Source organism: Paenibacillus caui, assembly GCF_019904135.1.
GTDB classification, from domain to species: domain Bacteria; phylum Bacillota; class Bacilli; order Paenibacillales; family Paenibacillaceae; genus Fontibacillus; species Fontibacillus caui.
Genome location: NZ_JAIOGQ010000032.1, coordinates 1 through 52,027 on the forward strand (window position 1 = coordinate 1; position 52,027 = coordinate 52,027).

Annotated in this window: 46 protein-coding genes and 2 pseudogenes; 37 read left to right on the forward strand and 11 right to left on the reverse strand. The window is 51.2% G+C overall.

Going from position 1 to position 52,027, the window contains the following annotated elements:
- Window positions 1–112 (forward strand): annotated as a pseudogene (locus tag K7397_RS22065) (group II intron maturase-specific domain-containing protein); the annotation flags it as partial.
- Window positions 113–202: 90 nt separating this feature from the next.
- On the opposite strand, the gene K7397_RS17190 reads toward K7397_RS22065, so the two are convergent.
- The 3 genes from K7397_RS17190 to spoVB all read right to left on the reverse strand — a co-directional run bounded on the left by K7397_RS17190 (window position 203) and on the right by spoVB (window position 3,160).
- Window positions 203–1,027, reverse strand: coding sequence for a phosphatase PAP2 family protein (locus K7397_RS17190; protein WP_223069201.1), 825 nt, complete (start codon window positions 1,025–1,027; stop codon window positions 203–205).
- An 84-nt stretch (window positions 1,028–1,111) separates the two neighbouring features.
- On the reverse strand, window positions 1,112–1,504 hold the full coding sequence (locus K7397_RS17195) for a TIGR04086 family membrane protein (RefSeq protein WP_223069203.1): 393 nt from the start codon (window positions 1,502–1,504) through the stop codon (window positions 1,112–1,114).
- Between the two features lie 81 nt (window positions 1,505–1,585).
- On the reverse strand, window positions 1,586–3,160 hold the full coding sequence (spoVB, locus tag K7397_RS17200) for a stage V sporulation protein B (protein WP_223069204.1): 1,575 nt from the start codon (window positions 3,158–3,160) through the stop codon (window positions 1,586–1,588).
- A 220-nt stretch (window positions 3,161–3,380) separates the two neighbouring features.
- Here spoVB and K7397_RS17205 point away from each other — a divergent pair, with 220 nt between their 5' ends.
- The 6 genes from K7397_RS17205 (at window position 3,381) to K7397_RS17230 (ending at window position 10,015) form a co-directional block, all read left to right on the forward strand.
- Window positions 3,381–3,638, forward strand: a complete 258-nt coding sequence (locus K7397_RS17205; protein ID WP_223069206.1) for a post-transcriptional regulator — start codon at window positions 3,381–3,383, stop codon at window positions 3,636–3,638.
- Window positions 3,639–3,764: 126 nt separating this feature from the next.
- Window positions 3,765–5,039 carry a protein translocase subunit SecD gene (gene secD / locus K7397_RS17210; RefSeq protein ID WP_223069209.1) on the forward strand — a complete coding sequence of 425 codons (1,275 nt, stop codon included), beginning with the start codon at window positions 3,765–3,767 and terminating at the stop codon, window positions 5,037–5,039.
- Entirely contained in the window at window positions 5,029–5,943 is a 915-nt protein-coding gene (secF, locus tag K7397_RS17215) for a protein translocase subunit SecF (RefSeq protein ID WP_223069211.1), read from the forward strand. The genes secD and secF overlap by 11 nt, the downstream gene beginning before the upstream one ends.
- A gap of 108 nt (window positions 5,944–6,051) precedes the next feature.
- On the forward strand, window positions 6,052–7,005 hold the full coding sequence (locus K7397_RS17220) for a cation diffusion facilitator family transporter (RefSeq protein ID WP_223069213.1): 954 nt from the start codon (window positions 6,052–6,054) through the stop codon (window positions 7,003–7,005).
- A 47-nt stretch (window positions 7,006–7,052) separates the two neighbouring features.
- Window positions 7,053–9,452 (forward strand): single-stranded-DNA-specific exonuclease RecJ, encoded by a 2,400-nt coding sequence (recJ, locus tag K7397_RS17225; RefSeq protein ID WP_223069216.1) that lies wholly within the window; start codon window positions 7,053–7,055, stop codon window positions 9,450–9,452.
- A 50-nt stretch (window positions 9,453–9,502) separates the two neighbouring features.
- The gene (locus tag K7397_RS17230; RefSeq protein ID WP_223069218.1) at window positions 9,503–10,015 is read left to right on the forward strand and encodes an adenine phosphoribosyltransferase; all 513 of its coding nucleotides are present in this window, start codon (window positions 9,503–9,505) and stop codon (window positions 10,013–10,015) included.
- 82 nt (window positions 10,016–10,097) lie between these two features.
- Here K7397_RS17230 and uraA read toward each other — a convergent pair whose 3' ends face one another.
- Window positions 10,098–11,390 (reverse strand): uracil permease, encoded by a 1,293-nt coding sequence (uraA, locus tag K7397_RS17235; RefSeq protein ID WP_420488814.1) that lies wholly within the window; start codon window positions 11,388–11,390, stop codon window positions 10,098–10,100.
- Between the two features lie 261 nt (window positions 11,391–11,651).
- Between uraA and K7397_RS17240 the strand changes: the two genes are divergently transcribed.
- The 7 genes from K7397_RS17240 to K7397_RS17270 all read left to right on the forward strand — a co-directional run bounded on the left by K7397_RS17240 (window position 11,652) and on the right by K7397_RS17270 (window position 19,604).
- Complete coding sequence (locus tag K7397_RS17240; RefSeq protein ID WP_223069222.1) at window positions 11,652–13,832, forward strand: RelA/SpoT family protein; 2,181 nt, start codon at window positions 11,652–11,654, stop codon at window positions 13,830–13,832.
- 37 nt (window positions 13,833–13,869) lie between these two features.
- Entirely contained in the window at window positions 13,870–14,316 is a 447-nt protein-coding gene (dtd, locus tag K7397_RS17245) for a D-aminoacyl-tRNA deacylase (RefSeq protein WP_223069224.1), read from the forward strand.
- Window positions 14,317–14,437: 121 nt separating this feature from the next.
- Window positions 14,438–14,605: a hypothetical protein gene (locus K7397_RS17250; RefSeq protein ID WP_223069228.1), complete on the forward strand. Its 168-nt coding sequence runs from the start codon at window positions 14,438–14,440 to the stop codon at window positions 14,603–14,605.
- A 140-nt stretch (window positions 14,606–14,745) separates the two neighbouring features.
- A complete protein-coding gene (locus K7397_RS17255; protein ID WP_223069229.1) occupies window positions 14,746–15,216 on the forward strand; it encodes a hypothetical protein in 471 nt (156 codons plus the stop codon).
- A 538-nt stretch (window positions 15,217–15,754) separates the two neighbouring features.
- Window positions 15,755–17,005 (forward strand): histidine--tRNA ligase, encoded by a 1,251-nt coding sequence (gene hisS, locus K7397_RS17260; protein ID WP_223069232.1) that lies wholly within the window; start codon window positions 15,755–15,757, stop codon window positions 17,003–17,005.
- Window positions 17,006–17,039: 34 nt separating this feature from the next.
- A complete protein-coding gene (aspS, locus tag K7397_RS17265; protein ID WP_223069235.1) occupies window positions 17,040–18,821 on the forward strand; it encodes an aspartate--tRNA ligase in 1,782 nt (593 codons plus the stop codon).
- Window positions 18,822–18,854: 33 nt separating this feature from the next.
- Window positions 18,855–19,604 (forward strand): tRNA threonylcarbamoyladenosine dehydratase, encoded by a 750-nt coding sequence (locus K7397_RS17270; RefSeq protein ID WP_223069238.1) that lies wholly within the window; start codon window positions 18,855–18,857, stop codon window positions 19,602–19,604.
- 144 nt (window positions 19,605–19,748) lie between these two features.
- Here the strand turns inward: K7397_RS17270 and K7397_RS17275 are convergent, their stop codons facing one another.
- Complete coding sequence (locus K7397_RS17275) at window positions 19,749–20,753, reverse strand: acyltransferase family protein (RefSeq protein ID WP_223069240.1); 1,005 nt, start codon at window positions 20,751–20,753, stop codon at window positions 19,749–19,751.
- A 228-nt stretch (window positions 20,754–20,981) separates the two neighbouring features.
- Between K7397_RS17275 and K7397_RS17280 the strand changes: the two genes are divergently transcribed.
- On the forward strand, window positions 20,982–23,135 hold the full coding sequence (locus K7397_RS17280) for a HelD family protein (RefSeq protein ID WP_223069242.1): 2,154 nt from the start codon (window positions 20,982–20,984) through the stop codon (window positions 23,133–23,135).
- A gap of 54 nt (window positions 23,136–23,189) precedes the next feature.
- On the opposite strand, the gene K7397_RS17285 is transcribed toward K7397_RS17280, so the two are convergent.
- The 5 genes from K7397_RS17285 to K7397_RS21640 form a co-directional block, all read right to left on the reverse strand.
- On the reverse strand, window positions 23,190–23,498 hold the full coding sequence (locus K7397_RS17285; RefSeq protein ID WP_337926752.1) for a CD3324 family protein: 309 nt from the start codon (window positions 23,496–23,498) through the stop codon (window positions 23,190–23,192).
- 665 nt (window positions 23,499–24,163) lie between these two features.
- Window positions 24,164–25,060: an RCC1 domain-containing protein gene (locus K7397_RS17290; RefSeq protein WP_223069249.1), complete on the reverse strand. Its 897-nt coding sequence runs from the start codon at window positions 25,058–25,060 to the stop codon at window positions 24,164–24,166.
- A gap of 370 nt (window positions 25,061–25,430) precedes the next feature.
- On the reverse strand, window positions 25,431–26,228 hold the full coding sequence (locus K7397_RS17295; protein ID WP_223069251.1) for an SDR family NAD(P)-dependent oxidoreductase: 798 nt from the start codon (window positions 26,226–26,228) through the stop codon (window positions 25,431–25,433).
- Between the two features lie 14 nt (window positions 26,229–26,242).
- Window positions 26,243–26,707, reverse strand: a complete 465-nt coding sequence (locus K7397_RS17300) for an MFS transporter (protein WP_337926753.1) — start codon at window positions 26,705–26,707, stop codon at window positions 26,243–26,245.
- Between the two features lie 53 nt (window positions 26,708–26,760).
- Window positions 26,761–27,018, reverse strand: coding sequence for a hypothetical protein (locus tag K7397_RS21640; protein ID WP_237691015.1), 258 nt, complete (start codon window positions 27,016–27,018; stop codon window positions 26,761–26,763).
- A 623-nt stretch (window positions 27,019–27,641) separates the two neighbouring features.
- On the opposite strand from K7397_RS21640, the gene K7397_RS17305 reads away from it, so the two are divergent.
- The 6 genes and pseudogenes from K7397_RS17305 to K7397_RS17330 all read left to right on the forward strand — a co-directional run bounded on the left by K7397_RS17305 (window position 27,642) and on the right by K7397_RS17330 (window position 32,680).
- Window positions 27,642–28,571: an AraC family transcriptional regulator gene (locus K7397_RS17305; RefSeq protein WP_223069254.1), complete on the forward strand. Its 930-nt coding sequence runs from the start codon at window positions 27,642–27,644 to the stop codon at window positions 28,569–28,571.
- A 117-nt stretch (window positions 28,572–28,688) separates the two neighbouring features.
- Window positions 28,689–28,889, forward strand: a pseudogene (locus K7397_RS17310) (transposase); the annotation flags it as partial.
- 35 nt (window positions 28,890–28,924) lie between these two features.
- Entirely contained in the window at window positions 28,925–30,079 is a 1,155-nt protein-coding gene (locus K7397_RS17315; protein WP_223069257.1) for a YhgE/Pip domain-containing protein, read from the forward strand.
- A gap of 58 nt (window positions 30,080–30,137) precedes the next feature.
- A complete protein-coding gene (locus tag K7397_RS17320; RefSeq protein WP_223069258.1) occupies window positions 30,138–30,776 on the forward strand; it encodes a TetR/AcrR family transcriptional regulator in 639 nt (212 codons plus the stop codon).
- A gap of 54 nt (window positions 30,777–30,830) precedes the next feature.
- Window positions 30,831–32,147 (forward strand): replication-associated recombination protein A, encoded by a 1,317-nt coding sequence (locus tag K7397_RS17325; protein ID WP_223069260.1) that lies wholly within the window; start codon window positions 30,831–30,833, stop codon window positions 32,145–32,147.
- A gap of 35 nt (window positions 32,148–32,182) precedes the next feature.
- Window positions 32,183–32,680, forward strand: coding sequence for a GNAT family N-acetyltransferase (locus K7397_RS17330; protein WP_223069263.1), 498 nt, complete (start codon window positions 32,183–32,185; stop codon window positions 32,678–32,680).
- A 156-nt stretch (window positions 32,681–32,836) separates the two neighbouring features.
- On the opposite strand, the gene mnmA is transcribed toward K7397_RS17330, so the two are convergent.
- Window positions 32,837–33,970, reverse strand: a complete 1,134-nt coding sequence (mnmA, locus tag K7397_RS17335) for a tRNA 2-thiouridine(34) synthase MnmA (protein ID WP_223069266.1) — start codon at window positions 33,968–33,970, stop codon at window positions 32,837–32,839.
- Between the two features lie 234 nt (window positions 33,971–34,204).
- Here mnmA and cymR point away from each other — a divergent pair, with 234 nt between their 5' ends.
- The 16 genes from cymR (at window position 34,205) to K7397_RS17415 (ending at window position 51,838) form a co-directional block, all read left to right on the forward strand.
- The gene (gene cymR, locus K7397_RS17340; RefSeq protein WP_223069268.1) at window positions 34,205–34,624 is read left to right on the forward strand and encodes a cysteine metabolism transcriptional regulator CymR; all 420 of its coding nucleotides are present in this window, start codon (window positions 34,205–34,207) and stop codon (window positions 34,622–34,624) included.
- 16 nt (window positions 34,625–34,640) lie between these two features.
- Window positions 34,641–35,792 (forward strand): cysteine desulfurase family protein, encoded by a 1,152-nt coding sequence (locus K7397_RS17345; protein ID WP_223069270.1) that lies wholly within the window; start codon window positions 34,641–34,643, stop codon window positions 35,790–35,792.
- Between the two features lie 65 nt (window positions 35,793–35,857).
- Window positions 35,858–36,361 (forward strand): PRC-barrel domain-containing protein, encoded by a 504-nt coding sequence (locus K7397_RS17350; RefSeq protein WP_223069273.1) that lies wholly within the window; start codon window positions 35,858–35,860, stop codon window positions 36,359–36,361.
- A 31-nt stretch (window positions 36,362–36,392) separates the two neighbouring features.
- The gene (locus tag K7397_RS17355; protein ID WP_223069288.1) at window positions 36,393–36,602 is read left to right on the forward strand and encodes a hypothetical protein; all 210 of its coding nucleotides are present in this window, start codon (window positions 36,393–36,395) and stop codon (window positions 36,600–36,602) included.
- Between the two features lie 297 nt (window positions 36,603–36,899).
- A complete protein-coding gene (locus K7397_RS17360; RefSeq protein WP_223069275.1) occupies window positions 36,900–37,967 on the forward strand; it encodes an AI-2E family transporter in 1,068 nt (355 codons plus the stop codon).
- Window positions 37,968–38,371: 404 nt separating this feature from the next.
- On the forward strand, window positions 38,372–40,999 hold the full coding sequence (gene alaS / locus K7397_RS17365) for an alanine--tRNA ligase (protein WP_223069277.1): 2,628 nt from the start codon (window positions 38,372–38,374) through the stop codon (window positions 40,997–40,999).
- A gap of 210 nt (window positions 41,000–41,209) precedes the next feature.
- A complete protein-coding gene (locus K7397_RS17370; protein WP_223069290.1) occupies window positions 41,210–41,470 on the forward strand; it encodes an IreB family regulatory phosphoprotein in 261 nt (86 codons plus the stop codon).
- Between the two features lie 38 nt (window positions 41,471–41,508).
- Window positions 41,509–41,928, forward strand: coding sequence for a Holliday junction resolvase RuvX (gene ruvX / locus K7397_RS17375; protein ID WP_223069278.1), 420 nt, complete (start codon window positions 41,509–41,511; stop codon window positions 41,926–41,928).
- Window positions 41,929–41,940: 12 nt separating this feature from the next.
- Window positions 41,941–42,246: a DUF1292 domain-containing protein gene (locus K7397_RS17380; RefSeq protein ID WP_223069279.1), complete on the forward strand. Its 306-nt coding sequence runs from the start codon at window positions 41,941–41,943 to the stop codon at window positions 42,244–42,246.
- Window positions 42,243–42,545 (forward strand): DUF1292 domain-containing protein, encoded by a 303-nt coding sequence (locus tag K7397_RS17385; RefSeq protein WP_223069280.1) that lies wholly within the window; start codon window positions 42,243–42,245, stop codon window positions 42,543–42,545. The genes K7397_RS17380 and K7397_RS17385 overlap by 4 nt, the downstream gene beginning before the upstream one ends.
- An 85-nt stretch (window positions 42,546–42,630) precedes the next feature.
- Window positions 42,631–43,683 (forward strand): endolytic transglycosylase MltG, encoded by a 1,053-nt coding sequence (gene mltG, locus K7397_RS17390; protein WP_337926754.1) that lies wholly within the window; start codon window positions 42,631–42,633, stop codon window positions 43,681–43,683.
- Between the two features lie 21 nt (window positions 43,684–43,704).
- A complete protein-coding gene (locus K7397_RS17395; protein ID WP_223069281.1) occupies window positions 43,705–44,640 on the forward strand; it encodes a peptidase U32 family protein in 936 nt (311 codons plus the stop codon).
- A gap of 32 nt (window positions 44,641–44,672) precedes the next feature.
- Window positions 44,673–46,007: a peptidase U32 family protein gene (locus tag K7397_RS17400; protein WP_223069282.1), complete on the forward strand. Its 1,335-nt coding sequence runs from the start codon at window positions 44,673–44,675 to the stop codon at window positions 46,005–46,007.
- Between the two features lie 174 nt (window positions 46,008–46,181).
- Window positions 46,182–48,332, forward strand: a complete 2,151-nt coding sequence (locus tag K7397_RS17405) for a methyl-accepting chemotaxis protein (protein WP_223069283.1) — start codon at window positions 46,182–46,184, stop codon at window positions 48,330–48,332.
- Between the two features lie 146 nt (window positions 48,333–48,478).
- A complete protein-coding gene (locus K7397_RS17410; RefSeq protein WP_223069284.1) occupies window positions 48,479–50,263 on the forward strand; it encodes a peptidoglycan D,D-transpeptidase FtsI family protein in 1,785 nt (594 codons plus the stop codon).
- Window positions 50,264–50,401: 138 nt separating this feature from the next.
- Window positions 50,402–51,838: a polysaccharide deacetylase family protein gene (locus K7397_RS17415; RefSeq protein WP_223069286.1), complete on the forward strand. Its 1,437-nt coding sequence runs from the start codon at window positions 50,402–50,404 to the stop codon at window positions 51,836–51,838.
- Window positions 51,839–52,027 lie beyond the last annotated feature (189 nt).

Consider the following 52,027-nt stretch of genomic DNA (forward strand, 5'->3'; position numbering starts at 1 on the left):
CCGGCGTGGTGCATGGGAAATGTCTCGAAACACAAATAATGCCCTTCCGACTTCTTTCTGGGAAGCGAAAGGGCTGAAAAGTTTGCTTTCTCGTTATTTGGAACTTCGTTAACCTTTTGGAACCGCCGTATGCGGACCCGCATGTACGGTGGTGTGAGAGGACGGGGGTTAGCCGCCCCCTCCTACTCGATTAAGTGATATTTCAGCGACCAACAGAAAGGTATGGCTGAACACTGCTGCGGGCAGCGCGCGATGCCCAGCGAACAGCTACGGTTGTGGCGAAGGCGGATAAAGCAAGCCCTCCCAGCATGTCCGCGAGCCAGTGAATCCCCATGTAAAAAATCGTAAAAATAATCGCGACAGCCAAAACGCAAGCAATTGCCGCCCAGCGGCGGTTGCCGGAACGAACGGCCAGAATCGCCATGGAGACCGAAATGGAGGTATGAAGACTTGGAAAGCAGTTATCAAGTCCCGACAGCGGCCGATAAACCTCTTCAAAGTGAGGAAAAGCCTCCAGCATATAAAAGGCGGCGCCGGAAGGAGCGTACGACCATACTTCACCAATCGGAAAGAACAGATAAAACGGAATCGCAATGGCATAGTTCAAGATAACCGTCAAGCAGGTGGCAAACAGGAAAACCCGGTTCCCCTGGCCAGCGTATATTCCTATGGACGCAGCCAGCAGGGACTGCAGAACGATGACATAAAGGAATGCCGAGATTTCAGTAACCCACAGGTGATGAAACAGTTGCTGAAAATTCCGGACAAAATGTCCCTCCAGCTCGAAAAAGTAAGGGGTGAAATCAGCTGTGCCGTGCAGTTTGTGTTCAAGCTTCAATTCATACTTGTTTACCAGCAGGGCCCCGGTCATGGCTATAAACAGGAGCAGAAACTTCCATGAACGGACCAGCTCGGAAATAAAAGCATATGCTGCGGAAAAAGGGTTTCGTCCTGTGCCCGCAAAGATCAGTACAATGGTGATAAGTACTGTGAGCAGTGAAACCAAATACATCGATTGATAAAGCAAAACAGGTACAGCCTCCTCTGAATGTAAACTTCGACTAGTTTATCATATATCCCAGGAAGGAAGCACCCTTATTGTTGGCGTTTGTCAGTTTTTTCTAGCATTTTTCCCGAAAATGCCGCCGGCTGCCCCAATCAGGAAAGCGGGAATAAAGAAGAGGAAATCCCCGAATTCGAATGAGTAATCCAGCGCCAAAAAGCTGATGACAAACAAAAGCACGCCATAAAGGGTCCCGGTGAGGCCCCCCTGATACCAGCCTCTGCGTTCACTCCGTTTACCGGAGACATAACCGCCAAGCAGCACGGAAATGGCATGAACTCCATAAGTGCAGGATGTAAGATCCTGCTCCTCAAGGCTGCTCCACTTCAGCAGAAGAGACAATGCCAAAGCGCCGAGCATCATCCAAAAGTAGGCGTACCAAAGGCCAGACAATGTAGCTCCGGGAATGCGAAAAGGAACAAAACGGCGGATGAACTCCATACATATCCTCCTTAGCGTTTTTATGATTTATTAAAAATTGTATGGCAAGCTTGACAAGCATAGACCTGAAGAAGCCCCGAGTCAGCGGAACAATCGCCTGAGCAGCGGGACTCGCTGGATATCATAACGGTCGATCAGTCCGGTGACCACGCTCAGGACAAGATATAGCAGAAATGCTGCAGCAGCGCTTATCGTAAAATGCATGGCAGCGGAAGCCGAGAGGCGGACTTCATGATACAAATAACTGGCGCATCCTGCCATAATGATCATGCCACAGGTAATTTTGATCACATCCGCAAGGGGAAAACGGTAATGAAGCGCTTTGGATACGGTAAATCCGTGCAATAGTGTTACAATGATGATGTTGACGATGATCGCAATGATCGCGCCATAAATGCCGAGGGCAGGCTTGGAAGCCAGATAAAGGATCAGGCCGATTTTAACGATGGCTCCGATCAAAGTATTGTTGAGCGCCGTACCCGGCTTGTCGAGTGCCTGGAGTGTGGCCTGCAGCGGAGCCTGAACGTACATAAACAGGGCGAAGGGAGCAAGCGTCTTCAGCATCCCTCCGATTTCCCGGTTGTTATAGAGCAGCTGGCAGAGAGGTTCGGCCATGACATACATAATGACGGCAAAAGGAGCCCCTGTGACGAGCGCGAGCTTAAGAGACTGGTGCAGCCGCTTATGGATCATGCGCGTATCGCCGCGGGCCTTGGCTTCGGCAAGGGAAGGAACGAGCGATGTGGCAAGCGATGTAGTCAGCGCTCCCGGCAGCAAAAGCACCGGGATGATCATCCCCTGCAGCGCGCCGTATTGGGCGGTGGCGACAGCAGTTGCAACGCCGGCGATCGCCAGGCTTTGCGCTGTCGTAATAGACTCAAGCAAATAAGAGAGTGAGCCGACCAGCCGCCCGCCGGTAACCGGTATGGCTATCTTCAAGATCCGGCGCAGAGAGAACACGAAACCGTTTGTTTCTTTTATGACCGGCACCGGCAAAGCACCGACGGGCGTTCCTTTCTCCCTGCTTCGGCTCAGGAAGAACTGCCAAAGCAGAGACAAGAGCGCAACCAATTCTCCGGCAACCACGCCGAGCATGGCCCCCGCTGCGGCGTAGGCTATCCCTAAGGGAAGAAAGATATATGCGAACCAAAGCTGGCACAGGATGCGGGCAAGCGTCTCCAGAATGGAGGAGCTGGCGGAGGGGATCATATTTTGTTTTCCTTGGAAATAACCGCGGAATACGGCCGAGATCGCTACGATAAAAATCATTGGACTCATGGTGATAAAAGCGGGGTATACCCTTCCGTCCGTAAGAACATGCCGCATAATCCACGGTGCCATGATCAGACAGAGCCCCATGAAGAGGATTCCGGCCGTACCTGAGAGGATCAGGCTCGTACGAAGGACGGATCTGGACCGGTCCGGCCTGCCTTCGGATTCCGCTTCCGCAATCAGTTTGGCCACGGCAAGCGGAATGCCGCCGGAAATAATCGTAACCAGCACCAGAAAGAACGGGTAACCAAGCTGGTAAAGCCCGACCCCTTCGGCTCCAATGACTCTGGGCAGCAGAATACGAGGGATGAAGCCCATAATCCGGTTGATGATTCCGGCTGCAAGGAGAATCATAGTGCCGCGAATAAACGATTGTTTGTTCAATGGAGTTCCCTCTTCCTTTGCATGAAGTCTCTGGGGAAATGACTTGTACAGGTGGTTTGCTATATGGATATGCCGAACCTGTCCAGCTTCATGACAGCTTCTTTTTTCTTGCACCTGGTTCCCGGTAAGCAGGAATCGGGAAATAGAAGTCGAATTAAACACCGTTGGCATTATAAACGGTAGAATCAGAGAGACCTATGGCGCGAAAGGAGTTTGTCCTATGGCTGAAGAAGAGTTGAACGATCACGAGCTAAGGAAGGCCATTGACCAGCTCTGCCGCAGCAAGGCGGAGGAATTTCGTCTGTTCGGTTACGAGCACGTATCCGGTGACGATATTTGGGACTGCGTCAGTCAAAAGTACAAGAAAGAAGGAGTGCCGCCGCTGCACCGTCTGGTTAACGATATTCTCACCTTGAAGGCGACAACCTTTATGAATTATTTGACGATGTCCGCTTTTCGTGGATCCCGTTTCGAATAGCAGGGATTCTTTTTTTGTGAAAAAACCATATTTTCACATAGGCCGGGTTGTTTCTTATAAATTGACGGCGTTTTCCAGCATAGCTATAATAGGAATATTGAGAATGAAAGGGGAACATTAAACGGGATGAAAAGAATCATCACATTCATAGCCGTAGTGGTTATTACCATTGGGGTTATGGCTTGGACAAGCCCCGGTTTGATTCGCAGCATCAATCTTGGCCTGGATTTGAAGGGCGGCTTTGAGATTTTGTATCAGGCTACGCCTATGGAGAATGGCGCCAAGATAACCCGGGAGTCCTTGACGCAGACAGCAGTAAGTCTTGAGAAACGCGCCGACGTGCTCGGAGGCAGCGAGCCGCAGGTGACCACCGAAGGCTCCGACCGGATCCGCCTGAGAATTGCGGGCGTAACCGATGAGCAGGAAGTTCGAAAGAGACTGAAGGAACCTGCCTCGCTGACTTTCCGCAGTAAAGACGGAACCGAGAAGGAAGCGGACCAGTATAACAAGATTGAACTGATCGGCAGTGATTTTGCCGAAAATGGAGCAAGCATTACGTACGACCAATTGAACCGTCCGCAAATCAGCATCAAGCTGAAGAATAAGGAAAAATTTGCTGAAGTAACAAAGCGGCTTGCCAGCAAACCGTACGGTTCGCCTGAAAGAAATCTGGCGATTTACCTGGATGACCGCCTTTTGTCCGATCCTGAAGTTCAGCAGGAACTGGATCAGGGCACGGCTGTCATTACAGGCTCCTATACCCTCGATGAAGCCAAGCAGATTCGCGACACGATTAACCTTGGGGCGCTTCCGCTTAAGTTGACCGAGAAGTATTCCCAGAGCGTCGGGGCGACGCTGGGCCAATTGTCTCTGGACCAAACCCTGAAAGCCGGTGCGATCGCTTCTATTGTCATTCTGCTGTTTATGATTTTGGTTTATCACATCCCTGGCCTGGTAGCCAGCTTTACGCTGATCGTCTATGTCTGGATGATGCTGCTGATCTTCTATTTTGCGGGCGTGACGCTAACCCTTCCGGGAATTGCGGCCTTCGTGCTCGGGATCGGGATGGCGGTTGATGCCAACATCATTACGGACGAGCGGATCAAAGAAGAGCTTCGAAGCGGAAAGAGCATTCTGTCCGCAGTGAAGGCAGGCAATAAAGTTTCGTTCCGGACCGTTATGGATGCTCACGTTACCACTTTTATTGCCGCGGCAGTAATGTACTGGATGGGTGCGGGTTCCGTAAGAGGCTTTGCGCTCGTCCTGATGATTGATATCGTGGTGAGCATCATTACGAACATTTTCTTCTCCCGTTACCTGCTTGTTTCTCTAGTGAAGGGAAATATCATCAAGAAACCGGGCGTGCTTGGGGTTAAGGAGAGTGAAATTCGTGCGCTTTAAATGGAATATTGATTTTATCAAGAAGAGCAAATACTTCTATACGTTTTCCATTGTCGTTACCTTGATCGGCATTATCAGCTTGATCGTTTTTCAACTGAACTACGGCGTTGACTTTCGCTCCGGTTCCAATGTGGATATTGCGGTGTCCAAGCAGGTGACCAAAGAGGACATGCAGAACATTCTGACTGAAGCGAATCTGAACAACGAGAATGCCGTCATTACGCCTGGCTCCGGACGAGTCAGCGTCCGTTTTCCGAATGTGCTGTCAGAGGACGATCAAACCAAGCTCACAAGCGTTGTAGAGAGCAAAATAGGGAAGGATGCTTCCATTGAAATCAATACGGTGGATACGGAAATCGCGAAGGAACTGGAGCGGAATGCTCTGATTGCCGTGCTCGTCGCAAGCCTTGGCATCATCATCTATGTAACCATCCGTTTTGAATGGCGTTTTGCTGTTTCAGCCATTGTTGCGCTGCTTCACGATGCTTTTATGGTCATTTCGGTATTTTCGATCTTCCAGTTGGAAGTCAACCTTACGTTTATTATCGCGCTGCTTACGATCGTCGGTTATTCCATTAACGATACGGTCGTTATCTTTGACCGGATCCGCGAGAATATGCGCTTTGCGAAGATCAAATCCCATCAGGACTTGCACGACGTTGTGAACAAGAGTATTTCCCAGACAATGACCCGTTCGTTAAACACCGTATTTACGGTATTTATCGCTTCGGTTGCGCTGCTCATCTTCGGCAGCGAGTCGATCCGGATGTTCTCGCTTGCCATGGTGATCGGTCTGTTGTTCGGCGCGTACTCTTCGATCTTTATCGCAAGCCCGCTGTGGTATGCACTCCGAGGAATCGGTCAAGACAAAGGCAAGAAGAAACCGGCCAAGGCCACCACTTAAGTGCTGCTTTCGTGAATAGAAGACAGAAAGCCGCGTCAAGGCGACGCGGCTTTCTGTGCTTGTAGCGGGTTTGATTATTTCATCATGATTGTGTAAGGGGGGCTCATATTGACTAATCGGCATTCCGCTCAGTGGGATGAAGCTTCCTGGATAGGGATCATTAACAACTTGACCTTCGCCGTATTCAGAGGCGCTGTCGGTTGGCTCGCAGGCAGCATAGCCTTGCTGTCAGACGCTTTATTGGCGGTATCTGAAGCGGCCGGGGCGGCAGCGGACAAGCTGACCTTCTGGCCCGGCAAATTCAAAAGCACGGCCAAATCGGCAGCATCGAAACAATATGAGGGAAAAATAGTGCTGGTTATTGGTTTCTCACTTTTTCTATTATTAGGCATCGTAGAGACGGTGATTGCGTCTTTAAAGGAACTTTCCGGACAAAATATAGTGGCTCCGGATTATGTCGCAGGCATAGCTGCCGTGCTGTCGATTGGACTTCAGGAAGCTGCTTTTCAAGTCCGCCTTCGGCACACCCAGCCCTTTACCAGCGATAGACGCCGCCTGATCAAGGATCATTGGCAGGCCATGCTGGCTTCTTTCATCGTCCTGATTGGCGTCGTTGGCGCATTGACGGGTCGAGCGCTGGATGAAGAGGTCCTGCTTTATTTGGACCCGCTTGCCGCCATAACGGTTTCTATGCTGGTGTTGTGGAAAATGGCAGAAATGCTCTTCCGGTCGCTGGCCGCTTTGCCGGCTGAACGGAACGAGCAGCACGATGAAGCAAAATTATTAGACACGGTACAGCGGGTATATGGCGTCATTACGGTCGATCAGCTTTTGGTGGAGGAGCGGGGCTTCAATGTTCAAGTGTATGTAATCATCAGCGTCAACCCGCGTATTTCCATACAGGAGGCGGGTGAAATTGCGGGGCGGGCCAAAGTGCTGCTGCTAAACAGGTTCTCATACATCACCGCGGTTGAGGTTCGGGCCCAGCCATACGATCCGGGTTATCCTTACAAAAGCAACTGTGAAAAAAATGATCAAGACGAGCCAACGCTGCTGCAATAATTTCTGGTTTGGTTTGGTTTGGAAAAAGAGGAGGAGGTGATCTCCCGGTGCTGCATTCCCATTACCGCTGGAGCACCCTGCAGGCAGACAGAGAAGCCTCGGCCAAGCTGGCTGACCTGCTGAATATTTCGCCTATGCTGGCTTCACTCCTTGTGACCCGAGGATTGGGCGAGGCCAAGCAGGCGTCAGCATTTCTGCATGCCGGAGCGGAAAGCCTGCATGATCCGTACGAATTGCATGGCATGAAGGAGGCCGTTCTCCGGATTCGGCAGGCGCTGGAGAATAAAGAGCATATTCTCATTTATGGAGATTATGATGCGGACGGTGTCTCTTCGACGGCCTTGATGATCCGGCTGATGACATATTTGGAAGCTAGCTTTGAATGGTACGTTCCCCATCGCTCGAAAGAAGGGTACGGACTTCACAATCATGCGCTGGATGAGGCGGCACAGCACGGAGTAACGCTTGTAATTACGGTAGATACCGGCATCAGTGCCGTAGAGCAAGTGGAACATGCGAAACGATTAGGGATGGATGTCATCGTAACCGACCACCATGAACCGCCGGCGGTACTGCCGGACGCGTATACGCTCATCAATCCCAAGCTGCCTTTCTGCCTGTATCCGTTCAAAGGGTTAGCCGGAGTAGGCGTAGCTTACAAGCTCGCCTGTGCCCTGGCAGAGGAAGTGCCGGAACAGTGGCTGCAGCTTGTGGCGCTCGGGACGGTCGCCGATCTCATGCCCTTAACAGGCGAGAACCGCATTATGGTTGCCGCTGGTCTTGATTCCATGGTCCAGGAGCCGATTACAGGCGCTGCAGCGCTGCTGCGAATCGCCGGCAGCACTGCCGTGAATTCCACGGTGATCGGCTTCGGAATGGCGCCGAGGATTAACGCAAGCGGACGACTGGCCCATGCCAGGGAGGCTGTAGAGCTTCTGACCACCCAGGATCCCGACGCTGCCGAGCAAGAAGCGGAGAAGCTTGACCTGCTCAATCGGGAACGGCAGCAGATCGTGGAGAACATCGAGAATGAGGCTGTCGCCATGTTGGAGGCGAGAGCTCCGCAGGGTAAAGTTCCCCCGGTTATCGTTCTTGCGGGCGAAGGCTGGAATGTTGGCGTTGTTGGCATCGTAGCCTCCAAGATTGTGGAAAAATATTACCGTCCCGTCCTCATTCTCGGCATCGATGCCGAATCGGGCATGTGCAAAGGTTCGGCGCGTTCGATTCCCGGCTTTGATATGTATGAGGCGCTCACGCATTGCGCTGGCATTCTTGATCATTACGGAGGGCATCCTTCTGCAGCCGGCATGTCGCTGCATCGGAGCAATCTGGACGCACTGAGCAACAAGCTGATCGAATTTGCGGAGCGAGTGCTTACCGAAGAACACTACATACCGATGCTGGCCGCAGATCTGGAATGTACCCTTGATGAGATCGGGCTTCAGGCTATAGAACAGCTTTCGGTGCTTGAACCGTTCGGGATGAATAACGGAAGCCCGCGTTTTCTGATCCGGGGAACCAAAGTGCTCGAATGCCGGCAGATGGGCAGAGACCGAAAGCATCTAAAAGTGACCCTGCAGCAGAACGGAAGCACGGTCGAGGCGGTTGCTTTCGGCAAGGGGCCATTAGCTTCGCTCATATCTGAAGGCGCCATGCTTGACCTGATCGCAGAAGCGAGCGTCAATGAATGGAACGGAACGCGCAAACCCCAGCTTATGCTTCTGGATGCCGCTGTTCAGCATCTGCAGGTGTTTGATTACAGAGGAACGAGAAGCCCGGGGCACAAGCTTGAGGAGCTTGTGAACGATTGGAACGGTCTAGCCGAAAGCCTTAAAGGCCGCGCCGGTCTGGTCTGCCGGCCGGATTCGGGAATCAAGCCCTTTATGCAATTGCAGGAACTGCCGATTTGGGTATATGATAGGAGCGCCGGCCTGATTAGAGAATCAGGCGGGCCGGCAGCTCTTTGCAGTCCTTGCGAAGTAACTACGCTATTTGTGATTGATTCGCCCGAGACGCCGCAGCAGCTTGATTCCTTGATTGCCTCTTTTGCCGCCGTCGAACGCATTTATTTGCTTCACTCTGTTGGAGAGATCAAGGAACGAGTAGAATTTCCTTCGCGGGAGCAGTTTAAGAAGGTCTATGCGCTGCTTCGGAAGGCTGCTGTCCAGGCTGCGGCAGAGGCTGACCTTCTGCCCTGGCTTTCCAGGCAGACCCGGCTGTCGGTAAGAATGCTGGCAATGACGCTGGAGGTTTTCGAAGAGCTAAACTTTATTTCAAGGAATCGGGGCATGGTAACGGTCAATCCGGCTCCTTCGAAACAACAATTGGAATCATCTATACGGTATAAAGAATTAAGTTTGCTGGCGGAAATGGAACATTATCTGCTGTATGCCGAAGTTTCTCAGCTTACGGAGTGGATACAGACCAGAATGAAAGGCGCATCCTGATTGTAGTTAAAGGGGTACTGCTGTATAACGTTTTAGGAGGAGATTTTAGAGTGAATTTCAAAGATTATATTCGCGTTATTCCGGACTTCCCGCAACCCGGAATCAGTTTTAAAGATATTACTACTTTATTGAACGACGGGACCCAATACCGTGAGGCGATTGATGAATTGAAGCAGATGGTGTCGGCGCTGAATATCGATCTGATCGCAGGTCCGGAGGCGCGCGGCTTTGTTGTCGGCGCTCCGCTTGCGTATGCGCTTGGCGTCGGCTTTGTGCCGATCCGCAAAAAGGGCAAGCTTCCGTATGACACGATCGAAGTTTCGTACGATCTTGAGTATGGCAAGGACACGCTGGCCATGCACAGCGATGCGGTTAAACCGGGACAGAACGTGCTGATCGCCGACGATCTGCTCGCTACAGGGGGAACCATCTCCACCTGCGTGGATCTGGTTCGCAAATTGGGCGGCAATGTCGTGGGCACTGCGTTCATGATCGAGCTGACTGATTTGAACGGCCGAAGCAAGCTGCCGGGCCTTGAAGTGTTTTCGCTGCTATCCTACTAGTCTGAACATACCAAAAGCCGCCTGCCGGATGATCCGGTCAGGCGGCTTTTTTGCCGTCATGCGAATGGAATTTTAGAACATGTTAATGAGCGGCTTCCTCCCGGTCGTTGGAGAGGCCCAGCACGTCGATCAGCTTGAAGAACAGGCTGAGGAGGATGCCTACAATTGTAGCCAGCGCCATACCTTTAAGCTCAACATGGCCTAGCGTCAATTTTGTGCCGCTGATGCCGATGACAAAGATAACCGTAACCAGAATCATATTTTTGGCTTTCGAGAAATCGACTTTCCGCTCCACGAATATCCGCAGGCCGGACGCGGCAATAACGCCGAACAACAGCAGGGAAACGCCGCCCATAACGGGTACCGGAATGTTGGCGATGACCGCGGAGAACTTCCCTAAGAACGACAGCAGAATGGCAAATATCGCCGCGCCCCCAATGACGTATATGGAATACACCCGGGTCAGCGCCATGACGCCAATATTTTCTCCATAGGTCGTATTGGGTGTAGAGCCTACAAATCCGGAGAACACGGTGGAAATCCCGTTACCCAGCAGAGAGCGGTGCAGGCCTGGATCTTTGGTCAAATCCTTGCCGACGATATTGCCGGTGACGAGCAAATGTCCGATATGCTCCACAATGACCACAAGAGCTACCGGGATGATCGTGATAATAACGGAGAGGTCCCAACTCGGAGTCGTCACCGTCGGGAACGAAAACCAATGGGCATCGGCAATGGCGGCGGTTTTGACCTCGCCCATGGCGAAAGCGAGCAAATAACCGGCGATAATCCCGATCAGAATATGAATGATTTTCGGAAAACCGCGGAACAGAACTGCCCCGAGCACGGTTACTCCGAGCGTAACGGTCGAGAGGGTGATTTGCGTAACATTTGGCGTCCAGACTTTAGCCGGATCAGGATTAATCCAACCTGCCATGCCCGCAGCAACCGGTACGAGCTCCAAGCCGATAATCGCTACAATGGCGCCCATGGCGGCCGGCGGAAAAACAACGTCAATCCAGCCGGTCCCTGCATATTTTACAATTAAAGCGACAGCGATAAAGATAAGGCCCGTTATAATAAAAGCCCCCAGGGCAAGGGAATAGCCGTTCCCGGGATGAGCGGCGAGCACGACCTGAACCGGGGACAGAAAAGCGAAGCTCGAACCCAGATATGCCGGAATTTTACCTTTGCAGATCAGGATATAGAGCAGGGTTCCGATGCCGTTCATCAGGAGAATCATAGCCGGATCGACATGAAATAAATTCGGCACAAGCACCGTACTGCCGAACATCGCGAACAGATGCTGCAAACTGAGCATGGTGCCCTGTCCGAAAGGTATTTTTTCATTTACTTGAATTTCGCGCTGCTGCAAAAGCAACTCACTCCTTGTGTCATATTAACGTGGGCTGTGACCATCTTTACTAGATTAAATAGATTAAAGACAATTTTCAACAGAAAAATATGAAAATATACGCGGAATGTTGCCGAATTGTGAAATCTGGTAAAGCGCTGGAGTTGACGGAAAACCCGGCAAGCGTCATAATGATAAGAAATCAAATTCGGTGAAGTGCATTCTCATTATGAGGAATCTGCGCGTTTCATTTAACAATAGAAGGGAAAGTATCGGTATTCAATGGGTATACAGCGATTACTCGAAAAGGCGTCCGCCTATATCAAAGAAGCCGATTTGAACCGGATTCGCGAAGCTTACGAGTTCGCTGATCAGGCTCATCACGGTCAGATTCGGAAATCGGGAGAACCCTATATTCTTCATCCGCTGGCAGTTGCAGATATTGTCGTAAATATGGGCATGGATGTGTTGTCCGTTATTGCGGCGCTGCTTCATGACGTGGTGGAGGATACGACGGTTTCGCTCCAGGAGATCAATGATAAATTCGGCAGAGACTGTGCGATGCTTGTCGACGGGCTCACCAAATTGGAACGAATCCGTTTTCAGTCCAAGGAAGAGCAGCAGAACGAAAATTACCGCAAAATGTTCATCGCGATGGCCCAGGACATCCGCGTTATTGTGATCAAGCTTGCCGACCGGCTGCACAACATGCGGACACTCAAGTATCAGTCCGAAGAAAGCCAGCGCCGCATTGCTTACGAAACATTGGAAATCTTTTGCCCCATCGCGCACCGTCTCGGTATTTCCGCAATCAAATGGGAAATGGAAGACATTGCGCTTCGTTATTTGAATCCTCAGCAATATTACCGTATTGCCAATTTGATGCACAAAAAGCGGGCGGAACGGGAGGAGTTCGTCGACAACGTCATTTCCCGAATATCCGAGAAGCTTGAAGAAATGGGGATGGATGCCGATTTGTCCGGCCGTCCCAAACATATATACAGCATCTATAAGAAGATGACGACCAAAAACAAGCAGTTCAATGAGATTTATGACCTGTTTGCCATCCGTGTTATCGTTGACAATATTAAGGATTGCTACGCCACGCTGGGCATTATTCATACCCTGTGGAAACCGATGCCGGGGCGGTTCAAGGACTACATCGCCATGCCGAAGGAGAACATGTACCAGTCCTTGCATACGACTGTTGTTGGACCCAACGGCGAGCCGACCGAGGTTCAAATCCGGACCTGGGAAATGCATAAAACAGCGGAATACGGGATAGCCGCGCACTGGGCTTATAAAGAAGGCGGCGGGGATACGACCGGTCCGGAAAGCAAAATGCCGTTCTTTAAAGAAATCCTTGAGCTTCAGCATGAAGCGCAGGATGCTTCGGAATTCGTGGAATCCCTCAAGATGGATTTCTTCTCAGATCTCGTTTTTGTGTTCACTCCTAAGGGCGAGGTCATTGAGCTTCCTATGGGTTCGGTTCCCCTTGACTTCTCCTACCGAATCCATACCGAGGTAGGCAACCGCACCATTGGAGCCAAGGTGAACGGACGAATCGTTCCCCTTGACCATAAGCTCAAAAACGGGGACATTGTTGAAATTCTCACCTCCAAGCATTCCTATGGACCGAGCCAGGATTGGCTGAAGATCGCACAATCTTCGCATGCCAGAAGCAAGATCAAGCAATGGTTCAAGAAAGAAAAACGGGAAGAGAATATTGAAAAAGGCCGGGATGCGATTGAGCGGGAACTCAAACGGGCCGGCGTCGATCCATCCCAGTGGATGACGGACGAGAAGCTGCTGGATGCGGCCCGTAAATTTACGTTTAACGATATCGAGGATATGTTCTCGGCAATCGGTTTCGGCGGACTGACCGCAGCCCAGGTCTGTACTAAGCTGACGGAGAAGCTTCGCAAGGAACAGGAAGAAGCCGGCCAGATCGAGCTTTCTACCGAAGTGAAAGAAGTCAAGGCTCTTCCGGATGAGAAGAAGCACCGACCAACCAACGGCGTCAGAGTCAAGGGAGTCGACAATCTGCTGGTCCGTTTTGCAAGATGCTGCAATCCGGTGCCCGGTGACGACATTATTGGCTACATTACACGCGGCCGCGGTGTATCCGTTCACAGGAGCGACTGTCCCAACATTCCGACAGGGGATGACGGGGAGGAAGCAGCCCGTGTAATTGATGTGGAATGGGAAGAAGCGGTGGAAGCAAACTACAGTGTCGACATCGAAATTACGGGGCACGACCGCCGCGGTCTGCTGAACGAGGTGCTTCAGGCCGTTTCGGAGAGCAAAACCAATATTTCCGCGGTGTCCGGCCGTTCCGACAAGAACAAGATGGCCATGATCCATATGACGATTTTAATTCGAAACATCGATCATTTGCAGTCGGTCGTAGAGAAAATCAAACAGGTCAAGGATGTATATTCGGTACATCGGATTATGCAGTAATAAGGCAGTGTAAAGAAACAAGGAGATTTGGAAAACGATGCGGGTTTTGGTACAGCGCTGCAAGAGAGCGCAGGTCACGGTTGACGGCTCGGTTGTGGGCCGGATTGATGCCGGACTGCTGCTGCTTGTTGGCATTACGCATGAAGATCAGGAGTCCGATGCCGTCTATTTGGCGGATAAAATCGCTGGCCTCCGGATCTTTAACGATGAAGAAGGTAAAATGAACAACAGCATTCTGGATACAGGCGGCAGCATATTGTCGGTCTCCCAGTTTACGCTTTACGGCGACACGCGCAAAGGGAAGCGCCCCAGCTACAGCTCGGCGGCCCGTCCAGACATTGCCAGTCCGCTATATAACCGGTTTAATGAGCTCCTTGAAGCCAAAGGTCTCAAGGTGGAAACCGGTATTTTTGGCGCGGAAATGGACGTTGAGCTTGTGAATTGGGGGCCGGTTACGTTATGGGTGGAAAGCCCGCAGAAATAAAACCCATAGTAAGAGGCGTATTCGGCTTCGGCGCGCAGGCTTTCCTTCCGCTCGCTTTCGCATAGAGATTTAAGGTTCCGGGCATCTTGATAAGGATGAACTTGAAAAGGGGTTCTTCTCATTGCGACAGCCGGACAAACATCTTTCGTGCAGGGCAGCAGCGCTGTATTTCCCGGGACATCACCGGGAAGCAGCCGGACTCGGCCGCATGGCAGAGGAAAATCGTTTTGCGCTTGAAGCCTGCAAACCGCATATCTCGGCTTCAGGCCAAAACGGCAGATTGACCTGACCAACGAGAAGCATCCTGACCGGGATGCTTCTTTGTTTTGTTATCAGCCTTGAAAAGAGGCAGGCATTTCCTTGAGCCGTTGTTAAACGGTGGCGGGAAGGCCGGTTTTGCCAAAATTGGATCGGAAAGGAGAGATGGACATGTCCAGGCATATTCAAGCCTATTTCAGGACAGAGGATGACGCTGAAGGGGCCAAGATAAGGCTGGCTGCTTATCCTTTGGAACATTTGGAGGCAGGCCGTCTGGAAGAAGGGATGGGCAGGAACCGGAATATTTTGATCCCGATCCTTCCTTTCGGCACAATTACCGGAATGTACGCGGGAGGCGTTTCAACTCTCGGAAGTATTCCCGCGGTGTTTGCGGCGCACAGTACGGCTTCTGTGGCTGACGCAGGAGAAACCGGGGCGCAGCGGGACATCCGTGAGGATCGTCCGGAGGATGACAATGATACATGGGGGACGGTTCCTCTTGCCCAGGATACGTTTGGCGGCGACGGCAGCGGCTACGAGGATCTGAAATACGTGCTCAGCGCCAAAGTGAAGGACGTGCATTTTGAGGAAGTTGTAAATAAGCTGCGTTCCGAAGGAGCCTTCGTGGAAATTCTTGATTAATAAGCGTTTTCTTTCGTGTAATACAAATGTAATATAAAAGCCGTCTTGTTGTAATCTAGCCGGTTTATAATACACACATGACCCCCTTTTTTAATATATGATGATGAACCTGCTATCATTAAGCAGGTTTTTTTCTTGTTCAGTTCTTGACTTTGGCACTACAGTTCCTTAAAATCTAACAGTAACAGTAATATTGAATATGTCGAATTTCGACGAAGGGACAAAGTAATTCAACCCCACATCCACAGAGAGGAATTCCGGATTCCGTGATGGCATTAGGCCACAGGGAGAACAGGCTGCAAGAATTCCGTTGATGATTGAGTGAAAGACCTCCTGGAGAACCTGCGGCGAACCTATTTAAGTAGCCGTATGGCGTAGGGCGGGCGTTAACCGCGTAGAGCGATCGGTCCTTGGATGTTTCGGCCAATCGGAATGTGGGTGGTACCACGGGTGACTGAAATGATAACGGTCCCTCGTCCCTGTTGTGAGAAGCGACAGAGACGGGGGGCTTTTTATTTTATGACTGGAGGATAGGAAAATGGCTTTTCAAAAACCAACAGGCACACAGGATTTGCTGCCGGGCACGGTGGAGAAATGGCAGTTTGTCGAAGAGAAAGCGCGGGATTTGTGCCGCCGGTTCAACTACCGTGAAATCCGGACGCCGATTTTTGAACAGACCGCATTGTTTGAACGCGGTGTCGGCGAGACAACCGATATTGTCGAGAAGGAAATGTATACGTTTGAGGATAAGGGCGGCCGCAGCATGACCCTCCGTCCGGAAGGAACCGCCGGTGTCGTTCGATCCTATGTGGAGAACAAGCTGTACGGGGAGCCGGATATCACCAAGCTGTACTACATAGGCCCGATGTTCCGTTATGAGCGTCCGCAGGCGGGACGCCAGCGCCAGTTCCATCAATTCGGGATTGAGGCCTTTGGAGGGGTGGATCCTGCGCTGGATGCGGAGGTGATTTCCCTGGGATATCAGTTCTGCATTGAGCTTGGACTAAAGGGAGTCAAGGTGGAAATCAACTCCGTGGGCAATCCGGCCGTTCGGGCGGCATACCGGGAGAAGCTGCTCGAGTTCCTTCTGCCTATGAAGGATTCGCTGTGCAAGGACTGCCAGTCACGCATACACCGGAACCCGATGCGTGTGCTCGATTGCAAGATCGACCAGGAGAAGTTCGTGAACGCCCCGTCCATTCTGGACAGTCTGGATGAAGAATGCAGCACTCATTTTGAACAGGTTAAAGCTTACCTGACCGAAATGGACGTCGATTTTACCGTCAATCACCGCCTTGTCCGCGGCCTGGATTACTACACGCATACGGCATTTGAATACAAGGCCCAGGGCATTGGAGCGATCGATACGGTAGGGGGAGGCGGCAGGTACAACGGCCTTGTGGCCGAAGTGGGCGGACCGGACCAGCCCGGGATCGGACTTGGGATCGGACTTGAGCGTATCCAGCTTATTTTGGAAAATCAGGAGATCGAAGTTCCGTCCTTCAAGCCGCTTGACGTTTATCTAATTGCGCTTGGCGAGTCCGCTGAGCAAGAGATCACGAAGCAGCTGTTCAGGCTCCGCCAGGCGGGCTTTTCCGCCGAACGGGACTATCTGGGCCGGAAGATGAAAGCCCAAATGAAATCGGCTGACCGGATGCAGGCTCGCTATACCGCCATCCTTGGCGATGATGAGCTGTCCCGCGGGGAAATTGCCCTGAAGTCGATGGAAAACGGCGAGCAGCGGACGGTCAAGCTACTTGAGCTTGTGAATGTTTTGAGCAAAGAATAAATCACCATTATCATATCAAAGGAGAGTTAACAATATGTCAAGGACTCATCACTGCGGCCAGATCAGTACGGCCCATATTGGAGAAACGGTAACGCTGAACGGATGGGTGCAAACCCGCCGCGACCTCGGAGGCGTCCTTTTTATTGATTTGCGGGACCGCAGCGGCATTGTTCAGATCGTATTTAACCCGGCTTATTCCGGAGAAGCTCTGCAAATTGCGGATAAAGTGCGCAGCGAATATGTGCTCTCTGTAACAGGCAAAGTCGTAAAGCGGGATGCTGAAACGGTCAACCCGAATCTGCCGACAGGCGAAGTCGAAGTGCAGATTACCGAAATCGAGGTGCTGAATGCAGCCAAGACGCCTCCATTCTTCATTGAAGACGGCATCGAAGTGGACGAAGCGCTGCGTTTGAAATATCGTTATCTGGACCTGCGTCGTCCGGAGATGCAAAATACGCTGCGTCTTCGCTCCAAAGCGGCCAAGATTTTCCGCGACTACCTGGACGAGCAGGGCTTCATTGAAGTCGAGACTCCGATTTTGACGAAAAGCTCGCCGGAAGGCGCGCGCGACTATCTCGTGCCGAGCCGCGTGCATGAAGGCGAATTTTTCGCCCTCCCGCAGTCGCCTCAGCTCTACAAGCAGTTGCTGATGGTAAGCGGTGTGGAACGCTACTACCAAATTGCCCGCTGCTTCCGCGACGAGGACCTGCGCGCCGACCGTCAGCCCGAGTTTACCCAGGTCGACATCGAGACGTCTTTCCTGTCGCGCGATGAGCTGCTGGGCATGATGGAGCAGCTGGTTGTCCGGTTATTCAAGGAGACGGCGGGCGTAGATGTTCCAGCTCCATTCCAGCGGCTTACCTATGCCGAGGCGATGGACAAATACGGCTCCGACAAGCCGGACCTGCGTTTTGGCCTCGAATTGATCCAGGTCAGCGATCTTGTGGCAAGCAGCGGCGTTAAAGTATTCTCTTCCGTCATTGAAAAAGGCGGGGAAGTCAAAGTGCTGAACGCTAAAGGATGCGGAACCTGGAGCCGGAAGGAAATCGACGACCTTGGGCCGTATGCAGCCCGTTATGGCGCTAAAGGTTTGGCATGGATTCAGGTGAAAGACGGCGAATTCAAGGGGCCGATCGTCAAGTTCTTTACACCAGAAGAAATCGAAGCGATCAAGGAACGCACCGGGGCGGAAGACGGTGACCTGCTGCTCTTCTCCGCAGACAACAAAAAAGTGGTTGCCGACGTTCTCGGCGCATTAAGACTCAAGATCGGCCGTCAGCTCGGCCTGATCGACGACAGCGTTTATAAGTTTGCATGGGTGGTAGACTTCCCGCTGCTTGGCTGGGATGAAGAAGAGAAGCGTTACGTGGCCGAACACCATCCGTTCACCAGACCGCGCGAGGAAGATCTTCATCTGTTTGACACGGATCCGGGCAAAATTTTGGCGCAGGCCTATGACCTTGTGCTGAACGGATACGAAGTTGGGGGCGGCTCCATGCGGATTTTCAAACGTGAAATTCAGGAGAAAATGTTTGCCGCCATCGGTTTGTCTCCTGAGGAGTCGAAGGATAAGTTCGGGTACCTGCTCGAAGCCTTCGAATACGGAACCCCGCCGCATGGCGGAATGGCGTTCGGCTTTGACCGTCTTGTGATGCTGCTTTCGGGCCGCAGCAACCTGCGTGAAACGATTGCGTTCCCTAAGACGGCAAGCGCGACCGATCTTTTGATGGATGCTCCTTCGCCTGTGGACGCTTCCCAGCTTGAACAGCTCCATATCAAACTTGCCGCCAAGAAGATCGCTGAAGTGAAAGCTTAAGTGGTCCGGCAATAAGGAGGAAGAACAACCGATATGCTCAACCAGTTTTCAAGAACGGAGCTCGCCATTGGCGCGGAAGGCATTGAGGTATTGAAGAACAGCACCGTGGCCGTGCTCGGCATCGGCGGCGTAGGCTCGATGGCCGTGGAGGCTTTGGCCCGAACCGGCATCGGACGCATTATCCTGATCGACAAGGATGTTGTCGATATTACGAATATCAACCGCCAGATTCACGCGCTGACGACCACAATCGGGCAAAAGAAGGCCGATCTGATGTGCGACCGGGTCAAGCTGATCAATCCGGAGTGCGAGGCCATTGCGCTGAATATGTTTTACACGGAGGAAACGTATGAGCGGCTGTTCGAGTACAAGCTCGATTATGTGCTGGACGCTTCGGATACGATCTCTTACAAAATACATCTGATCAAGGAATGCCTGAAGCGGAACATTCCGCTTCTCTCCAGTATGGGCGCTGCGAACCGGATGGATCCAACCAAATTTCAGGTCGCGGATATTTCCAAAACACATATGGACCCGATGGCCCGCGTGATCCGCAACAAGCTGCGGCAGGAAGGCATCAAAAAGGGCGTCAAGGTCGTTTTCTCCACCGAGCAGCCCGTCAAGCCGCGCCAGGAGGTTACGGAGAAGATTGTGCCCGAGAATGCGCCGTCGATCCGGAAAGCCAAGCAGCCGCCGGCGAGCAACTCCTTTGTACCGCCGACCGTGGGCCTGATTATGGTCAGCGTCGCGGTGCGGGAGCTGCTGGCAGCGGGGAAACGTTAATGAGCCCCCGGGAATAATTCCATTAACCGGCAATCGGTTTTGAGGTGTGTGAATTGCTTCCAGGCGTGCAAGCAAAAGGTGTGCTGCATTTAGGCGGCACACCTTTTTTTGCTTTGGACCGGGCCGCAGCTTGTGTACCTAACATCATTGCGCCCGTGATATCGATGACCTGTTCTTTTTATACAACCAAGATAAGTTAGGGCTGAAAAGAACCCCGCAGAGTTTTTCGACCCCTTTCATGGACAGGATAAAGGTTATGACGATGGCAAGCAGAATCAACAGCATTTGATCCACCCATGTGTCGATATACCGGTAGATGCCCTGATGATCCATTATTTTCAATACGAAACCGTGCAGCAAAAAGGGATATATCGTCCGAATGCCAGGCTCGCTGATCTGTGTCCGCCCGCTCGGGATTAAAGAGAGAACGCAAAGCGACAAAATGACCGATACGGCTGCAACAGCCACCCTGTATATTCCCGCATACCATTCCGGGCTGCCCAGTTTGGAGTAGCTGTAGCTGCCCCAAAGCCATTCACAATTGAGGTTCTGGCCATAGCGAAATAGAAGCCCCAGTGTAAGGATCACAATACATGCAGCTGCTATTTTGACCGGCCATTTAAATAAATAATCATAGTATTCCCGCTTCATATAGTAACCTGCCAGGAAGAACGGAAAGAAGTTGATCGCCCGGAGCGATGACAAATTATAACCCAGTTCCGTTGAAGAATATCCGGCCAATACCGCAAGGCAGCTGGCAAACAGGATCGGATACCTTAATTTTGCAAAATACGGCAGGGCGATTTTCCATAAAATAACCGCAAGCAGGTACCAGGTTATCCAATAGGGCTGAAAGAAGGTAAATTTCAGGTTTGCCCGGCCGTTCAGATAATAATCCAGCAGCGTATACAGCGTTTCAAAAATGACGTACAGCACGAGATAAGGGCCAAGCTTCCCCGATTTCTTGGAAAAGTAACCTGTAATAAAAACAAAAAGCGGGATATGAAAAAAGTAAATGAAGTTGTACACAGCCTTCGCGGACTCGCTTGTTGAATAAAGGGGTTCCAGCACATGGCCGATGACCACGAACGCAATCAAGACAAACTTCACATTATCGAAATAATGGTCGCGTTGATTAACCTCAGGCATCGTTTTAACTCCCTTCGATTGGTTTATTCACTCTTACCCTGTATGCTAACAAACCAAACTCGCAACCTCACCTTTTATTTTATGCAATTTGTTCCTTATCCAGATCGTTTTTTTGGATTTGGGAGTATCTTTTTCATACTCAAAGTGGTATAATGGATATTCTTTCTTTGGCTTGAAAATACTTCATTGCCGGGAGGAACAATACTGCATTCTTAGGAGGTAACTGAAATGGATGATTTTCAAAGTGCCTATCAAGAAGAAAAGGAACATCTGGACCGCACCTTGAAGACGATTGACGAAGAGCTCAAACGGCTTCAGGCGGTGCCCGTATACAACGGACACGATTTTACGGAACAGGTGCTGGAAGCGAGCAGGGAGTCAGCGCGCAGAGGGCTGTCCCAGTCGATTCAGGAGCCTTACTTCGGACGGCTCGATTTCGAGGAAAAGAAAGGGAGCAGACTGCCTCTTTACATCGGCAAGCACGGGGTCTCCGGAGAGGACGCAAAGCCGGTCGTTATTGATTGGCGGGCGCCGGTCGCAAGTCTGTTTTATTCTTTTACCGGAGGAGATTCGGCTTCCTATGAAGCCCCTGAAGGGTTAATTGAAGGTCTTGTTTATTTAAAAAGAAACGTAGTTATCCGCAAGCAAATTTTGGAGCGTGTTGTGGATACATACAACCGGGAAAGTGATGGTCCGGCGGTGTCCGACGAATTTCTGCTGTACCGTCTTGGCGAGAACAAGGATAACCGGCTGCGCGACATCGTCTCGACGATTCAGGCGGAACAGGATCAAATTATCCGGGCGGCACGAAACACCGCTTTGATTATCCAGGGCGTGGCGGGAAGCGGAAAGACGACGGTGGCGCTTCATCGGCTGGCCTTTTTGCTGTACCAGTACAAGGAACAAATCTCTGCGGAGAAGATGGTGATATTTGCGCCGAACCGGATGTTTATCGACTATATCTCCGATGTGCTGCCGGAACTGGGCGTTGGCGATATCCAGCAGAGCACGTTCAGCGATTGGGCGGCCTCCATTCTGGAGCTTGACGAGACGCCGAGCGACGGTCCGGATGAGCTAGGAAAATGGTTTGACCGGCCGGGAGCCGAAACGTTGGACGATGATCTGCTGCCGGGCCGGTTTAAAGGCTCCATGAGCTTCCGCGACCTGCTTGAAGACGCGGTCCGCCTGCTCGGGTCCCGCTGTCTGCCGGACGGGGACTTCTCTCCCTGGGATGGCGCCGTGCTGAAGCAGGGAACAATCCGGCAGTGGTTCGAGGAGGAATACAAGCCGTATCCTCTCGCCAGACGCAAAGAGCGGACGCTGGCGCGCATTCACCGCTGGATCGAGATGGAGCTGAAGAAAGCTCCGTCACAAGCCGCACTGAAGGATCGAAAGAAGAAGGCGGCCCAGCGCGAGAAAGCCTATGCCAAAAAATGGCCGGACATTGCACCATTGGCCATTTACAAGGCGTTGTTCGGGGCCGCGAAGCTGCAGGGGATGGATGCGGAAACGCTGGCTGAAGTGACCGTGCGGATACCTGGACCTATTTTGAAGCAAACCCAGGGCGATTTGAGGAAGAGCAGGGTCACGGAGGAAGATCTGGCCGGACTTCTGTATCTATATACGCTGGTTGACGAAATTCGCGGGGGGCAGCGGTTTGACCATGTCGTCATTGACGAGGCGCAGGACTTCTCCCCGCTTCAGGTGGCGGTACTGGACAAGTTTGTGAAGGGCCATTCCTTTACCATTCTTGGCGACCTGTCGCAAGGCATTCACTATTACCGCGGCATTCGCAGATGGGAAGAGATGCAGACGCTGTTCGCGCCAGGCGATACGGCTTATTTCGCCCTCACCCGAAGCTACCGGTCAACGATGGAAATTATTACATTCGCCAACGAAATTCTGCAGCGGGGCGTAGATGCGGATCTGCTGGCCGTGCCGGTATTCCGCAGCGCGGAGCCGGTAAGGGTGCTGTCCATGGACCCGGCTGAGCGAACAGAGCGCATTGCGGCGGCGCTTGACCGCGTGCTGCAAGGTCCTTACCGTACGGCGGCGCTCTTGACGCGGACGCTGCGTGAGGCGGAGGAACTGCACAATACCTTTGCCAAGCAGGGACGTGAGCTCCATTTGATCGACGGCCGAAGCAGCCAATATGAAGGCGGGATATCCGTACTCCCCGCCTATCTGTCCAAAGGGCTGGAGTTTGACGCCGTCATTATCGTGGACGCGGATGCCGCTCACTACAGCCGGCAGGACGCCAAGCTGCTGTATGTGGCCTGTACGCGGGCATTGCATGAGCTGTGGCTGCTTGCGTTTGACAAAGTGCCTAGTTATGTCGCGGCAGATGATCCGGAAACGGCTTCAACAAGCTGGCCTGAATAATTCCTATATAAAAAATACAGAAAGCTCAGGGAGCTGCTCCCTGGCTTTCTGGTATTATTGATGGCTGGCGACGGCGGCTTTTGCCGCCCGGTGGGCCGAGCGCATTTTCGTTAAAATTTTACGGATGCTGTCGATGGACAGGTGATAGGTCTCAGCCAGTCCTTCAACATCGTTCCCCGCACAGTAAGAATTATAGATTTCTTCATTCCGCCGCGCAATCAGCTTGCGCGAACCGCTGATTTCACCCCAGAGGGCACGCTTCTCGTCACATTTCGGAATGTAGACAAGCTCGCCTTGTATGTAATCCTGAAGTTCCTTCAGCAGTCTAGGGGGAAGCACATCCTTCCCGTTTTTGTAGTTCACGTTCAATTGCCTCCTTAAAACATGTTCCGTCAGTTCCGCCCATTACATAGTTTTTAAATGCAGCCATTGACCGCGCCTCCTTTCGTCATCGTATTTTTTAATCGATAAATTCTATAATATGGATTTATTATAAATGAAATTGTATTCGGATGGAATGAAACTTTTTGAAATAAAGGAGGGAGGCCGTTTGCTCGGCCTCCCGGGAATGCAGGTTCCGCTGGTTAAGCGGAAACCACCTCGTATGCTGTAATCAAATCGATCAACTCCTTTCCCAGCTGATTTGCCCGGCCGGACATCTATTATTAACTCATACTGGTGCGGCAAAGGAAAGTGAAAGAATGTTTATAAATATTTTTTACGAAAATATACACTAAGGACGTTAAGGCGCATAAAAAGCGGATTTTTCCTACTCGGGGCACCACCAGCAAAACGCTAAAGCCGGTTTTCACCACTCTAACGGTGTAATCGAAAGGTTTAGGCTAGAATTGTTCACATGGATTTTTAGAATTAATATAACGGCAGCTGTCGATAAATATTTAGACTGAAATATCTCTACAACGACTCCGAGCGATGTCAACCAGCTTATTCAATATCGCGTAATCCTTGTCGCATCAGCGATTCGGCCTATTTTTTCGATTGGAAAGTTGAGTTATTAATATTGAAAACTAATTGCCGGGCAGTTGGATGCCGCGCCAGCCGCTTACATCGCATTGGCCATATTCATTATCACCCACAGCAACCACCGTACCGTCGGATTTAAGGCCGAGAGTATGAGCGCAACCCGCCGCAACCGCCACAATATCGCGCCAGCCACTTACATTGCATTGGCCATGCTCATTCCAACCCACAGCCGCCACCGTACCGTCCGATTTAAGGCCGATGGTATGATTACTACCCGCCGCTATCGCCACAATACCGCGCCAGCCGCTTACATCGCATTGGTCACGCTTATTCCAACCCACAGCCGCCACCGTGCCGTCCGATTTAAGCCCGACGGTATGAAGGTAACCCGCCGCTGCCGCCACTATGCCGCGCCAGCCGCTTACATCGCATTGGCCATACCGATTATTACCCACAATCGTCACCGTGCCGTCCGATTTAAGCCCGACGGTATGCCAGTCACCCGCCGCTACCGCCACCATATCACGCCAGCCGCTTACATTGCATTGGCCTTCATTATTTCGACCCACAGCCACCACCGTGCCATCCGATTTAAGCCCGACGGTACGACGCCAACCCGCCGCAACCGCCACAATATCGCGCCAGCTGCTTACATCGCATTGGTCATGCTTATTCCAACCCACAGCCGCCACCGTGCCGTCCGATTTAAGACCGATTGTATGAGCATTACCCGTGTTCGTCGCCATATGAACATTACCAGCCGCGACCGCCACAATATCGCGCCAGCCGCTTACATCACATTGGCCATATTTATTATCACCCACAGCCGTCACCGTTCCGTCAGATTTAAGCCCCACGGTATGACGACGACCCGCCGCTATGGTATCTTTAGGCCAGCGTCTCACCTTTAACGCCGCTTCTTTCGGTGAAATGTAATCCATGTCTTACCTCCTTGAAAACAAGACCTATTTATTATATAAATTCATGCACCATATACTTCTGTATTCAACCGAAAGAGATTGCCCGAGCAACAATAATCGGGTGGCATATCAGAAATGATGAGATATATACAATTTTGCACAATAGAGTAAATGGTTCAAATTGCATCACGGCACCTTTCATTTCATTTTCCTAATTACATCTGAGAATTTTCAACCACAAAGTCCGATATAACAACACAATGTTATTGAGCGTCATTCAACTATATTTTCCGAAGAGCCAAATAAAATAGCGGGACTAGGACTCAAAAGTCCTAGACTCCCGCTATTATACTAGTCAACTAACGCTCTACCACTTTAAAATTGACCTGTGTTAATCTTTCAGTTGGACTTTTTGGTTATTCTTAGAATTGCCTGCATAAGCAAAAAGTGGTTCACTAAGTTTGAATTCAAAGGCTTCTCTGTCAACTACACCAACAGTCATGTTGCTATCATAAAGCTGCAAGAGAAAATTGGCCATTTCATGGCTTGTATGGTACGTACTAAAAGTTTTGTCATAGTCATACTCGCTCGTATTGTTTGCCACTTGTCCAAATTCGGTTTTTGTAGCCGCTGGTGCCAAAACTTTAGCTTGTAATTTTGCATTGGCGGCTTTCAGTTCATGGGCCAATCCCTCGGTAAATGCACTGACAAAAAACTTGGTAGCACAGTAGGTAACGGCCGTTGGCACGATTGTGTATCCACCAGCTGAAGATATATTGATTAATTGTGTACCATCCACATCTTTATAATCACGTACATACAAGGACGAAAAGATCGTTAGGGCTTCCACGTTTAGGCGCAGCATTGTTTCAATCTTTTCCAAGTCTTGACCGGACACACTGTCATAGCTACCGAAACCTGCATTGTTAATCCATGTTTCGATTTGATACGGATTTAACTCTCGATAGAGTTGATGGGCGTTTTGACTGATGGATACATCGACTGCTTTTACCACAATATCCAGGTCAGGAACTTCCTGCAAGATTTCTCTTTTCAGTTCGTTCAGATTGTGTTCACGGCGAGCAACAAGTATGATATTCTTCTTGCGTTTTGCGAAAGCCTTAGCTGTCGCGTAACCTATACCAGAGCTTGCTCCGGTAATAACAGTATATTTTCCTTGTTTATCCATTCTAATCTTCTCCTTTAACTTGGCATACTGACCTCTAATATATATTTGGGTAGCAAAATAAGCTCAAACGCAGCACGATGACGAAATGGATCACCCCCTTGAGATATCACCGCTGTGCTTAGGTTGGTTTTTCCCTTCTCATATGCCTGCTGCACAGTTGTTCTGCCGCTTGATGTCAGCCATGGCGTGCTCTTGCGAACGAACGGGCTCCCCCAGATCATGAGCAACAAGACGGCAACGACCACCCATCCAGAAAAGGTGGATAGTAACACTAGGGCAAGGACTTGAACGGACATGGAGACAATTAGCGTGCGGACGATGCCAATCCGATCCGCCAAGAAGCCGACAAGCCTTGAGCCGATCAAGCTCCCTATGCCCAAGGTCAAGAGAATGACGCTCATTTTACTTTCCATTATCGGCATGATGAAGGCCAGAAAGGGGGTGATATACGTATCGACCACCGAAAAGCTGATAAACACGAAGAACGTAACACCAAGGGTGATCGCGATCCCCGGCTCTTTAAGAATGCAAGTCACTCGCCTAGAGGGATGGAAGCTTCGCCTTTCAGAGCCGGAATCGCCCGTGCAACGTTGGACATCGCTCCGGCCTGACGTCCGGAAAGAGCCAGCTTCACAGCTATGCAATAAGCGGTGACAACGTAGACGCCCGTTCCGCCCCTGAGTACAACGCGAGATGCCATCAGGAAGCCGAAGCCCGGAAGGGCGAGCGTCGAAACGATGCCGAGTAATATGATGGCAAGAGCTAGTAACAATTGCTTACGCTGATTCATCTTCGCCGTCGCGACCATGATAACGGGCGTGCCGATCGCGTTACCGAGCGCGAATACGGTAATGAGTCCGCTGTCGATACCGATACGCCGACGGAAGCAGCGATTTTATCCATCATGCCTACGATGCTGAATTGTGGAATGCCAACAAAGAAGCTGATAAGGGTCAGCATGTAAATTTTCCAGGTGTTATGCGATCATAAAAGTTATGGATCTGCTTCGGCATCCTTATTATGAAACAAATGAAAAGGCGATCGGTATCCCATTCTTCTCAAATGATTGCCTAATACTCTCACAGCCATTTACAGATTTTCCGAACGGGAAAGCCCACTACGGGTGCGATAGCACCCCCTTTAGGGGTGGGATGATAGTGAGGTCGGATACGAGTGCCCTAAGAACTGAAAGGTTTGTGGTGCTTCAAGTATCCGAAAATTTCACTCTTTTTTATTGCATGTCCGTTTCAGTTTATAAATAAAATTGATACAATGTGTATATGAATGAATATAGAAGAACAAACACAACCGTATCATGTAAGGTGTAGGGCTTGCGACTTTAGTCGTGGGAGTCTCAAGTACGAATATGAATTATGATGGAACTATCAAGGATGGAGGAACAAGGAGGATCTTATGTCTGAACGAATATATAAACAGCAGGAGGAACTTGCCAAACTCATTGAGCGTTATTCAGGCCGGGACGGTGTTCACGCGACTGCAATTCCGTCGTTATTTTTCACTCGTCGATCTAATGTTACTGGATTAAATTTTGGAGTTTACAATCCTTCCTTTTGCATGGTCGTTCAGGGTGTGAAGGAGGTATTGCTGGCACAGGAGCGCTTTAGATACGGTCCTGCCGATTACCTTGTTGCATCCGCCCACTTACCGGTTACCGGCCAAGTCATGGAAGCCTCTTCCCAAGTTCCGTATTTGTCTCTCAAACTTGAATTTACCCCGAGTCAAATCTTAGAGATTTTAAGCGATTCTGAAATACGAGTTGGCCCGAAAGAAAACACTAAGCGAGGTATGTTTGTCAGCCGGATGGAATTATCTTTGTTGGATGCGGTAATCAGGTTAACTCGTTTGCTAGATAATCCTAAGGATATCCCGGTACTTGCTCCTCTCTTCATGAAGGAAATTCTCTATAGGGTTCTGCAAGGGCAGCATGGGGTTTCACTGGAACAAATTGCAATAGATGGAAACAGCGCCAAACGAATCAGAGACGTTATCAAACATATCATGAATAACTATGATCGATCTTTTCGGATTGAGGAGCTTGCGGAAATAGCGAATATGAGTGTTTCTTCGCTACATAGGCACTTTAAAGAGGTAACCGCTATGAGCCCTATTCAGTTCCAAAAACAACTGAGACTGCAGGAAGCACGGCGTCTGTTATTATCCGAGTCAACAGATGCCGCGGATGTCGCATTCCGGATAGGATATGAAAGTCCGTCGCAATTCAGCCGTGAATATTCCCGAATGTTTGGTTTTTCACCTATACAAGATATAAAGCGCCTGAGGGTAATAAACCCCTGCTCAACGGAGGTTCAAACGACCTATTGAAATATCCATACGAATGGAATGACTTATCGATCACATGTCATGGGCGCCCCGTCAGGACGCTTGGCTAAACGAATTTCTTTTCCTATCGGGCGACCTCCAACATTTTAACGAAAATATACACTGGGGACGATGCGAAATTGGAAAGAGGAGATCGTGAACTACCATCAATGCCGTTGGACAAACGCGACTGTCGAAGGTCGCCACAATCGCATTAAAGCTTTTCAACGCCGTCATTACTTTACACGAAACCGCACTCGCTATAAAACAATTGACAGACAAATGGGGGTTTGCTATATTTTAAACAAACGTTTAATTTAAACGATTGTTTAAAAAAGAGAACTGGAGTGAAGAGAATGCTGACTGTATTGAAAGATTTTATGAAAAAGCCGACGACCCTGATCGGCATCGGCGCCGCCTTGATGTTTCAAGTGATTTTCAGCTTGGTGTGGATGACCGGGTATGACGGGGTTACCGATAACACCCACAAGCTCAAGATTGAAATAGTGAACGAGGACAACGGAATCGGCAAGCAGGTGGAAAGCAATTTGAAAGCCAATCTGCCGTTCGAGCTTTCGTCATCCTCATCGCTGGATGAGGCGAAAGAGCATCTTGATGATCGCGACGTACAGATGGTGCTGTACATTCCGGCGGATTTTTCCAATCAGCTGCAAGCTCCGGGGAAGAAGGGACAGCTGCAGTACTGGATCAACGAATCCAACCCCGCGCTGATTAAATCGATCATGCAGAGCGTCGCTTCCGGGGTGACGGCGACCGTCAATAAAGAAGCCGTTACCGCAGGAGCAGAGGCGGTGCTCACCCAGATGAAAATGCCGGCCGCCCAGGCGCAGGGCGCAGCCCAGGGATTGGCGGAGAAGGTCGTTTCCGACTTCCATTATTCGCACCCTGTAGACGGCATGGCGAACCAGATGGTGCCGATGATGCTCGTGCTTGCGTCTTATGTAGGATCAATGCTTATGGCTCTCAACCTCCAAGCCTCCTCGGCTCAGATCCATACGGCATCCCGGTGGGAGAAATTAATAGCCCGCATTGTGATCCATGTCGTTTCGGCAGTGGTGATCGCACTGGTCGGCTCGTCGCTCGCAATGCTGCTTGGGGGACAAAACGCGAACGGATTTCTGGCACTGTGGGGCTTCCAGACGCTGTTCCTGATGAGCTTTATGTTTTTCGCGCAAATGTTCGTCCTATTGTTCGGCAACGCCGGAATGCTGTTCAACATTTTGGCGCTCTCGGCGCAGCTTGTTTCGTCCGGGGCGATGGTGCCGCGGGAATTGCTGCCCGATTTCTACTTCCAACTGGGCCGCCTGCTGCCTGCCACAAGCGCAGTTGAAGGCACGATGAACCTGCTGTTTGGTGGTCCGTCCGCTTCCGGTCCTGCCTTGACCCTCGTCGTCTCCATGGCGGTTACGTTAGCCGTGGGCGTCGCAGCTACGGCCCTTCGCCGGAAGAAAGCCCCGGTTACCATGCCGGCGGATCAGCCAACCGTATAAACTTGCACAAGGGAGATAAAATCCGCATAATGGATGGTAGGGTAGGTGGCCTGTAAGTATGGAACGGAAACGGGGTAAGATCATGACAGCACCAACCGATACGGATATGAAGATGAGAATCTTGCTGGCGGCGAAGCGGCTTTTTGCCAAACAAGGCTTCGAGGGCACGTCTGTCCGGCAAATATGCGATGAGGCGGGGGCCAATGTGGCGCTCGTCTCCTATTATTTTGGCGGCAAGGAAAATGTATTTTACGCGCTGTTTGATACGTTTTATCCCGTGAATAGGATTGAGCTTGAAAGCAGCCGGTTTTTGGAACCGGTATCCGGAGTGGAGTTTCTCATCACGGAAGTCATTCGCTTCCGAATGGAAAATCCGGAGATGATTAATGTGCTGCAGCAGGAAATTTTCAAAAAATCGCACCTCCTGCCCCGCATCCTGAATTATGTGCTCCCGGTCTGGAAAAAGCTTCGCTCCTTGCTGGAGGAAGGAAGGACTCAAGGGCTCTTTCAATTTCGTTCGCTGGACAACACGTTGTTCTTCGTGATGGGGGCGGTGCTGTTCCACCAAAAGTCGGAATATTTTCAGGGTATTCTGGATGATCCTTCTCCCAGCCGGGAGCAATTCATTGAAGACACGCTCAAGTTTGTTTTTAACGGCCTTGGCATGACTTCATATCCTGAAGGAAAAGACGGCTAATCCGTATTTGTGCGACAGCCAATAGATACGTAATGCAAGGAAGTGGACATTCAAATGGACTTATTCTCATATGGACAGCAGTCGGATCCCGGCATGGGCCTGCTTGCCGACCGGATGCGGCCGACTTCGCTGGATGAATATACAGGGCAGGAGCATATTGTCGGACCCGGTAAGCTTCTGCGCCGGGCGATTGAGGCTGACCAGGTGTCCTCCATCCTGCTGTACGGTCCTCCGGGCTGCGGCAAAACGACGCTTGCGCATATTATCTCCAGGCATACCCAAGGAGAGTTTGTGCGTTTGAACGCCGTCGATGCCACGGTCAAGGATGTGCGGGAAGTGATCGAGAAGGCGCAGGACGCCAAGGCCTTGTACGGTACAAAAACGATTCTGTTCCTGGACGAGGTGCACCGTTTCAACAGCGCCCGCCAGGATGCGCTGCTGCCGGCGGTGGAACGGGGAACGATTATTTTCATAGGTGCGACGACGGAGAACCCGTTCCATTATGTGAACGGGGCGCTTATGAGCCGGTCGACCCTGTTCCAGCTGGAGCCGCTGACGATGGAGCATTCGCTCGTCGCCATGCGGCGGGCGCTTGCGGATTCGGAGAAGGGGCTCGGCTTTATGCAGCTGCAGGTCGACGACGAAGCCCTGCAGCATATCGCCTCGATGGCGAACGGCGATATCCGCCGCGCGCTGAATGCGCTGGAGCTTGCGGCGCTCACCACGCCGCCGCAGCAGGACGGCACCGTCCATGTCACCCTGGAGGTGGCTGAGGAATCCATCCGCCGGCCAACGGTACGCGCCGATGAATCGACGCAGTACGACGTGCTTTCGGCGTTCCACAAAAGCATCCGCGGCTCCAGCGACGCCGCGGTGTTCTGGTTTCTCTACGCCGTAGAGAAACTGGGCATGGACCCCGGCGTCTTCATCCGCCGGCTCATTGCCGCCGCCAGCGAAGACATCGGCCTCGCTAACCCGCAGGCCATGGTCCAGGCGGTAAGCGCCTTGGAGGCTTACCGCAGCAATGGCTGGCCCGAGGCCCGGCTGAACGTCGTCCAGGCGATTCTGTTCGCCGTGGAGAGCCCGAAATCCAACGCCGTCGTCATGGCGATTTCGCGGGCGATGGAGGCGATGGACGAAGTGAAATCGGCGGAAGTGCCGCTGCACCTGCGCGACGCCCATTACAAGGGCGCTGTGAAGCTGGGACATACGGGATACCAGTATCCGCACAACTTTCCGGGCCATTATGTGAAGCAGCAGTATTTGCCGGACCAGCTTGAGGGCCGGATCTTTTACCGGGCAACCGAACAGGGGAATGAAAGCAAAATTAAGCACAATCAGGAATTGAGACGGCGGCAAGACCGCCAGTAGAGAGAGTTTTGAGCAGGGGTAGGGGACGAGCCAAGATGATCATTAGAAATATAGAAACCGAAGACGCGGCGCAGTTTCTGGCGCTGACCAAAAAACTGGACGAAGAAACCAAGTTTATGCTTCTGGAACCGGGAGAAAGAACAACGACTCTAAAGCAGCAAGAAGAGCGGATTGCTTCCATCCTTGCGAGCAGAGCCTCCATGATATTCGTGGCGGAGGCGGAGGGAAACATTGTCGGATATTTGGGCGCTTTTGATTCGGATGAAAACCGGATCAGGCACTCCCTGTATATCGTGGTTGGCATCCTGCAGCAGTACGGCGGCCGGGGGATCGGGACGCGGCTGTTTGCCGAATTGGACGGATGGGCCGTGGAGCATGACATTCACAGGCTGGAGCTGACGGTCATGGCGCATAATGAGCGGGCTGTCGCGCTGTACAAGAAAGCCGGCTTTGAAATAGAAGGCCTCAAGAAGCATTCAATTAAAGTGGACGGAGCGTACGTCGACGAATACTACATGGCAAAGCTGCTTTAACGGCAGCGCAAGATAGCGAGCAAGTCAGCTTCGAACACGTGCAAAGACGCCTCCAAAACCACTGTGCAAGTGGGGATGGAGGCGTCTTTTGGCCTGAAAAATTATTGCGGTGCACTTTATCCTGCCAATTGACGGCATGTCCCGGGTGCCCTTGCCTTACCGGCCGGCGTTCAGCACGGGATAGGGCGCTTTGTCGGCGACTTCGATGATGCCGCCGCCCAGGCATTCCTCACCGTCGTAGAACACGACGGCTTGTCCCGGGGTAATCGCTTTTTGCTGCTGATCGAACTCCACGTGGACGCCCCCGTCCTCGCCAAAAGTAAGCGTGACCCCCTGATCGGGCTGACGGTAGCGGAACTTGGCCGTGCAGTGCAAGGTGGCGCCGGCCTCCGGACGTTTGCCGGAGATCCAGTTCACACCGCTGGCCGTAAGTCCGGTGGAATACAGGCTCGGGTGTTTATCGCCTTGTACTACGTACAGGATGTTATGCTCCAGATCCTTTTCGGCCACGAACCAAGGCTGACCATTGCCGGAACCGCCGATGCCGAGGCCCTGGCGCTGGCCGAGCGTATAGTACATCAGGCCGTCATGCCGGCCTTTAACTTCGCCTGTTTCAATGTCAACCATGTCGCCTGATTTGGCCGGAAGGTAATGGCTCAGAAATTCGCGGAAGTTGCGTTCGCCAATGAAGCAGACGCCTGTACTGTCCTTTTTCTTGGCGGTATAGAGACCGGCTTCTTCCGCAACGCGCCGCACCTCCGGCTTAGGAAGGTGGCCGATCGGGAACATGGCCTTGGACAATTGTTCCTGGTTCAGCGCGTTCAGAAAATACGTTTGATCCTTGTTGCCGTCTACGCCCCGCAGCAGCTTGAACACGCCGTCTTGTTCAATGACTCGGGCGTAGTGGCCTGTAGCCACGTAATCTGCCCCAAGATCAAGCGCTTTGTTCAAAAATTCGCCAAATTTGATCTCCCGGTTGCACATGACGTCCGGGTTGGGGGTACGGCCCTGCTTATATTCCTCAAGGAAATAGGAAAAGACTTTATCGTAATATTCCTTCTCGAAATTTACGGTATAGTAAGGGATGCCGATCTGTTCGCAGACGCGGCGGACATCTTCCGCATCCTGCTCCGCCGTGCAGAAGCCAAGCTCGTCAGTATCGTCCCAGTTCTTCATGAAGATGCCGATCGTGTCATAGCCTTGCTGCTTCAGCAAAAGGGCGGTAACGGAAGAGTCTACGCCTCCGGACATACCGACAATAACGCGCGGTTTTGATGTTTGGCTTTGCATGGTATCAACTCCTTTGGACATTGCTATGTCCTTTATTCATGAACACGCTGTGATGAAATGTTTCCCTAAACCCCGCTTCGTATGTTACGATAAACAAAGGTGGGTGATCGGAATACGTTGTTTTTAAACACAGCATGAAACCATCTGAAAAAATTGGATTTTGTTAATCCAAGTATAACAAATCCAAAGCTTTATTATATAAAGATTATGTGAAAATTGAAAGAGGTGGCCTGTTTGAAGATATCAACAAAAGGACGTTACGGATTGACGATTATGATGGAGCTGGCTGCAAAGTTTGGAGAAGGTCCGACTTCCCTCAAAAGCATTGCCGAAAGAAACCAGCTTTCCGAACATTATCTGGAGCAGCTTATTGCACCGCTTCGCAACGCAGGGCTTGTAAAAAGCGTCCGCGGCGCATATGGCGGCTACATTCTCGCCAAACCGGCGACAGAGATCACGGCAGGCGATATCATCCGTGTGCTTGAAGGTCCTATTTCTCCCGTGGATTTCACGGAAGAAGATGATCCGGCCAAACGGGATTTATGGCTGCGGATCAGGGACAGCATTGCAGACGTCCTTGATTCAACTACACTAGATAATCTGGTCAATTATGAAGACCATAATACGAAAGCCAATTACATGTTCTACATCTGACAAGGAGCTCTACGACATGAACCATATTTATTTGGACCACGCGGCCTCAACGCCCGTTCATCCGGAGGTCGCCGAAGCGATGCTGGCCGTGATGAAAGGCCAGGTCGGGAATGCGTCAAGCATCCACGCCTTTGGCCGTGAAGCCAAACGCACGGTCAATGCGGCAAGAGATACGGTGGCATTGGCGCTTGGCTGCGGGCCGGATGAACTCATATTTACAGCGGGAGGGACAGAAAGCGACAATCTGGCCCTCTTCGGGGTGTCTTCGGCCCTGAAAGATCAGGGACGGCATATTATAACGACAGCCATCGAGCATCACGCGGTGATGCATTCCTGTGAAAGACTGGAGCAGCAAGGATTCGAGGTGACCTATCTCCCGGTCGACCGTTACGGGCAGGTGCATATTGAGCAACTTGAGCAGGCGATCCGGCCGGATACGATCCTGATTAGCGTGATGTATGGCAATAACGAAATAGGCACGCTGCAGCCAATTCAGGCCCTTGGAGAACTGGCCCGCGAGAAAGGCATTCTGTTTCATGTGGATGCCGTTCAGGCATTTGGCGCGATACCTTTTGCGGCCAAGGATCTGCCTGTAGACCTGATGAGCATATCTTCGCACAAAATCAACGGACCCCAAGGAGTGGGTGCGCTGTATGTTCGGCGCGGAACCTTGATTGAACCGCTGCTGTACGGGGGAAATCAGGAACGCAAGCGCCGGGCGGGGACGGAGAATTTGGCCGGACTTGCCGGATTCGCCAAAGCGGCAGAGCTCGCGTCTGCCGAAATGGAAGAACGGACCAGACGGGATGAGGAGCTGCGCAAAGCGCTTCTGGATGGACTGGCTCGGGAGATTGGGCAGGACCGTTTTCATGTAAACGGTCACCCGTCCGAGCATCTTCCCCATATCCTGAATATTAGTTTCCCGGAAATGGGTACGGAGACGATGCTGATGAATCTCGATATGGAAGGAATCGCGGTGGCCAGCGGCTCTGCATGCACCTCCGGTTCTCTTGAACCGTCCCATGTTCTGGAAGCGATGAAGCTTCCTGAACAATTTTTACGGTCGGCGATTCGGTTCAGCTTTGGTTTGGGTAATACTACTGAGGAAATAACGCAAGTATCCCAAAAAGTTGGAACCATTCTCACCCGTGTTCGTAATAGAAGATAAGGTCTTTTATTGTGTCTTCAGGGAGGGGGAAATGCTGACGGTCAATTAAAGGAGGCACCGCTGCCATGAAACTTCAGGAAATGATCGGATTATCCGTATTTGATACGGAGAATGGCAAGGAGATCGGGAAAGTTCGGGACTTCCTCCTGAGTGAAGACTGGAAGATCGAGGGGATTGTGTTGGAAGGAAAAGGATTTTTATCCCCTAACATAAAGGCTGTTCTATGGGATGATATCGTCGCTTATGGCGAAGATGCCGTAATGATTCGCAATCAACAGGCGATCCGGAAGATGGATGCCGAGAATATACAGAACACATTTGCGCTCGGCGGCGGGAAAGTGAAAGAGCTTCCTGTGCTTACGAATGACGGGGTCTTGATGGGACACGTCAGTGATGTTTATTTTGACCAACATTTGGGAAATACAATAACAGGATTTGAAATTAGCGACGGATTTATTTCCGACCTGGTGGAAGGACGCAAGCTGCTGCCTTTTACAAGGGACATCGTTAGAGGGGAAAGTGCCTTGATGGTACCTTCGCTTAGCTTGGAGCGGCTGGAAAGCCCTTAATTTGCAAAGAGATAGGTGTGATAAGTTGATGATGAAATGTCCAAACTGCGGTTCCAAAGATATTGGAAAGATCGGTTCCCATCAGTTTTATTGCTGGGGCTGTTTTATTGAATTAACGGTTAACGGTGAAAAAATGTCGGTCTATCAGGTTGAAGAAGACGGCACGTTAAGTTCGCTTGACGACTTGTTCTTTGGAGAAGAAATGGTTCAGGAATTGTCTGAACTGCAAGCTCCTTCCTAAAAGAGGCGCCTACATAGTCTGTTCTATGACGGCACCTGTCCTCTTGGACTGTAATAACAATATATGACCGGACGAAGCGGATCATGTCCCCAAAGAGGGAGTGGATCCGCTTTTTTTGGGTTTCCTGTAAAAAATGACAAATCGGTACGAGGCGGCTGCCCAGCCTTCCCGCCGCTGATCGATCGTTAGGCGCCTCAGCCAGCTGCTTCGTGAACGCCGTCTTTTGTCCCGGGTTATTTTACGCGGCCGCGGCATATACTGACATATAGCCAGTCCGCTTGCAGGGAGGGAATACATATGGAACCATTCTATAAGAGCAGATTGTTTCGCTATGGTTGCTGGCTGCTGCTCTCCTTAGTTATATTATATTTCGTTTGGCTGCTCAGACCGATGTTCGGTGTGGTTTACAGCTTTTTGAAGGCTGTGCTGGCTCCCTTTATCATTGCGGTAATTATCTCTTATGTGCTGAATCCCATTGTAAGCATGCTGAATGCGCGCAAAGTGCCTCGAACGATTGCGGTGCTGCTCATTTATGCCGTTTTTCTGACGAGCCTTACCGTTATTCTGATGAATATGATCCCAATGTTTATCGAGCAGCTTGGCGAACTTGGGGAGCATCTGCCCGAGCTTACGATGCATACGCAGCAGATTATGAACAAATGGGACAATTCCCTGCTTCCCCAAGGCGTAAGAATGGGAATGAACAACTGGTTCTTCCAGGTTGAACAGCGCATGGCGACAGGCATTCAGGATTTCCTGAACAATATCGGCACGACGATCGGCGTGGTGTTCAACGCATTTATCATTCCGTTTCTCATCTTCTACATGCTGAAGGATTTTGAAGTGTTTGAACGGCTTTTGATTCGGTGCCTGCCGAAATCCCATCGCAAGTCGATCATCGGGCTGCTCAAAGATATTGATGAGGCTCTCGGAAATTATGTGCGGGGCCAGTTGCTTGTCTGCGTCATTATCGGTGTGCTTGCCTATGCGGGATATATGATTATCGAAATGCCGTTCGCTCTTCTTTTCGCGAGTGTTGTGGCCGTCTGCAATATCATTCCTTACCTCGGGCCTTTTCTTGGTGCGGCGCCGGCCTTGATCATGGCGACAACGATATCCTGGCGCATGGTTCTGTTTGTCGTTATCGTAAATGCGTTGTGCCAGACGCTGGAGAGCAACGTCATTTCTCCGCAGGTCGTCGGAAGAAAGCTTCATCTGCATCCAATGCTCATCATTTTCGCGCTGCTGGTCGGCGGGGAAATCGGTGGGATTCCGGGGCTGATTTTAGCCGTTCCGCTATTTGCTGTTTTGAAGGTCATCATACAGCATTTTTACGGATACTATATCCGCAGGAAAACGATTTAGACAATGATTGACAGGCCATAACACGGCTTATATACTAATATTGATTTATTATGCGCAGCATCTGCATGCATACGTAAAACGGTGACGAAAACAAGTACGTCCTGACAGATTCACCAGAGAGCGGTTCCTTTGCCGTCTTTCCAGCCGCGAAGCACAGCGGTTTTTGGAGATAGACAAGCGGCGTCGGGTGGAAGAACCGGAATGAATGCTCAGGGGCGGAAAGCTGCTTTCGGAGTGCGAATGAACTTCGCCGGGAGATTCCCGTTACAGAATCGTACAAAGGCGATCGAAAGTTTCCGAAGGAAGGCTGGAAGCGGACGATAACCAGGGTGGTACCGCGAGACAATCGTCCCTGAATTCCAGGGGCGTTTTTTCTATTTTTATATACAGGAGGACATGTTTCTATGAAAGCTAGTGAAATCCGTTCCAAATGGCTGCAGTTTTTTGCATCCAAAGGACATAATATTGAACCCAGCGCATCGCTGGTCCCTCATAACGATCCTTCCCTGCTGTGGATAAATGCGGGGATGGCGCCGCTTAAAGCTTATTTCGACGGCCGTGTGAAGCCGGAAAATCCGCGGATTGCCAATTCCCAGAAATGTATCCGTACCAATGACATCGAGAATGTCGGGAAGACGCGCCGCCACCATACTTTTTTTGAAATGCTGGGCAATTTCTCGATCGGCGATTACTTCAAGGAAGAAACGGTTACCTGGGCGTGGGAGTTTCTTACAGGCAAGGACTGGATCGGATTTGATCCGGACCGTCTGTCCGTAACGGTATATCCGGAGGATGAAGAAGCGTACAAGCTGTGGAACGAGAAAATCGGGATTCCGGCTGAGCGGATCATCAAGCTTGAAGATAACTTCTGGGATATCGGCGAGGGTCCTTGCGGACCATGTACGGAAATTTTCTATGACCGCGGCGAAGCCTACGGCAACGACCCTTCGGATCCCGAGCTTTACCCGGGCGGAGAGAACGAGCGGTACCTGGAAGTATGGAACCTCGTATTCTCGCAGTTTAACCATAATAAAGATGGAAGCTATACGCCGCTCCCTAGCAAAAATATTGATACAGGCGCAGGCCTGGAGCGCTTTTCATCGATTTTGCAGAACGTTGATTCCAATTTCGATACCGATCTGTTCCAGCCGATAATTCAGGAAACCGCGAAAATTGCCGGAATCAAATATGGCGTGGATACCGAGACTGATGTTGCGTTTAAGGTTATTGCCGACCATATCCGTACTGTATCGTTCGCCGTTGCCGACGGCGTGCTTCCTTCCAACGAGGGCCGCGGATATGTAATCCGCCGTCTGCTGCGCCGCGCGGTCCGCTACGGCAAAAAGCTGGGACTGGACCGTCCGTTTATGTATTCGCTTGTAGCCACTGTCGGGGAAGTGATGGGCGAGTATTATAACGATATCGTGACCAAACGCGAATTTATCGAGAAGGTGATCCGCGGTGAAGAGGAACGTTTCCACGAGACGTTGACGGAGGGCCTTGCGATACTGGAGCACATTTCCAAGGAAGCCAAGGATGCCGGCCAAACGGTGATCGGCGGGGCGGATGCATTCAAATTGTACGATACGTATGGGTTCCCGTTCGATTTGACCGAGGATTATGCGCAGGAGCATGGGCTTGCCGTTGACCGGGAAGGTTTTGATGCGGCGATGCAGAAGCAGCGCGAGATGGCGCGGGCGGCGTCGCATACCGGCGGCAGCATGAAGGTGCAGGGCGGGGTTTTGTCCGACTTCACGACTAAAACGGAGTTCATTGGTTATAATGAGCTCGAGGCGTCCTCCAATATCCTGGCGATTATTTCGAACGATGCGTTTGTCGACAGCTTGTCCGAAGGCCAGTCCGGACAAATCATTCTGGAAGCTACCCCGTTCTATGCAGAGAGCGGCGGGCAAGTGAGCGACCAGGGCTGGATTCGCTCGGAAAGCGGAAATGCCGAAGTGACCGGCTTGTTCAAGGCTCCGAACGGACAGCATGTTCATGAGATCAAGGTGGAATCCGGCGAGCTTCGTACCGGCACCCCGGTCAAGGCTGAAGTTGACCGTACGAAACGCGCGGATATCGTGAAGAACCATACGGCGACGCACCTGCTCCATAAAGCGCTCAAGGAAGTGCTCGGCGCACACGTCAATCAGGCAGGCTCGCTCGTTGAGCCGCAGCGTCTGCGTTTCGACTTCTCCCATTTGGGCAGCATTTCGCCAGAGGAGCTGGTGGATATCGAGCGCCGCGTCAACGAGCAGATCTGGAACAGCCTGAATGTCACCATCGAATTGAAACCGATCGATGAAGCTAAGGCGATGGGCGCGATGGCGTTGTTCGGCGAGAAGTATGGCGATATCGTACGCGTTGTTCAGGTCGGCGGATACAGCCTCGAGCTGTGCGGGGGCTGCCACGTTCGGAACACCTCTGAAATCGGCTTGTTCAAGCTGGTCAGCGAAAGCGGGATCGGATCGGGCGTCCGCCGGATTGAAGCGGTAACCGGCCGTCATGCCTACCTGTACATGGATGAACAGCTTGAGCTTCTGAAAGGGGCCGCAGCTCTGCTGAAATCGAACGTAAACGAAGTGCCGAAGCGGATTGAAGGGCTTCATCAGCAGGTGAAGGAGCTGTCCCGTGAGAATGAATCGCTGCAAGGCAAGCTCAGCGCCATTGAGGCCGGCGAGCTGACAAGCCGGGTGAAGCAGGTCGGCGAAAGCAAGCTGCTTGCGGAGCGCGTTCAGGCAGGCAGCATGGAGGCGCTGCGGACACTCGCCGACGAGCTTAAGGCAAAGGTTCCCGACGCGATTCTGGTGCTTGGCGCTGCGGTGGACGACAAAGTAAACTTTGTCGTGGCTGTTCCGCAGGCTGATGTCAAGCGCGGGCTTCACGCCGGCAAGCTGGTCAAGGAGATCGCCGTATTGTGCGGCGGAGGCGGCGGCGGCCGTCCGGATATGGCGCAGGCCGGCGGGAAGGATGCTTCCAAGCTGGATGAGGCGCTTAAACTGGCCGGCGAGCTGGTAGGCGCTCAAGCTTAAAGAGGACGAATATAACGGGGTCCTTTCGGTTCTTCTGTTTTTGGGAAATTTCAGGTTTACTATTTCCTTATGGGACCCCGTATATGTTATAGTAAGAGATATAAGCTTTATGCCATATGAAGCTAAAAGGCTTAGTCTTTAGAGGCGTGAAGGCGTGATGCGTGATGCGAAAGGACGCAGCCTCATGTTTCAGGAATCGAGGTGGGCATGATGGACTCCATGGATAAAACTGTAAAGTTCAACGTCAAAGGCGATGAGCAGGAGGCGTCGGCACAGGAGATCCTTCTAACGGTTTACGGAGCGTTGCAGGAGAAGGAATACAACCCAATCAACCAGATAGTCGGATATTTGTTGTCGGGAGATCCGGCATATATTCCGCGGCACAACAATGCCAGAAGCCTTGTGCGCAAGAAAGAAAGGGATGAATTAATCGAAGAGCTGGTCCGTTTTTACATGGAGCGCAATCGTTAATTCAATGGCCCGGGGATTCACCTTTTGACAGGGGATAGATGATGAGGATAATGGGTTTGGATTATGGCGACCGGAGAATCGGCGTTGCCGTCAGCGACGAGCTGGGATGGACGGCTCAAGGCGTGGATACGGTGGAGAAGCGCCGGGACGAAGGAGAGCTTGTGAAGATTGCCGAGCTGGTTCAGCAGTATGAGGTAGAAGAGATCGTGGTTGGATTGCCTAAGAACATGAACGGCACGATCGGACCCCGCGGTGAAATCTGTATGGATTTCGCCGAGAAACTGCGCGGTCAATTGGAGTTGCCAGTTCACCTTTGGGATGAGCGGCTTACAACGGTGTCAGCGCACCGTACGCTGCTTGAGGCGGATGTAAGCCGGGGTAAACGCAAACAGGTCGTAGACAGAATGGCTGCGGTGCTGATTTTGCAAAATTATTTAGACGCTAAGACTAAAAGGTGAGGGTGATAATGAATGGCTAGCCAAATCATCGGCAATGAAGAAGAACCGGAAATTATTTATATTCCTGATGACGAAGGAAACGAAGAAGAGTTTGAAGTCATTATGAAATTTGAAGTTGACGGCTCTGATGCGAAATACATGATGGTTGTGCCCGTGGAACCGGATGACGATGAAAGCGAAGAAGTTTATGCTTTCCGTTATGAAGAAGACGGAGACGACCTGAAGCTTTATACGATTGAAAGCGACGAAGAGTGGGAAATCGTTGAGGAAACCTTCAATACCCTGATCGACGAATTCGGCGGTGAAGAAGACCGATGAACCCGTTTACTGCTGCAAATACGGTCTGGGCCAGCCGCATTCGGGATGCCTTTGGACCGGCTCTTGAACTGCAGGATGAGAAAGGCAAGACCCTTAATTATCAGGTCGAGAATGAGTTTGATGTATCCGGCCGTTCCTATGCCGTTCTCCGGCGGGAACAGGCTCAGGGTGCCGACGAACCTGAGATTTTCAAGGTGGTAACGGCAGCAGACGGAACGCTGTCGCTTGAGACGATTGAAGATGATGATGAATGGGAAGACGTTTCCGAACTGTACGATGAGCTCACTTTTCCCGAGTAGTGGTTTACTTTTGTTTAAGTTTTATAGCAATAAAACCGAGAAGGGCGGAGTTTCCGCTCTTTTTGGCTGTAAAGGAGCTGGCTTTGTGAAAAGGATAAGAACTCTTATTCTGGCGGTGCTTTTATTGATTCTGGCGGCAGCCGCCGGAGCAGGAGGCTATATATATTATGGCATGAAGCCTGCCGCATCTTCCGATCAGGCGGTTCGCTTTACGATTGAACCGGGTACTGGAACGGCTCAAATTGCAGACCTGCTGCAGCAGCAAGGCCTTATACGCAATTCCTTGCTGTTCAGGACCTTCCTGAAATATAAGTCCGAGGGCGGCCGTTTTCAGGCTGGAAGCTACGAGATGAAGCCGGGTGTCACGTATGATCAGATTATCGCGAAACTAAATGCGGGCGATGTTGTGGCCGAAGAAATGGTTCGTTTTACGATTCCCGAAGGCTACACCGTCAAGCAAATCGCGGACAAACTGCAGGCAGAGGGTATTGTGAATGCCGAAGCTTTTCTTAAGCTGGCTAAAGATCCTGCTGGCATTGACAGCACGCTCCTAAGCCAGATTCCTGCGGACAAACAGCTGCTGTACCGGCTGGAAGGTTATCTGTTTCCGGAAACCTATGAGCTGAAAAAAGGCAGCACGGAAGCGGACATTATAACCCGCATGCTTGAAGAGACATCCAAAAGGCTGAAGCAGATTCCGAGCTTTGACGCCAAGCTGAAAGCAGACGGACTGACGCTGAATCAGATGATGACCATAGCTTCGCTGGTCGAACGGGAAGTGGTGGTTGACAAGGAACGCAGCCTGGTGGCGGGCGTTATCGACAACCGGATCAAACAAAACATGAAGCTGGAGATTGATGCAACCGTTCAATATTTGCTCGGCAAACCGAAGGAACGGCTGCTGAACTCGGATTTGCGGAAAGTGGACAGCCCTTATAATTCTTATCTTTACGCAGGACTTCCGCCAGGCCCGATCGCGGCGCCGAGTTTAAAATCGATTGAGGCGGCGCTGGAACCGGAAAGCTCGGATTATTTATTTTATGTTACGAAAAAAGACGGCAGCCACGAGCATTTGTTTGCCGCTACGTATAAAGAGCATTTGGCAAATATCAGGAAAAGTCAGGCTTCGGCCAAATAAAGTTTTAGAGGTGTGTGAACAATGGAAGGAACAAAACCGGAGCTTCTCGTACCGGCAGGGTCCGTGGAAGAAGCGGTCTCTTTTATAAGCGCTGGGGCAGACGCCGTCCTGGTCGGGGAGGACAAATACGGAATGAGACTGCCGGGAGAATGCAGCCTGGAGGATATCAGCCAAATCGTAAAATACGCTCATGACCACGAGGCGAAGGTTTACGTCAGTGTGAACACTTTGGTGAGCAATGACCTGCTTGAGGACCTCCCGGCTTACCTGGAAGGCCTGGAGAAGGCCGGAGTGGATGCGATTGAATTCGGCGATCCGGCAGTACTGCGTGCAGCGGGTTCCGCTGCGCCCGGCCTAAAGCTGCATTGGAATGCCGAGATGACCTCGACCAACTACGCCACGGCCAATTACTGGGGAACAAAGGGAGCCTCCAGAGTGGTTGTGGCCCGCGAGCTGAATATGGATGAAATTGTCGGCATGATCCCGCATCTTGAAGTGGAAGCCGAGGTGCAGGTGCACGGGATGACGAATATTTACCATTCCAAACGCCGTCTGGTTGCCAGCTATATGACGCATCAGGGACGGCCGGTAGAAGGAACCAACCTTGGCAAGGATCGGGGACTGTTTCTGATTGAAGCGGAGCGGCAGGATGAGAAATATCCGATCTATGAGGATATGAACGGTACGCATATTATGAGCTCGGACGATATTTGCATTTTGGAGGACCTCCACGTGCTGATGGAGGCCGGGGTTCACAGCTTCAAGATCGAATCCCTGCTGAAGCCGGCAAGCTACACGATTGAAGTAATTAAAGCCTACCGGCAGGCGATCGAAGCTTTTGCCAAAGACCCGGAAGGATATGCATTTGAGGAGAGCTGGCTGGACGGGATCAGACATTTGCAGGACTCTGAGCGTGAGCTGTCGTTCGGATTTTTCTATAAAGAGCAGGTTTATTAATATTCAGACAACAGACAAGAGAGGTGAATGTCATGGAGACCACGATGCAGCACAAACCGAAATACAAGGGCAAACGATACCGTTTGGACAAACCCGAGCTGCTTGCTCCGGCGGGCAATCTGGAGAAGCTGAAATTTGCCATTCATTATGGGGCGGATGCCGTTTATATCGGCGGCCAGAAATACGGCCTTCGTTCTAATGCGGATAACTTCAGCTTTGAGGAGATGCGGGAGGGTGTAGAGTTTGCCAAAAAATACGGCGCCAAGGTGTTTGTGGCAACCAATATTTACGCCCATAATGAAGACCTTGCGGGTATTGAAGAATACCTGCGGAATTTATATGAGGTGGGCATCTCGGCCATCATTGTGGCGGATCCCGTCATTGTGGACACAGCCCGGCGGGTTGTGCCGAATCTTGAGGTGCATTTAAGCACCCAGCAATCGACCGTGAACTGGCAGGCCGTCAAGTATTGGAAGGAAGAAGGATTGCCGCGTGTCGTTCTCGGCCGGGAAACGAGCCTTGAAGAAATCGCGGAAATCAAAAAGCATGTGGATGTAGAGATTGAAGCCTTTATTCATGGGGCCATGTGTTCTTCTTATTCCGGGCGGTGCGTACTTTCCAATCACTTTACCGATCGCGACTCCAACCGGGGAGGCTGCTGCCAGTCCTGCCGGTGGAAGTACGATTTGTTCGAAGATGCCAGGGAAGAGCCCGTCTGGATTTCGGAGGAAGAAGCGCGGGAAGACCGTGTACTGCAGCAGTTTAAGCTCGGCGTTACTCAGCTGCCGCAATTTGCCGCAGAAGACAATGCTTTTACGATGGGCTCCAAGGACCTGTGCATGATCTCCAATATCCCGGATCTGATCGATGTGGGCGTGGACAGCTTCAAGATCGAAGGGCGCATGAAATCGATCCATTATGTGGCTACAGTCGTGAACGCTTACCGTCAAGCGATAGACTCCTATATGGCGGATCCTGAACATTTTACCGTCAAGCCGGAATGGATCCAGGAAATCAACAAGGCCGCGAATCGTCCGCTGAATACGGGATTCTTCTATGATACACCGGATCATGAAGACCATATTTACGAGCCCGAGGAAAAAGCGGCTCCTTATGATTTTGCCGGCCTTGTAATGGATTATGACGCCGAAACCGGCATTGCCACGATACAACAGCGCAATCATTTCAAACCGGGTCAGGAAGTGGAGTTTTTCGGGCCAAGGGGAACCTTCTTCAAGCAAACGGTAGGCACGCTGTGGGATGAGAACGGGAATGAAATCGATGCTGCGCGCCATCCGCTTCAGCTTGTCAAATTTAAAACGGAGCAGCCTGTGAAGTATTTTGATATGATGAGAAAGAAAAAATAGAGTTTGAGCTAACTTCAGCTTACGGAGCTTTCGCCTATGGCGAGGGCTTTTTTGTTACTTTTAACAATAAATTTAGTCAAAAAGTCGGATAAGTCATCGGAGGTCTTAAGAAAGTAGATCTGCAACCGACATAGTAAATAAGGCATATATTTTTCAGAGAGACAGGTGAGGTTGATGGGGCTGATTTCTAAGAATAACAAGCGGGAAAAGGAGGAGAAGAACACCGTAAGGAAGGATATGGAAATTAAAGCGAAGTTTAAAGCTATAATTAAGAAAACGTTTACATATATCAAGAAAATAAAACCAGGGAAGCTGGATCCTGTCAAATCCGTCGGGGCGCGGTTGTTTCTTATTTTCTTTATTGCCATTATGTTTTTTGTTATCGCACTAGGTATTTTATCCTATCAAACGGCAAGAAACACCATTCAGGATAACGCCAGATTTTCCAACCAGCAGACCGTCATTCAGACCTCCCAGAAATTGGATATTATTTTCAAGCAGTATGAAGCAAACCTGCTGATGATGTTCTTTGATCAGGAAGTGCAGAATGATATAGGGGATCTAAAAGGTTCCAACGATGAATACAATCATTTTCTCCTTATGAAAGCGATCAGCCAAAAAATGACCAATTATATTTATTCCACGCAGGGAGCACAGGCTGTTTATTTAGCTTCTGTAAGCCATGTCTTCAACCCGATCTCCGCGGGTACACCAGATACGAATTTTGTATCAACCTTGGAACAGCAGCCCTGGTACAAGGATTTGTCTGCCGATTCTTCTTCCCTCTGGGTGCCGGTTTCGAATGATCAGGGCGGCACCATATTCCGCTATATCCAATCTTTTAAAACGACGACGGGTACAGAGCGGTATATAGTAGCTCTCGATATTAATTTAAATGTTCTAACGGATCAATTAGACCAAGTTTCGTTGGGCCAAGGCTCCAAAGTGCAGCTCATTACCAACTCGGGGCAAATCGTTGCTTCAAATCTGGAAGACGAAAACGGAACCCGTACGGCTTTCCAAGCAATTGCAAAAGACACCAGTAACACGGACAGTCTTACTACCAAGGATGAAGAGGGAAAATCGGTCCTGGCCGTATATAACACTCTGGAAGTGCCGGGATGGAAGCTCGTCGGCATCGTCCCGGTCGACAATCTGGTTGCTGATGCGAAGCAAATTATGAGAACCACCTACCTGTCAGCGATTATCGTTGCCGTTATCGCCATCTTAATCGGCATGTGGATGGTTCGCATGATTGCGCGTCCGCTCGCTAAAATGAATACGCTGATGCAGGAAGGAGCTATGGGCAATCTCAATGTCCGCATGAAGCATGCGGGGAGAGATGAGATTGGCCAGCTTTCGGGCAGCTTTAACAAGATGATGGAGCAGATTACCGAGCTTGTGACACATGCGAACAACTCTTCGATTGAAGTTCTGGCAACGGCTTCCGAGCTGGCGGATGCATCACGGAAAACGGCTTTGTCCGCGAAGGAAATTGCGGTCGCTACGGAAGAGATTGCCAAAGGGGCAACCAGTCTGGCGGCTGAAGCGGAACGGGGCAGCGATCTTACGGAAAATATCGGCACACAGGTATCCGAAGTGATTGCCTCCAATAAGGAAATGCAGGATTCGGCAAGACAGGTCGAACAGGCCAGCGAACTTGGAACCCGGTATTTGCAGGGCTTAACCCAAAAAACCAACATTACCGGTGAAATGACCCGGGCTTTGGCGGACCGGGTAAATTCACTTCATGCCAGCAGCACATCCGTATTGAAAGTGCTTGATGTTATGCAAAATATTACGCAGCAGACCAACATTCTGTCCCTCAATGCAACGATTGAGGCGGCACGCGCCGGAGCGGCGGGCCGAGGCTTCATGGTCGTGGCCGATGAGATTCGTCAGCTTGCAGAACAATCCAAGCAATCCATTACGATGGTCGGGCAAATTGCGGATCAGATCCAGCAGGAAATGAACGAAACCATCAAGGCGCTGGAGGAAGTGAATCCACTGTTTGAACAGCAAATCCAATCCGTTAAGGAGACGGGAGAAATCTTTGTTTCCGTCCAGGAGCAGATGAACATATTTGTAGCCAAACTGGATATGGCGACGGCTTCCATTGAAGGGCTGAGCAAATCGCAAAATATTTTGTCCGAAGCCATGACCAATGTCAGCGCGGTCGCAGAGGAATCGTCCGCAACGTCCGAAGAGGTTGCTTCACTGAGCAGCGAGCAGCAGATGATCGGGGATCAGCTTGTCCAGCTGTCAGGCAAACTGGAGGACGTATCCGACCAGCTTAAAGATTCCTTGTCCAGATTTAAAATTTAATACTAAAGCTTATAGCAGACGTCTATCTTATTAAAAGGTAGACGTCTTTTTTGCCAGCGCTGCCGATTCAGGGGAATGCAAAAGAAGGGAGCAGGTGTAAATCAAGCCAACTGAGGGGATACTTTGATCGAAGGAGGCGTACGGGAATGAAGCTTGCGATCAAGAAGCGTATCTTTTACAACTTGCTGATCATTACCGCTTTTATCGGAGTTTTGCTTGCGCGCCTGGCATGGCTGCAGTTGTTTGACGGTGTTCCCAAGCCTCCTTCGGCGCATGGAAGAACTGCGAACAAAATGGCGGTAATGCAGCGGGAATCGCGAATTGAACTGGATACCGGACGGGGAAGATTCGTGGATATGTTCGGTCGCCCCTTGACGAATGAAGTGGTATTATCCCCGGCTTTATTTCCGCTGCGCGAAGACATTCAGCCAGAGCAGCTTATATCGCTCTCCGGCCTCCTTGGAACATCTCCGAAGAAACTCGTCCGGACCTGGAAGTCTTTGCAGCATCCCGCCTTCTGGACTGACGCTGCAACCGGCAGCCCTTTACGTTTGACGGCTGGGGAGGCGGCCGCTCTGGAACGGCTAAAAATCCCCTCCGTCAAGTCCTTGCCTGTCGTGCGCAGATACGCAAACAACAAATCCGGCAAACAGTGGCTGGGTTTTGTTGCAGAGCAGCCGGAATCGGTGCTGCAAATGAATGCAAAAGCGGCAGCTTCGAACAGGCTCTCCCTTTCCGCAAAGCTCGGAGCCGCGGGCCTGGAGAAGACCTTCGACAGATTGCTCAGGGGGGAGGGCGTAACCGATGCTTCCTATCTGGTCGACGCGTACAACCGTCCGCTTTCGTATGATGCCATGCGGGTTCATGCTCCGGGAAATCCCTATTATCCATTGACTGTAGTGACCACGATTCATCTGGAGCTTCAGAACAGGATTGAGCAGTTGGCCAGCCAAAAAGGGATGAAGGAGGGAGCCATTGTCATTCTGGATGCAAAGAGCGGCGACATCGCAGCTATGGTGTCGCTTCCTTTTTTCAATCCGAACAAGGTCGATGCAGCTCAAGGAAACTGGAGCAATCGCGCCGTAAAAGCTGCGGTTCCAGGCTCCATTTTCAAAGTGGTGACGGCTGCTGCAGCGCTCGAAACAGGGGTATCCCGACCCGGCGATCATTTTATGTGCAGAGGCGGTTACGGCAAATACGGCTTGTCCTGCTGGAAAAAAGGCGGGCATGGCGATATTACGCTCGCCAGGGGATTCGCCGAGTCCTGCAACACCGTGTTTGGCAATTTGGGCGAGAGATTGTCGCCAGCGGCGCTCGAGTGGACGGCGGACGCTTTGGGACTCGGGCGTACCATCGGCTGGAAGGAGCCTTTTATAGATGGCGAAACGCTCAGGCAGATCGACCAGGAGGAGGCTGGAACGGTTTTTGGGCATGAATCCCATCCCGAAGACAGCGGAGTACGGGCTCAGACTGCCATTGGGCAGCGCAGTGTCCTGCTGAGTCCCCTCCAGGCTGCGAATATGGTCGTGACCCTGCTGCATGGAGGAGTTGTGCAGGCGCCGCGCTTGGTCAGCGGCATTCAATATGCGAACGGGACCGGGATGGTCCGTTTTAAGCGCCATGAATCCCCAGGCCACGGACGAATATCGGCATACACGGCAAACACCCTGATGAAATGGATGAGAGCTGTCGTTACCGATGGAACCGGTAAACGGCTGCAGAAAGCCGTATGGGATCTTGCAGGCAAATCCGGAACGGCGCAGGTTGTGCGGTCAGGAAAGGCGCTTAACGATCAATGGTTCATCGGCTTTGGACCGGTTCAAAGCCCGAAATATGCCGCTGCAGTGCTTGTGCAGAGCAGAGAACCGGGTTCCTCCCATCTGGCAACCGAACTGTTCGGAGATGTTATGGACATTTTATCCGAATTCTGAACCGGAAGGCAGGCGCAGGCAGGCATAAAAAAAGAAGCCTATTTAATTTCTTTTATGATAAAATAGAGACGATGTTCAAACATGATTCTGATTTGAGCAAGCAAAAGTCAGTGATATAGAGAGAAATGGGGAATTAACATGGAGACTTTGCTGCTGGGTATGTTTTACATTTTCTCGTTATATGCATTTATTCCGGGATTAATCAGCCGGCTGTTTGGTTTCCGCGTATTCAAAAAAGGCATTTCCGATCATGAAATTGCCTTAACATTTGATGACGGACCTGATCCGGTATATACGCCTCAGCTACTGGATTTACTTAAGCGTTATGATGCCAAGGCAACCTTCTTCGTTGTTGGTTCAAGCGCGGAGAAGCATCCTGAACTGATCAAAAGAATTCATGATGACGGCCATTTGCTTGGCATCCACAATTATAAACATAAGACCAATTGGCTGATGCGGCCGAAAACGGTCACCAAGCACGTGTCCATGACAGCCAAAATTATTCATGACGCTACCGGGCAGGATGCGCATTACTACCGTCCGCCTTGGGGAATCGTCAACCTGTTTGATTTTACCAAGCGCAAGGATTTGCAGCTGGTTCTCTGGTCGGCCATATTCAAGGACTGGCGCGCCCGGGTAGGCTCGGATAAGCTGACGAAGCGCATGATCAAAAAGCTCCGGGGCGGGGAGGTATTCCTGCTGCATGATTGCGGAACGACGCTTGGGGCTAATGCGAATGCTCCGCATGAGATGCTGACTGCCCTTGAACGGGTGCTGGAAGAGGCGAAGCGCCGAGGCATTCAGAGCATAACGATCCGGGATATGATTCAGCGAACGGCTCAGGCCAAGAATGATGCCCATTCTGCCTCAGCTGAAAAGAAGTACAGTCAACATAAGAGAGGTGTTCCGGTTTTGCCACGGTATAAGCGGGTTCTTGTTTCAGTGTGGCTGCTATGGGAAAGACTGTTCCACTTTATCTTCAACTTGCAGACAACCAATAACGAAGATTCGATGTTTTTCTTCCGCCGTATCACTTATTCGGGGCAGCCTGTCGCCATGAACGGAGGGGGGATCCTGGTTAAGGGCGATCCGATTCTTGAATTGCATTTTGACAACAAGAAATTGTTCCAGCTCGGAACTAAAGCAAAATCGTCAATGCATCTTGCGATTCAGTTGATACGCTCAACCCAGAAGGCGCTGCCCGAAATTGCGGAGTACATTAAAAGCCATCCTGAATTAAGCGACGTAAAGGCATTATATGGAGTTTCGATGATCAACCGGGGGCCGGAGCAATTCGGGTTTACGATTGCAGATCTGCCGAAAGGTTTTTTCGCGAGATCGACAAAGTTTTATTTAAGGCTGCTCATGAGCGTGATTCATCCGTCGGGGCGCGAGAGAGTCCGGAGCCGTCAGGAGGAAATGGTGCCTAAACTCATTGTAATCCCGACCGAGCTGCTGTACGAGCGATTTGCCAAGAGTGACTCACATTGTCCTCCTGTAACTTCCAGCAAGCAGGAAAACCAGGAGGAACAGGAGAAAAGCGACACCGGACTTAAAGCCAGCATGCCTTGCTAATATAAAATAATACAGCTTATCGAGATGCAAAAAGGGGACGGAAGACCGTCCCCTTTTTGCTAGTACGCCCAGCATGGGCGTCATCTACACGGTGAAAGTCCGGAATGGGGGCTGGCGAGCGCCTACCATTAGCCAAGGGTAAGGGTGTCCCATCGTGAGGTGGAATCTGAAGGAAGCCGGAGGCAAAAG

What these genes read in the sequence shown, in the direction of transcription:
- K7397_RS17295 (WP_223069251.1), bottom strand. Translation starts at nt 26,228, where the DNA reads ATGGATAAACAAGGAAAATATACTGTTATTACCGGAGCAAGCTCTGGT.
- K7397_RS21640 (WP_237691015.1), bottom strand. Translation starts at nt 27,018, where the DNA reads ATGAATCAGCGTAAGCAATTGTTACTAGCTCTTGCCATCATATTACTC.
- aspS (WP_223069235.1), top strand. Translation starts at nt 17,040, where the DNA reads ATGTCAAGGACTCATCACTGCGGCCAGATCAGTACGGCCCATATTGGA.
- ruvX (WP_223069278.1), top strand. Translation starts at nt 41,509, where the DNA reads ATGATGAGGATAATGGGTTTGGATTATGGCGACCGGAGAATCGGCGTT.
- K7397_RS17315 (WP_223069257.1), top strand. Translation starts at nt 28,925, where the DNA reads ATGCTGACTGTATTGAAAGATTTTATGAAAAAGCCGACGACCCTGATC.
- K7397_RS17275 (WP_223069240.1), bottom strand. Translation starts at nt 20,753, where the DNA reads ATGCCTGAGGTTAATCAACGCGACCATTATTTCGATAATGTGAAGTTT.
- K7397_RS17370 (WP_223069290.1), top strand. Translation starts at nt 41,210, where the DNA reads ATGGACTCCATGGATAAAACTGTAAAGTTCAACGTCAAAGGCGATGAG.
- K7397_RS17410 (WP_223069284.1), top strand. Translation starts at nt 48,479, where the DNA reads ATGAAGCTTGCGATCAAGAAGCGTATCTTTTACAACTTGCTGATCATT.
- K7397_RS17290 (WP_223069249.1), bottom strand. Translation starts at nt 25,060, where the DNA reads ATGGATTACATTTCACCGAAAGAAGCGGCGTTAAAGGTGAGACGCTGG.
- secD (WP_223069209.1), top strand. Translation starts at nt 3,765, where the DNA reads ATGAAAAGAATCATCACATTCATAGCCGTAGTGGTTATTACCATTGGG.
- K7397_RS17350 (WP_223069273.1), top strand. Translation starts at nt 35,858, where the DNA reads ATGAAACTTCAGGAAATGATCGGATTATCCGTATTTGATACGGAGAAT.
- alaS (WP_223069277.1), top strand. Translation starts at nt 38,372, where the DNA reads ATGAAAGCTAGTGAAATCCGTTCCAAATGGCTGCAGTTTTTTGCATCC.
- K7397_RS17325 (WP_223069260.1), top strand. Translation starts at nt 30,831, where the DNA reads ATGGACTTATTCTCATATGGACAGCAGTCGGATCCCGGCATGGGCCTG.
- mnmA (WP_223069266.1), bottom strand. Translation starts at nt 33,970, where the DNA reads ATGCAAAGCCAAACATCAAAACCGCGCGTTATTGTCGGTATGTCCGGA.
- K7397_RS17360 (WP_223069275.1), top strand. Translation starts at nt 36,900, where the DNA reads ATGGAACCATTCTATAAGAGCAGATTGTTTCGCTATGGTTGCTGGCTG.
- K7397_RS17195 (WP_223069203.1), bottom strand. Translation starts at nt 1,504, where the DNA reads ATGGAGTTCATCCGCCGTTTTGTTCCTTTTCGCATTCCCGGAGCTACA.
- K7397_RS17380 (WP_223069279.1), top strand. Translation starts at nt 41,941, where the DNA reads ATGGCTAGCCAAATCATCGGCAATGAAGAAGAACCGGAAATTATTTAT.
- K7397_RS17205 (WP_223069206.1), top strand. Translation starts at nt 3,381, where the DNA reads ATGGCTGAAGAAGAGTTGAACGATCACGAGCTAAGGAAGGCCATTGAC.
- K7397_RS17400 (WP_223069282.1), top strand. Translation starts at nt 44,673, where the DNA reads ATGGAGACCACGATGCAGCACAAACCGAAATACAAGGGCAAACGATAC.
- K7397_RS17395 (WP_223069281.1), top strand. Translation starts at nt 43,705, where the DNA reads ATGGAAGGAACAAAACCGGAGCTTCTCGTACCGGCAGGGTCCGTGGAA.
- K7397_RS17255 (WP_223069229.1), top strand. Translation starts at nt 14,746, where the DNA reads ATGTCCAGGCATATTCAAGCCTATTTCAGGACAGAGGATGACGCTGAA.
- K7397_RS17345 (WP_223069270.1), top strand. Translation starts at nt 34,641, where the DNA reads ATGAACCATATTTATTTGGACCACGCGGCCTCAACGCCCGTTCATCCG.
- hisS (WP_223069232.1), top strand. Translation starts at nt 15,755, where the DNA reads ATGGCTTTTCAAAAACCAACAGGCACACAGGATTTGCTGCCGGGCACG.
- K7397_RS17405 (WP_223069283.1), top strand. Translation starts at nt 46,182, where the DNA reads ATGGGGCTGATTTCTAAGAATAACAAGCGGGAAAAGGAGGAGAAGAAC.
- K7397_RS17415 (WP_223069286.1), top strand. Translation starts at nt 50,402, where the DNA reads ATGGAGACTTTGCTGCTGGGTATGTTTTACATTTTCTCGTTATATGCA.
- K7397_RS17355 (WP_223069288.1), top strand. Translation starts at nt 36,393, where the DNA reads ATGAAATGTCCAAACTGCGGTTCCAAAGATATTGGAAAGATCGGTTCC.
- K7397_RS17240 (WP_223069222.1), top strand. Translation starts at nt 11,652, where the DNA reads ATGGGTATACAGCGATTACTCGAAAAGGCGTCCGCCTATATCAAAGAA.
- K7397_RS17280 (WP_223069242.1), top strand. Translation starts at nt 20,982, where the DNA reads ATGGATGATTTTCAAAGTGCCTATCAAGAAGAAAAGGAACATCTGGAC.
- K7397_RS17330 (WP_223069263.1), top strand. Translation starts at nt 32,183, where the DNA reads ATGATCATTAGAAATATAGAAACCGAAGACGCGGCGCAGTTTCTGGCG.
- dtd (WP_223069224.1), top strand. Translation starts at nt 13,870, where the DNA reads ATGCGGGTTTTGGTACAGCGCTGCAAGAGAGCGCAGGTCACGGTTGAC.
- K7397_RS17305 (WP_223069254.1), top strand. Translation starts at nt 27,642, where the DNA reads ATGTCTGAACGAATATATAAACAGCAGGAGGAACTTGCCAAACTCATT.
- K7397_RS17270 (WP_223069238.1), top strand. Translation starts at nt 18,855, where the DNA reads ATGCTCAACCAGTTTTCAAGAACGGAGCTCGCCATTGGCGCGGAAGGC.
- K7397_RS17385 (WP_223069280.1), top strand. Translation starts at nt 42,243, where the DNA reads ATGAACCCGTTTACTGCTGCAAATACGGTCTGGGCCAGCCGCATTCGG.
- K7397_RS17320 (WP_223069258.1), top strand. Translation starts at nt 30,138, where the DNA reads ATGGAACGGAAACGGGGTAAGATCATGACAGCACCAACCGATACGGAT.